Annotated in this window: 39 protein-coding genes and 1 pseudogene (2 of these 40 running past the window's edge); 25 read left to right on the top strand and 15 right to left on the bottom strand. The window is 71.7% G+C overall.

Going from position 1 to position 57,671, the window contains the following annotated elements; translation table 11 throughout:
* Positions 1–2,004, bottom strand: partial view of an intein-containing Rv2578c family radical SAM protein gene (locus ACFC1W_RS05220; RefSeq protein ID WP_375989451.1) — the 5' portion only. 126 nt of this gene lie to the left of the window's left edge; only the first 2,004 of its 2,130 coding nucleotides appear in the window; the start codon lies at positions 2,002–2,004; the stop codon falls past the left edge of the window.
* Between the two features lie 115 nt (positions 2,005–2,119).
* Between ACFC1W_RS05220 and ACFC1W_RS05215 the strand changes: the two genes are divergently transcribed.
* Together ACFC1W_RS05215 and ACFC1W_RS05210 are read left to right on the top strand one after the other, a co-directional pair.
* On the top strand, positions 2,120–3,430 hold the full coding sequence (locus tag ACFC1W_RS05215; RefSeq protein WP_375989448.1) for a M15 family metallopeptidase: 1,311 nt from the start codon (positions 2,120–2,122) through the stop codon (positions 3,428–3,430).
* 218 nt (positions 3,431–3,648) lie between these two features.
* Positions 3,649–4,812 (top strand): acyl-CoA dehydrogenase family protein, encoded by a 1,164-nt coding sequence (locus ACFC1W_RS05210; protein ID WP_191765180.1) that lies wholly within the window; start codon positions 3,649–3,651, stop codon positions 4,810–4,812.
* Positions 4,813–5,014: 202 nt separating this feature from the next.
* Here ACFC1W_RS05210 and ACFC1W_RS05205 read toward each other — a convergent pair whose 3' ends face one another.
* The 5 genes from ACFC1W_RS05205 to ACFC1W_RS05185 form a co-directional block, all read right to left on the bottom strand.
* Positions 5,015–5,863 (bottom strand): energy-coupling factor transporter transmembrane component T, encoded by an 849-nt coding sequence (locus ACFC1W_RS05205; protein WP_375989445.1) that lies wholly within the window; start codon positions 5,861–5,863, stop codon positions 5,015–5,017.
* Positions 5,860–7,785, bottom strand: a complete 1,926-nt coding sequence (locus tag ACFC1W_RS05200; RefSeq protein ID WP_375989442.1) for an ABC transporter ATP-binding protein — start codon at positions 7,783–7,785, stop codon at positions 5,860–5,862. The genes ACFC1W_RS05205 and ACFC1W_RS05200 overlap by 4 nt, the downstream gene beginning before the upstream one ends.
* Positions 7,786–7,856: 71 nt before the next feature.
* Positions 7,857–8,408 carry an ECF transporter S component gene (locus tag ACFC1W_RS05195; protein WP_375989439.1) on the bottom strand — a complete coding sequence of 184 codons (552 nt, stop codon included), beginning with the start codon at positions 8,406–8,408 and terminating at the stop codon, positions 7,857–7,859.
* Positions 8,409–8,450: 42 nt separating this feature from the next.
* Positions 8,451–9,455: a pirin family protein gene (locus ACFC1W_RS05190; protein WP_375989436.1), complete on the bottom strand. Its 1,005-nt coding sequence runs from the start codon at positions 9,453–9,455 to the stop codon at positions 8,451–8,453.
* 10 nt (positions 9,456–9,465) lie between these two features.
* Positions 9,466–9,786: a GNAT family N-acetyltransferase gene (locus tag ACFC1W_RS05185; RefSeq protein ID WP_375989433.1), complete on the bottom strand. Its 321-nt coding sequence runs from the start codon at positions 9,784–9,786 to the stop codon at positions 9,466–9,468.
* Between the two features lie 114 nt (positions 9,787–9,900).
* On the opposite strand from ACFC1W_RS05185, the gene ACFC1W_RS05180 reads away from it, so the two are divergent.
* Positions 9,901–12,471 carry a DEAD/DEAH box helicase gene (locus tag ACFC1W_RS05180; protein WP_375989430.1) on the top strand — a complete coding sequence of 857 codons (2,571 nt, stop codon included), beginning with the start codon at positions 9,901–9,903 and terminating at the stop codon, positions 12,469–12,471.
* Positions 12,472–13,123: 652 nt separating this feature from the next.
* Here ACFC1W_RS05180 and ACFC1W_RS05175 read toward each other — a convergent pair.
* Entirely contained in the window at positions 13,124–13,987 is an 864-nt protein-coding gene (locus tag ACFC1W_RS05175) for an SDR family oxidoreductase (protein ID WP_375989428.1), read from the bottom strand.
* Between the two features lie 222 nt (positions 13,988–14,209).
* Between ACFC1W_RS05175 and recQ the strand changes: the two genes are divergently transcribed.
* Entirely contained in the window at positions 14,210–16,201 is a 1,992-nt protein-coding gene (recQ, locus tag ACFC1W_RS05170) for a DNA helicase RecQ (protein WP_375989425.1), read from the top strand.
* A gap of 160 nt (positions 16,202–16,361) precedes the next feature.
* Entirely contained in the window at positions 16,362–18,032 is a 1,671-nt protein-coding gene (locus ACFC1W_RS05165; RefSeq protein WP_375989422.1) for a formate--tetrahydrofolate ligase, read from the top strand.
* 22 nt (positions 18,033–18,054) lie between these two features.
* Here the strand turns inward: ACFC1W_RS05165 and ACFC1W_RS05160 are convergent, their stop codons facing one another.
* From ACFC1W_RS05160 to ACFC1W_RS05150, 3 genes are all read right to left on the bottom strand, one after another.
* Entirely contained in the window at positions 18,055–18,534 is a 480-nt protein-coding gene (locus ACFC1W_RS05160; protein WP_375989419.1) for a GNAT family N-acetyltransferase, read from the bottom strand.
* Between the two features lie 44 nt (positions 18,535–18,578).
* On the bottom strand, positions 18,579–19,844 hold the full coding sequence (locus tag ACFC1W_RS05155) for a GNAT family N-acetyltransferase (RefSeq protein ID WP_375989416.1): 1,266 nt from the start codon (positions 19,842–19,844) through the stop codon (positions 18,579–18,581).
* An 88-nt stretch (positions 19,845–19,932) separates the two neighbouring features.
* Positions 19,933–20,409 carry a GNAT family N-acetyltransferase gene (locus ACFC1W_RS05150; RefSeq protein ID WP_375989413.1) on the bottom strand — a complete coding sequence of 159 codons (477 nt, stop codon included), beginning with the start codon at positions 20,407–20,409 and terminating at the stop codon, positions 19,933–19,935.
* Positions 20,410–20,669: 260 nt separating this feature from the next.
* On the opposite strand from ACFC1W_RS05150, the gene ACFC1W_RS05145 reads away from it, so the two are divergent.
* The 17 genes from ACFC1W_RS05145 (at position 20,670) to ACFC1W_RS05065 (ending at position 48,015) form a co-directional block, all read left to right on the top strand.
* On the top strand, positions 20,670–22,775 hold the full coding sequence (locus tag ACFC1W_RS05145) for an acyl-CoA dehydrogenase (RefSeq protein WP_375989410.1): 2,106 nt from the start codon (positions 20,670–20,672) through the stop codon (positions 22,773–22,775).
* 162 nt (positions 22,776–22,937) lie between these two features.
* Entirely contained in the window at positions 22,938–23,510 is a 573-nt protein-coding gene (locus ACFC1W_RS05140) for a DNA-3-methyladenine glycosylase I (RefSeq protein ID WP_375989407.1), read from the top strand.
* Positions 23,511–23,613: 103 nt separating this feature from the next.
* On the top strand, positions 23,614–23,907 hold the full coding sequence (locus ACFC1W_RS05135; RefSeq protein ID WP_375989405.1) for a hypothetical protein: 294 nt from the start codon (positions 23,614–23,616) through the stop codon (positions 23,905–23,907).
* On the top strand, positions 23,904–25,523 hold the full coding sequence (locus ACFC1W_RS05130) for a hypothetical protein (protein WP_375989403.1): 1,620 nt from the start codon (positions 23,904–23,906) through the stop codon (positions 25,521–25,523). Before ACFC1W_RS05135 ends, ACFC1W_RS05130 begins: the two co-directional genes overlap by 4 nt.
* 6 nt (positions 25,524–25,529) lie before the next feature.
* Positions 25,530–25,988 carry a hypothetical protein gene (locus ACFC1W_RS05125; RefSeq protein ID WP_375991418.1) on the top strand — a complete coding sequence of 153 codons (459 nt, stop codon included), beginning with the start codon at positions 25,530–25,532 and terminating at the stop codon, positions 25,986–25,988.
* A complete protein-coding gene (locus ACFC1W_RS05120) occupies positions 25,985–26,623 on the top strand; it encodes a hypothetical protein (protein WP_375989401.1) in 639 nt (212 codons plus the stop codon). The genes ACFC1W_RS05125 and ACFC1W_RS05120 overlap by 4 nt, the downstream gene beginning before the upstream one ends.
* 39 nt (positions 26,624–26,662) lie before the next feature.
* Complete coding sequence (locus tag ACFC1W_RS05115) at positions 26,663–28,903, top strand: LLM class flavin-dependent oxidoreductase (RefSeq protein ID WP_375989399.1); 2,241 nt, start codon at positions 26,663–26,665, stop codon at positions 28,901–28,903.
* A gap of 115 nt (positions 28,904–29,018) precedes the next feature.
* Positions 29,019–31,376, top strand: a complete 2,358-nt coding sequence (locus ACFC1W_RS05110) for an ATP-binding cassette domain-containing protein (protein WP_375989396.1) — start codon at positions 29,019–29,021, stop codon at positions 31,374–31,376.
* Between the two features lie 175 nt (positions 31,377–31,551).
* The gene (locus ACFC1W_RS05105) at positions 31,552–37,626 is read left to right on the top strand and encodes an Ig-like domain-containing protein (RefSeq protein ID WP_375989393.1); all 6,075 of its coding nucleotides are present in this window, start codon (positions 31,552–31,554) and stop codon (positions 37,624–37,626) included.
* 46 nt (positions 37,627–37,672) lie between these two features.
* Positions 37,673–38,644, top strand: a complete 972-nt coding sequence (locus ACFC1W_RS05100) for an AAA family ATPase (RefSeq protein ID WP_375989391.1) — start codon at positions 37,673–37,675, stop codon at positions 38,642–38,644.
* Positions 38,644–39,891, top strand: a complete 1,248-nt coding sequence (locus ACFC1W_RS05095; protein ID WP_375989389.1) for a DUF58 domain-containing protein — start codon at positions 38,644–38,646, stop codon at positions 39,889–39,891. The genes ACFC1W_RS05100 and ACFC1W_RS05095 overlap by 1 nt, the downstream gene beginning before the upstream one ends.
* Entirely contained in the window at positions 39,888–42,272 is a 2,385-nt protein-coding gene (locus tag ACFC1W_RS05090; protein WP_375989386.1) for a transglutaminaseTgpA domain-containing protein, read from the top strand. The genes ACFC1W_RS05095 and ACFC1W_RS05090 overlap by 4 nt, the downstream gene beginning before the upstream one ends.
* On the top strand, positions 42,269–43,435 hold the full coding sequence (locus tag ACFC1W_RS05085; RefSeq protein ID WP_375989384.1) for an RDD family protein: 1,167 nt from the start codon (positions 42,269–42,271) through the stop codon (positions 43,433–43,435). Before ACFC1W_RS05090 ends, ACFC1W_RS05085 begins: the two co-directional genes overlap by 4 nt.
* A complete protein-coding gene (locus ACFC1W_RS05080) occupies positions 43,432–44,268 on the top strand; it encodes a PP2C family protein-serine/threonine phosphatase (RefSeq protein WP_375989381.1) in 837 nt (278 codons plus the stop codon). Before ACFC1W_RS05085 ends, ACFC1W_RS05080 begins: the two co-directional genes overlap by 4 nt.
* Positions 44,268–45,584 carry an FHA domain-containing protein gene (locus tag ACFC1W_RS05075; RefSeq protein ID WP_375989379.1) on the top strand — a complete coding sequence of 439 codons (1,317 nt, stop codon included), beginning with the start codon at positions 44,268–44,270 and terminating at the stop codon, positions 45,582–45,584. Before ACFC1W_RS05080 ends, ACFC1W_RS05075 begins: the two co-directional genes overlap by 1 nt.
* Positions 45,581–47,293 carry a protein kinase gene (locus tag ACFC1W_RS05070; RefSeq protein ID WP_375989377.1) on the top strand — a complete coding sequence of 571 codons (1,713 nt, stop codon included), beginning with the start codon at positions 45,581–45,583 and terminating at the stop codon, positions 47,291–47,293. Before ACFC1W_RS05075 ends, ACFC1W_RS05070 begins: the two co-directional genes overlap by 4 nt.
* The gene (locus ACFC1W_RS05065; RefSeq protein WP_375989375.1) at positions 47,281–48,015 is read left to right on the top strand and encodes a hypothetical protein; all 735 of its coding nucleotides are present in this window, start codon (positions 47,281–47,283) and stop codon (positions 48,013–48,015) included. The genes ACFC1W_RS05070 and ACFC1W_RS05065 overlap by 13 nt, the downstream gene beginning before the upstream one ends.
* A gap of 11 nt (positions 48,016–48,026) precedes the next feature.
* On the opposite strand, the gene ACFC1W_RS05060 is transcribed toward ACFC1W_RS05065, so the two are convergent.
* The 3 genes from ACFC1W_RS05060 to ACFC1W_RS05050 all read right to left on the bottom strand — a co-directional run bounded on the left by ACFC1W_RS05060 (position 48,027) and on the right by ACFC1W_RS05050 (position 51,388).
* Positions 48,027–48,503 (bottom strand): recombinase family protein, encoded by a 477-nt coding sequence (locus tag ACFC1W_RS05060; protein ID WP_375991416.1) that lies wholly within the window; start codon positions 48,501–48,503, stop codon positions 48,027–48,029.
* Between the two features lie 85 nt (positions 48,504–48,588).
* Positions 48,589–50,370, bottom strand: a complete 1,782-nt coding sequence (locus ACFC1W_RS05055) for a cation:proton antiporter (protein WP_375989372.1) — start codon at positions 50,368–50,370, stop codon at positions 48,589–48,591.
* A gap of 4 nt (positions 50,371–50,374) precedes the next feature.
* Entirely contained in the window at positions 50,375–51,388 is a 1,014-nt protein-coding gene (locus ACFC1W_RS05050; protein ID WP_375989370.1) for a malate dehydrogenase, read from the bottom strand.
* Between the two features lie 65 nt (positions 51,389–51,453).
* Between ACFC1W_RS05050 and ACFC1W_RS05045 the strand changes: the two genes are divergently transcribed.
* From ACFC1W_RS05045 to ACFC1W_RS05035, 3 genes and pseudogenes are all read left to right on the top strand, one after another.
* A complete protein-coding gene (locus ACFC1W_RS05045; RefSeq protein WP_375989367.1) occupies positions 51,454–52,326 on the top strand; it encodes a neutral zinc metallopeptidase in 873 nt (290 codons plus the stop codon).
* Positions 52,323–53,288 (top strand): annotated as a pseudogene (gene pip, locus ACFC1W_RS05040) (prolyl aminopeptidase); the annotation flags it as partial. The gene ACFC1W_RS05045 and the pseudogene pip, both read left to right, overlap by 4 nt.
* Positions 53,289–53,678: 390 nt before the next feature.
* Positions 53,679–55,223, top strand: coding sequence for a DEAD/DEAH box helicase (locus ACFC1W_RS05035; RefSeq protein ID WP_375989365.1), 1,545 nt, complete (start codon positions 53,679–53,681; stop codon positions 55,221–55,223).
* Positions 55,224–55,779: 556 nt separating this feature from the next.
* On the opposite strand, the gene ACFC1W_RS05030 is transcribed toward ACFC1W_RS05035, so the two are convergent.
* Both ACFC1W_RS05030 and ACFC1W_RS05025 read right to left on the bottom strand, forming a co-directional pair.
* Positions 55,780–57,465, bottom strand: coding sequence for a GMC family oxidoreductase (locus tag ACFC1W_RS05030; protein WP_375989363.1), 1,686 nt, complete (start codon positions 57,463–57,465; stop codon positions 55,780–55,782).
* Positions 57,462–57,671: the final stretch of an aldehyde dehydrogenase family protein gene (locus tag ACFC1W_RS05025; protein ID WP_375989361.1), read on the bottom strand. Its footprint extends 1,587 nt past the window's final position; 210 of the gene's 1,797 nt are visible here — the last part of the coding sequence; the start codon falls outside the window, past its right edge; it ends in the stop codon at positions 57,462–57,464. Before ACFC1W_RS05025 ends, ACFC1W_RS05030 begins: the two co-directional genes overlap by 4 nt.

The following is a 57,671-nucleotide window of genomic DNA, read 5'->3' as shown; positions in this document are numbered from 1 at the left end:
GTCCTCGGCTCGGCCGTCGAGGCCGTGCACCCGCAGCAGGGGGCGCACGCGCTTCGCGAGCCAAGCGCGATACGCCTTCGGAGCGTTGGCGGACGCGCCGGGGTACAGCCCGAGATACGACGACACGAGTTCGGGATGCTGCTGCTCCAGCCACTGCATGAACCACTGCTTCGCGCCCGGCCTCAGGTGCAGCGCCCCGTAGACCACGCGGGTTGCGCCGGCCGCTTTGATGCGAGTGAGGGCGTCGTCGATCGCTGCGATCGAGTCGGTGAGATGGGGGATGATCGGCATGAGGAACACGGTCACGTGGAAGCCCGCCTCGGTCGCGGCGCGCACGGTCTCGAGCCGCGCGGCAGCGGTCGGCGTTCCGGGCTCGATGAGGTGCTGGAGGGCGTCGTCGAAGATCGCGATCGACATGGCGATCGATACCCGGACGGATGCCGCGGCCTCGCGCAGCAGCGGCAGGTCACGGCGCAGGAGCGTGCCCTTGGTGAGGATCGAGAACGGGGTTCCCGACTCGGTCAGCGCGCTCACGATGCCGGGCATCAGCTTGTAGCGGCCCTCGGCGCGCTGGTACGGGTCGGTGTTGGTGCCGAGCATGACCGGCTCGTGCGCCCAGGAGCCGCGGCGCAGTTCCTTCTCGAGCACCTCGGCGACGTTGATCTTGACGATGACCTGACTGTCGAAGTCGCGGCCTGCATCGAGCTCGAGGTACTCGTGTGTGCCGCGGGCGAAGCAGTTGTGGCTCACGACGCCGTTGGCGATGAAGTCCCCGGTCGACGTCGTGATGTCGACCATGTCGACGGTTTCGCCGAGGTCCTCGATCGACACGATCCGCAGTGGGGCATCCGACTTCACGGCAGCCCCGAGAAGTGCGAGCTTTCGCGTGATCGCCGGCTGGACGAGTTCGAAGAATCGTCGGCGCTCGGCGTGGCCGCCGCGGAGCCGCACGGACGTGACGCCGTTCGGTCGGATGGGCTCGATCGCGACGTCGAAGTCGTAGGCGACCAGCGCGTTGTGTATCGCCGCGATCATCTGAGGATCCTTGTTCGAGATGCGCAGAATCCCCTGGCTGCAACTCCCCTCCGCATCGAAGACGCCCGCCAGGAGGCCGCGGCGCCAGTCCGGCGACGGGTCTTGCGGCCACGACACCAGAGACGTGATGGCCTCATAGTCAGCGGCGCGCGACGTGAAGATCGCGTCCATCGCTCGACGGTTCGCGGTGGCTTCGGCGAAGACGCGAGTGTTCGTCGTCACTCCGCTCCTCGCGAGGTAGCGCCGCGATCGGTCCAGAGCCTCGGTGTCGGCGAGCGCCAATCGGAAGCGGTGGGCGATGTAGGTCCCACGGCCGTTGGTGCGCGGATACTCGCGCTTGAGCATCATGGCATCGCCGCGGATCATGCCCGTCAGATAGCCCGTGCGATACGCCGGGGACTCGGAGTGGTCGATGGCCGTCGGGCCCATGCCGAAACCCAGCAGCTTGTTGTTCGTCGTCAGGAACGGCCGCTGAGGCGAGCCGCTGGGCGCGGGCCGCACATACTTCCAGCCGCGCTCCGTCAGGAATCGGTGGTCAGCGCTCGCGATCAGCTCGGTGCCGTCCGCGAGCCGCACGCGGTGAGCGCGCTTCCGTGTAGACCACTTCGCAGAGACGGTCGCGGCGGTGTATCGCCGGTACGAGCCTTCTCGCTGGGTCCCGACGACCATGTCGCCGACCGCGAGGTCTCGCAGCGCTTTGCTTCGGCCGTCTGCCATAAGGATCATCGTCGACGGATCCAGGCAGTACACACAGGCATGACTGCATCCGCGATAGGGGTTCACGGTCCAGTCGAACGGCATCGCCGACGCGCCGGGAACGTGGTTGAGCGCGGTCTTGCAGAGGACCTCGTGGAACGTCACCCCGGCGAACTCGGGTGTGGTCACCGATTGGACGAGGCCGTTCAGGTGCTCGAGGCCGGGCAGGGCCGCGGCATCCGCCACTCCCAATTCCTGCCCCTGCCACCTCATCCATCAATGGGAACAGATGTTCGAGAGTATGTCAACAGCGCGCACCGCGCGATCGAACACCGCACAGCCGTGGTCGCGCCTCCCTGTGCCGGGCGCCGACTCGGGTGAGAATGGCATGGTGACGGCGCCCGGTTCGTCCGACTCCCCGGTTTCTCGTCGTGCCGCCAGAGAGCAGCGCGAAGAGGCTGCTCGGCGCGCCCGCAGGACGGCGCCCGAGGGACTCGGGGGATTCGTCCTTCCCGAAGACGAGGACGCGCCGCCCGTCGCGCGCGCGCCGGAAGCCAGTCCCTTCCTCCTGCCCGCCGAGGTCCGCGCGGCCGTCGCCCAGTACGGGTCGCCGGCCACACGCGCGACGTCGCGCTCGCGGGTCTCTGCCCAGCCGGGTGCGCTCCGGCGCAGTCGCCGGACCGAGCCGATGGTGCGCGAGAGCGCTCGACGAGCGGCGCGGGCCGAGCGACTGCTGACCGCCGACGGCGCCGAGGGTCCCCCGTCGCGGCATGTTCGTCCGCGGTTCGCGCGCGGCGGCGTCGCGCTGCTGATCGCGGTGGGCGGCGCCCTGCTTCTCGGGTCGACCGCAGCCGTGACGGCGCTCGTCTCGGGAGGCACGCCGGATGTCGCGGCCCAGGCGCAGCTGCTGTCCGACGCGCCACCGTCGGTCTCGGCCCTTCCGGTGCCGGTCGTGAAGCAGATGCAGGTCGCCGCGGACATCTGTGGCGTGCCCGAGGTCATGAGCGCCCTCGAGGCCCACGACGACGCCGGCGCGATCACGGCGGCGGGCGGTGCCGAGTCGTTCCGCTCCGCGGTCGCCGAGGGCCGGGCGAGGTGCGTCGACCTCGGAGATCCGACGCGCGTGTGGACCGTCGTCAACAAGGCGCGTCCCTACTCGCCCGTCGACTACCGCCCGACGGGACTCGTCATGCCCGACGGTGTGCGGAGCATCGAAGGCGGGGCACTCCGGTCGGACGCGGCATCCGCGCTCACTGCCATGGTCACCGCGGCGCGCGAAGCCGGCGTCGGCGAGATCGCGCTCGAGAGCGGCTTCCGCTCCTACTCGACGCAGCAGGGGAGCTACGGACGCCACGTCGATCAGCGGGGCCAGGACGGCGCCGATCTGGTGAGCGCGCGGCCGGGTCACAGCGAGCACCAGTCGGGCCTCGCCGGCGACGTCGTCGCCTGCGCGGGTGGCTGCGGCACGCTCGACGACCTGGCCGCGACGGCGCAAGGCGCGTGGATCGTCGAGCACGGGTGGGAGCACGGCTGGATCGTGCGGTACGTCGCGGGCGCGACCGGCGTCACCGGCTACTCGCCGGAGCCGTGGCACCTGCGGTACATCGGCCCCGAGCTCTCGCGGGCGTACCACGACGGTGGATGGACCTCGCTCGAAGAGTTCTTCGGGCTCGAGCCCGCCCCCGGCTACGTCGGCTGAGTCGCGTTCGACGCCGCTCGCGGGCACGGTGAAACGGCCGGTCCGGGCCGGTTTGAGGCATCCCACAAACAGCGGTACCCAGTTTCACGATCCTTAGGACGCGATCTCACAGACGCCCCGATCTCACCGCGCGTGGCCTTTATGATCGAGTCGAGCCACGGGTGAGCGGCACGACCGCGCGCCGACGACATGCTCGAAGACGAGAGGAAGGCGCACATATGGAGCGCAACATCTACGACGAGGACCACGACGCGTTCCGCGACGTCGTCAAGGAGTTCATCAAGCGCTACGCGTCCGACGAGAAGCGCAAGCAGTGGGATGCCGCGGGCGAGATCGACCGCGAGACCATGCTCGCCGCGGGCCAGTCCGGCATCATCGGGCTGTCGGTTCCGGAGGAGTTCGGCGGCGCGGGCATGCTGCAGGACTTCCGCTTCCGCTCGATCGTGCTCGAGGAGACGATCGGTGCGGGCCTCGGGTCGCTGGCCGGTGCGCTGGGCATCCAGGACGACCTCGCGATTCCCTACATCGTGCACATGGGCACCCAGGAGCAGAAGGAGAAGTGGCTCCCCGGCATGGCGACCGGCGAGATCCTCGGCGCCCTCGCGATGACCGAGCCGGGCGCGGGCAGCGACCTGCGCGGCATCAAGACCACCGCCAAGAAGGTCGACGGCGGCTACATCGTCAACGGTGCCAAGACGTTCATCTCGTCGGGCAAGACGGCCGACATCGTCGTGACGTTCGTCAAGACCGGCGAGGGCAACCGTCCCGACGCGTTCAGCCTCCTCATCCTCGAGGACGGCATGGAAGGCTTCGACCACAGCAAGAAGCTCGAGAAGATGGGCTTCCACGGCTGGGACACCGCCGAGCTCTCGTTCAGCGACGTGTTCGTGCCCGAAGCCAACCTCATCGGGGGCAAGGAAGGCCTCGGCTTCATCCAGCTCATGATGAATCTGCCCCTCGAGCGCCTGTCGATCGGTGTCGCGGCCGCTGCTGCCGGCGAGGCCGCCTTCAACTGGACGCGCGAGTATGTGCTCAGCCGCGAGGCCTTCGGCCAGCCGATCGCCGACTTCCAGAACACGCGCTTCAAGCTCGCCGACATGGCGACCACCGTCGATGTGATGTGGGCGTACAACGACCGCGCGATGATGCTCTACAAGGACCAGAAGCTCACGGCCGAGGAGGCCGCGAAGGTCAAGTTCTGGTCGACAGACCGCGAGTGGGAGCTGCTCGACATCGGCGTGCAGCTGCACGGAGGGTACGGCTACATCACCGAGTACCCGATCGCCCGTGCGTTCCTCGACGCCCGCGTGCACCGCATCTACGGCGGCACGAACGAGATCATGCGCGACCTCGTCAGCCGTCAGATCGTCGGCAAGCGCTGATCGCAGGCTGACGACGCGGTTCCGGATGCCGCGGCCCGGCCCCTCTCGAAGGGCTCGGGCCGCGGCATCCGTCGCCTGTGCCCTCTCACGTGGCTTCCCGGCCGGGTCGGGGCATCCGGATGCTCACCTGTCGCGAAGTGCCGCCCCGCTCGGCACTTCGTGACAGGTGAGCCGGGGAGGGATGGGATGCTGGGGCCCGGCGCTAGGCGAGGCCCCAGGGGAACAGGGCCCAGAACAGCCCGGCCGAGACCACCCAGAAGAGCACGACGAACACGGCGTCGCGGCTGCGGAACGGCACGAGGTGACGCTCGGTGCGGTCGGGGTGCGCGCCGAACGCGCGCGCGTCCATCGCCAGAGCGACCCGCTCGGCGTGCCGGATCGCACCGGCCATGAGCGGCACGATGTATCCGAACCACCGGGCGATGGCGGCGAACGGCCCGCGGCCGCCGTGGGCGCCGCGCACGCGGTGCGCCTGACGGATGACGTCGAGCTCGTGCCCGAACCGCGGCACGAACCGGAACGCCGCGAGGGCCGTGTAGCCGATGCGGTACGGCACGCGCAGCTGCTGCACCGCTGCCCGCACGAAGTCGGGACCGGTCGTCGACAGCCCGACGAGCAGGGTCAGCGCCACGATCGCCGCGATGCGCAGCCCGGTCGCGAGGCCGACTTCGAGCGCTCCGCCGTACAGGGTCCATGACCCGATCTGCCAGACGACGACCGACTGGTCGACCCTCGCGGCATCCGCCCACACCGAGAAGCCGAGGCCGACGACCGCCGCGGCCGCAGGCAGCGCCACGAGGATGGCCGCGAGGCGTCCGGTGAACGTCACGCCGATCAGCAGGATCGCGTAGCTGAGCGCGAGGAAGGCGAGCGGGGTCGCGGCATCCCGCACGAACACCAGCAGCACCATCGCGGGCAGCGGCGCGGCGATCTTCGCCAGCGGATTGAGGCCGTACAGGAACCGCACGGGCGAAGCGGTGGGGCGCTCGGCGTAGGGGTCGATGCCGCCGCGCAGCGTCTGGGCGGCCGAGAGCGGCTCGGTCGCGCTCATGCCGTGCCTCCCCTCGCTGCGGGAAGGTCGGCGAGACGGGCGATGCCGGTGAGTTCGGGATGCCGCTCCAGGCCGAGCAGTGCTCGCTGCAGCGGCGGCAGGCGAAGCCCCGCACCCTCGATCAGCTCGGCGTCGGCGAACACGTCGGCGGTGGGGCCTGCGGCGCGCACCCGTCCGTCGGCGAGGATCACCGTGCGGTGGGCGTACTCCGTCACGAGCTGCATGTCGTGGGTCACGACGACGATCGTCGTGCCGTCCTCGTTGAGCTCGCGGAGCAGAGTGAGCAGTTCGTCGGCGCGGGCGCGGTCCTGGCCGAACGTCGGTTCGTCGAGCACGAGGACGGGCGCGCCGGCGACGAGGGCCGTTCCCACCGAGAGACGCCGCTTCTGGCCGCCCGACAGCAGGAACGGGTGCGTGTCGGCCTTGTCGTCGAGTCCGAAGCGCACGAGCAGCTCCATCGTGCGGCGGCGGACGTCGTCGTCGGCGAGGTGCTGCCGGCGCAGGCCGTGCGCCACCTCGTCGAAGACGGTGTGCGCGATGAACTGGTGCTCGGGGTTCTGGAAGACGAAGCCGATGCGGGCGGACAGGGTGCGCGCGTCGACTCGGCCCACGTCGACAGCGCCGACGCGCACCGTCCCCTTCGGCGGCGGTACGACACCCGCGAGCGCCTGGATGAGGCTCGTCTTGCCGGCGCCGTTCGCCCCGACGATCGCGACGAACTCGCCCGCGGCGATGTCGAGGTCAATCCCATGCAGCGCCTCGGTGCGCCCGCGGCGGAGCGTGAGGCCGCGCACCGAGATGAGCGGGGTCGGGGCGGGGCGGTTCGGCGTCCCGTTCGCAGGAACGGTCGGCGGAGAGGGGGCGTTTCGGCCCGGTTCCGCCCTGTCGGCGGGATCGGTCCTGCGAACGGTACGCGCGGCGGGATCAGCGCCGGCGGCGGTGTCCGCGGCGGGATCGGCGGCGGCGGGGTCCAGGGCATCCGGGGGCGCGGGGGCCAGGGCATCCGGGGCCGCGGAGTCAGGTGCGTCGGCGGCGTCGAGGCCCGCCCGCAGTTCTTCGGGCGACAGCGGCAAGTGGTCGAGCGCGTACCCGGCCCGGCGCAGCCGCAGCGCGGCTATGGCCGACACGGGCAGCCACACGCCCATCGCGTGCAGCTCTTCGGCGCGCCCGCGCAGCACCTCGTCGACGCTGCCGTCCGCCGCGACGCGTCCGTCGTGATCGAGGACGACCACGCGGTCGACGAAGCCGACGGCGGCGTCGAGGTTGTGCTCCACCAGCAGGATCGCGCGGTCGCCGTCGGCGACGAGGTCGGCGAGGGCCGCGTAGACCTCCTCGATGCCCTGCGGGTCGAGGTTGGCGGTCGGCTCGTCGAGCACGAGCAGCGGCGAGCCCATCGCCAGCGCGCAGGCGATCGCCAGCCGCTGCCGACCCCCGCCCGAGAGCCGGTCGGGGTTGTCGCCGCGGCGCTCCCACAGCCCGACGCGGCGCAGCGCGGCCTCGGCCCGGGCGAGCACGTCGGCCACCGGCATCCGCAGATTCTCCGGGCCGAAGGCCACCTCGTCGAGGAGCGTGCCGGTCACGAGCTGCGCGTCGGGGTCCTGGAACACCATCGCGACGTGCCTGCTCAGCTCCGCGACGGGCGTCGTCGCGGTGTCGAGACCGGCGACCTCGATCGATCCGCCGAGGTCGGCAGGCACGGCGTGGGGGATCAGTCCGTTGAGCGCGAGCGTGAGTGTCGACTTGCCCGAACCGCTGGGGCCGAGCAGGAGCACGACCTCCCCGGCGGCGATGTCGAAGGTGACGGATGCCGGCACCGCCGCCTTCTCACCGTCATATGTCACGGCGAGATCGCGGATCCGCACGAGGGGGCCGCCGGAGCCCGCCGCGAGCGCGGCGGAAGGGTCGCGCTGTGGTGCGGTCACGGGGCTTCCTGGCGGAGTGGACTAAGTGTCTCCTAACTTAGTCGACCCTAACCCGAGCGCGTACCGATCGGTCAGCGCGTGCGGGGTCGCGCGACGCCCGCTCGGCGCAGCGCGCGCCCGACGCCCAGGCCGACGGCGGTCCAGGCGACGGGCCCGAGCACCGACAGTATGAGGTACAGGATCTGCGCCCACAGCGGCATCGCGCCGAGGTGGGCGGCGAAGAAGACAGCGAGCGCGACCACGACGCCGATCACCAGGGCTGAGACGAAGAAGCGCCACGGCGCCCACGAGCGATAGCGCACGAGAGCGGCGACGAGCTCTTGGATGCCGCCGAAGAGGATCGCGGTGCCGATGTACTGCCCCGCGTAGATCGGGGCGATCGCGATGCCGACGAGCGCCGCCACACCGTGCGTGATCAGCGCGACCCACGGCAGGCGCAGCGCCTCCTGGGCGATGATGCCGGGAAGGACGTGGACGCCGAGCACGAAGCCGTAGACGATCGGGAGGGCTGCCAGGACGGGGATGGTGATCCACCCGGCGATGCCGCCGAGGACGCCCGTCGCGACGCCGATGGCGGCGCAGGTGAGCAGAACGCTCGTCGAGAGTCGGGTGTCGGCGGCCACCAGCCCAGCGTACTGTCCGCCGGCCCGGCCTTCGTCCGGTGATCAGACCCGTCGGCGACGTCGGGTGAGCCGCACCGCGGGCAGCGGCGGGGCGGGGATGCGCTCGTCGCCGTGGTCCACGACGTGCCCGAAGCGCTCGCCGCCGGCTTCCCACGCCTCGCGGGCCTCGACGATCTCCTCGTGGGTGCGGCCGACGAAGTTCCACCACATGACGATGTCGTCTTCGAAGGGCTCGCCGCCGAGCAGGAACAGCGTCGCGCCGCCCACGCTCGACACATCGACGTGGTCGCGGCGGAGTCCGAGGTACAGCAGGTGCGCGTCGTCGAGGCCGATGTCTCCCTCCGTCTCGGTGTGCACGGCGAGGTCGCCGTCGATGCCGACGAGTGCATGCTCCCATTCCGGCTCGAGCGGCAGACGCAGGCGCGAGCCCGCCGGTACGCGCACCTCGGCTCCGACGATCGGGGAATAGGTGGTGGCGGGCGACGCGGTCCCGGCGAACTCGCCGAGCACGACGGCGGCTGCCCCGGCGGCGCCGGACTCGGCGGCGAGGACGACCTCGGGGAGGACGCTGTGCTGCTCGAACGCCGGTGCGCCGTGGCGGCGGGACTCGGGGAGCGCGACCCAGAGCTGCAAGGCATCCAGCGGGGCGGCATCCTCCCCGCGCGAATACTCGGAGTGCGCGATGCCTGCACCGCTCGTCATGAGATTGAGCGCGCCGCGGCGCACCATCACGTCGCTTCCGATCGAGTCGCGGTGGCGGACGTCGCCCTGGAACGGCCACGTGACCGTCTGCAGTCCGATGTGCGGGTGCGGCTCGACGCGCATGCGCGTCACCTGCGGGCCGAAGCGATCGAGGAAGCACCACGCTCCGACGAGGGGCAGGTCGCGCTGCGGCAGCGCACGTCGCACGGACATCGCCCGCACTCCGCCCAGCGGCACCTCGCGGGCCTCGAGCAGCAGGGCCCGTGGTCCGTCGTCGCCGGATGCCGATTCCTGCGCCTGGCCGACGGCAGTGGTCACCGCTTCGTCGGCGTCGAGCCTCGTCATGGCGTGCGGGTCATTCCGGGTGCGGCTGCGCGGGCCACTCGATCGTCAGGCCGGGGACGTCGTTCTCGTGCAGGTACTTCGCGACGACTGGGCAGTGGGGCACCACCGTCTCCCCGCGCGCAGCGGAATCCGTCATCGCCGCGGCGACGACCGCCTGTGCGAGCCCTCGACCGCGGAACGCGGGGTCGACCTCGGTGTGCGGGTAGAGATAGCGGCCCCGGCGGTCCACGCGGAACTGCGTGAATCCGGCGAGCACATCGCCGACGTGGACTTCGTAGCGGGAGTCCTCGTCGTTGCGGACAACGGTGATCTCGTCAGTGGAGGCGGGCATCGGCATCCTTTCGTCGTCTGTCTCAACGTAGGCGGGGGCACCGGTGTTCCGCCACCGTGAACAGAGCTCGGGGGCCTCGCGCCTCAGCCCGACGCGGCCTGGCAGACTCGGGGGATGCCCCTCTCGCTGCTCGACGCCGTGCCGCGCGGCGCAGACGACGACGCCGTCTATCTCGGGTTCGTCGAGTGGGCAGCCGACCGCGGTCTGACGCTGTACCCCGCCCAGGACGAGGCGGCGATCGAGATCGTCTCGGGATCGAACGTGATCCTGTCGACGCCGACCGGCACGGGCAAGTCGCTCGTCGCCGTCGCAGCGCACGCCGCTGCCCTCGCCCGCGGCGGGCGCACCTACTACACGGCGCCGATCAAGGCGCTCGTGAGCGAGAAGTTCTTCGCGCTCGTCGACATCTTCGGCGCGGCGAATGTGGGCATGGTGACGGGCGACTCGTCGGTGAACGCCGACGCCCCGATCATCTGCTGCACCGCTGAGATCCTGGCGAACCTCGCGCTGCGGCGCGGAGCGGACGCCGTCCCCACGCCCCCTCCAGGCGCCGCTGACGCGGCGGCTGGAGCCTCCGGGCGCGTGGGCCCAGTCGACCAGGTCGTGATGGACGAGTTCCACTACTACGGCGACCCCGACCGCGGGTGGGCATGGCAGGTGCCGCTCCTGCTTCTGCCGCGCGCACAGTTCGTGCTGATGTCGGCGACGCTGGGCGACGTGACCGCGATCGCCGACGACCTCTCGCGCCGGACCGGCCGCCCGACCGCGCGGATCACCGGCGTCGAGCGACCGGTGCCGCTGCACTTCTCGTATGCGCGCACGCCCGTGCACGAGACGGTCGAGGAGCTGCTGCAGACCGGGCAGGCGCCGGTGTACATCGTGCACTTCTCGCAGGCCGCGGCGATGGAGCGGGCGCAGGCGCTCTCGTCGATCCGCGTGGTGTCCCGCGAACAGCGGGACGAGATCGCCGAGGCGATCGGGGGCTTCCGCTTCACGACGGCGTTCGGCCGCACGCTGTCGCGCTACGTGCGCGCCGGCATCGGGGTGCACCACGCGGGGATGCTGCCGCGCTACCGGCGCCTGGTCGAGACGCTCGCACAGCGCGGCCTGCTCCGCGTGATCTGCGGCACCGACACCCTGGGCGTCGGCATCAACGTGCCGATCCGCACCGTGCTCGTGACGGCACTCGCCAAGTACGACGGACAGCGGATGCGGCAGCTCAGCGCCCGCGAGTTCCACCAGATCGCCGGCCGCGCCGGCCGTGCCGGATTCGACACCGCCGGGACCGTCGTCGTGATGGCGCCCGACCACGAGATCGAGAACGCGGCCGCCCTCGCCAAGGCCGGTGACGACCCGAAGAAGCTGCGGAAGGTCGTGCGGAAGAAGGCGCCCCAGGGCTTCGTCAACTGGAGCGAGGCGACGTTCGACCGGCTCGTCGAGGCCGAACCCGAACCGCTCGTGCCGCAGCTTCAGCTCACCGCCGCGATGCTCATCAACGTCATCGCGCGCGGTGGGAAGGTGTTCGAGAACGTCCGTTCGCTCGTGCGCGACAACCACGAGCCCCGCGCCCGCCAGTTCGAACTCGCCCGGCGCGCGATCGCCATCTTCCGCACGCTGCTCGCCGCCGACGTGGTCGAGATCCAGCCGGACGGCACGGTGCGCCTGACCGTCGACCTCCAGCCCAACTTCGCCTTGAACCAGCCGCTGTCCCCGTTCGCGCTCGCCGCGATCGGGTTGCTCGACCCCGAGGAGAAGCCGGGCGGCGCCGGTACCGGCCATTACGCGCTCGACGTGGTGAGCGTGATCGAGGCGACGCTCGACGACCCGCGTCCGGTGCTCTCGCAGCAGCAGTTCCTCGCGCGCGGCGAGGCCGTCGCGGCCATGAAGCGCGAGGGCATCGAGTACGACGAGCGCATGGAACTGCTCGAGGACGTCACCTATCCGAAACCCCTTGAGGAGCTGCTCGCCCAGTCGTACGAGGTCTTCGCCTCGAGCCAGCCCTGGGTGCGCGACTTCGAGCTCAGCCCGAAGTCGGTCGTGCGCGACATGTTCGAGCGCGCGCTGTCGTTCGCCGAGCTGATCAACCACTACCAGCTCGCCCGCAGCGAGGGCCTGGTGCTGCGCTACCTCAGCGATGCGTACCGCGCCATCCGTCAGACCGTGCCCGCCGAGGCGCAGACCGAGTCGCTCCACGACCTCGTCGCGTGGCTCGGCGAGCTCGTGCGCCAGGTCGACTCGAGCCTCGTCGACGAGTGGGAGGCCCTGGTCAACCCGCACGAGGACCCGACCACCCCGGTCGTGCCGCCCGCACCCCCGTCGGTGCTCACCAACCGGCGCGCGTTCCTGGTGCTCGTGCGCAACGAGCTCTTCCGCCGGGTGCAGCTTGCGGCCCTGCAGCGCGACGATGCGCTCGTCGAACTCGACCCGGACGTCGACTGGCCGGCCGCGCTCGATCGGTACTTCGACGAGCACGACGAGATCCTCACGGGCGGACCGGCCCGATCGCCGAGCCTCGTGACGATCGATGAGACGGATGCCGCGGCATCCGGTGTCTGGAGAATCGAGCAGACGATCGACGATCCCGAGGGCAACCACGACTGGCGCATCCGCGGGGTGGTCGACCTCGCGGCGTCCGAGGAGGAGGGTTCCGCCGTCGTGCGGATCACCGAGGTGCTGAGGCTGTAGCGACGCCTGCTGAGCGGCGGGGTGCGGGTTTCAGCCGCGCCGAACCCCTCTCCGGCCGGTGCCTCCGTGGCGCTTCGGCGGCGGTTGAGCGGCGGGGTGCCGGGTTCAGCCGCGCCGAACCGCTCTCCGGGCATTGCCTCCGCGGCACTTCGGCGGTTGGGGACCGGGGCATGGGTCTCAACCGCGCCGCCTTGCAGTGCGCGGGTGCGCGGAGGCGCAGCTCGGCGCGGTTGAAGTGGCGGGGTCGGGGCTGGGGCTCGGGGCTGGGGTCGGGGTCGGGGTCGGCATCCGTCCCCTGCGCCCTTGTCCAGAACAGGAGTTCTGGGCAACGCCGGGCGTTGGCGTGCCGCAACATCGGAGATCAGCGCCGACACGCCGGGGTGCGGCATCCCACCCCGGCGTGTCGGGCACGATCTCCGATGTTGCGACGGGAAGCGGGGGTCGAGGCGGTCGGGCTGGGGTCGGGGTCGGCATGTGAAGAGCGCTGGGCCGCGGCATCCGTCCCCTCCGTCTCTTGCCCGAAACAGGAGATCTGGCCGGCGCAGGACGTTTCTCGGCGGATCGTCCTGTATGCGCCAGATCCCCTGTTTCGGGCAACGGGCGGTCGGTCGTGCCGCTGAGGCGGCGGCGGGTCGCCGGGCGAGGCATCCGCTCAGCCGAGGGCGAAGCCGCCGTCGGAGCTCAGCACCTGGCCCACCACCCACTCGCCCTCCGGGGTCGAGAGCCACGCGATCAGGCGCGCGGGGTCATCCGGGGTGCCGACGCGTCCGAACGGGGTGGTGCGGATCCACTCCTGGATCTCCTCGAGCGGCCGGTCCGTCGTCTCGGGGTCGAGGTAGCCGGTGTTGACCGGGCCGGGATCGATCGTGTTGAGGATGATGCCGAGGTCGAGCAGCTCCGCGGCGACTGTCTTCGTGATGCCCGCGAGTGCGGCCTTGCTGGTCGCGTAGGCGACCTCGCCGCGCATCGGGCCGTGGATCTGGCCGGAGGTCATCCAGAAGACGCGTCCGACGGGCTCGGCGAAGGGCTCTTCGCGTCCGGGACGCTCGCCCGGTCGCGCCCCGGGGGCGTCCGGGCGGTGGAGTGCCGCGAACGCCTGCGTCAGCAGCAGCGACGAGCGCGCGTTGGCGGACCAGAACGCATCGAGTCGCTCGGCCGTCATGTCGAGGATCGAACCGTCGCCGCCGCTCTGCGCGTGGTTGCACACCAGGATGTCGAGCGCGCCGGCGAGCGCGTGCGCCTGCTCGATGAGGGCGGGGATCGCGTCGGCGTCGCGCAGATCGGCCTCCGCATCGCCGAACGAAGCGCCGGGGGTGAGCGCCGCGCGCAGCTCGGCGCGGACGGCGTCGAGGTCGTCGCCGCCCCACGGGAGGGCGGTGTCGTGCGGCCGGAAGTGATGGATGAAGACGTTCGCGCCGAGGCCGGCGAGCCGTGACGCGACGGCGAAGCCGATGCCGCGGCGGCGAGAGACGCCGGTGACGAGAGCGGTCTTGCCGCGGAGAGGGAGAGAGAACATGCGATGCCTTTCGGATGCCTCGACCCGCGCGTCCGGAAGGGCAGCGTGCGATCGAGCCGGCGCGATGGCGCCGGGGTGACGGGAGCGGAGGCGGGTCAACGGCATTGCATAGGGCCGAGGATATCGGGTGCCGGCTCCTCCCCGGTCAGCGGGGCTCCGGGCTCTCCCCAGCTGGCGAGAGCCCGGGCCGGGGCGTCGGCGCCCGCGGCTACCCTGGATCCGATGAGCATTCCGCAGGGCGACCCGTACGCCGACCTCGTGTGGGACCCCGACGAGCTCGCACCCCCGCCCGAGTTCGACGAGCCCCCTTACGTCGAGCCGTCGCGCGGCTACGCCTCCGCGGCGCCGACGGCAGCCGGGCCGGCGCCCGAGCCCGCGTTCGCCGCCGCCCCCCGCCGCGACTTCGTCGGCTCCGACCCGCGCGCCGTGCTGCACGAGGTCTACGGGTACGACGCCTTCCGCGGCGAGCAGGGCGCGATCGTCGAGCACGTCATCTCCGGCGGCGACGCGGTCGTGCTCATGCCCACCGGCGGCGGCAAGAGCGTCTGCTATCAGGTGCCCGCCCTCGTGCGCCCGGGCACCGGGCTCGTCGTGAGCCCGCTCATCGCCCTCATGCACGACCAGGTCGACGCCCTCGTCGCGAACGGCGTGCGTGCCGCCTACCTCAACTCGACGCAGTCGCCGCCCGAGCGCGCGGCGGTCGAGCAGGCGTATCTCGCCGGCGACCTCGACCTGCTCTACGTCGCTCCCGAGCGGCTCAACACCGAAGCGACCCTGCGCTTCCTCGCGCGTGGTCGGCTCAGTGTCATCGCGATCGACGAAGCGCACTGCGTCTCGCAGTGGGGCCACGACTTCCGGCCCGACTACCTCGCACTGGGCGACCTCGCCGAGCGGTTCCCCGGCGTTCCCCGCCTCGCGCTCACCGCCACCGCCACGCCTGCGACGCACCGCGAGCTCACCGAGCGGCTGCGGCTGCCGTCGGCGCGGCACTTCGTCGCCAGCTTCGACCGCCCGAACATCCAGTACCGCATCGAGGCCAAGACCGATCCGCGCCGACAGCTCGCCGCGTTCATCCGGGCTCAGCCCGAAGGGTCGGCGGGAATCGTCTACGCGCTCAGCCGCAAGTCGGTTGAGCAGACGGCGGAGTTCCTGCGCACGCAGGGCGTCGACGCCCTGCCGTATCACGCGGGGCTCGACGCATCCGTCCGCGCCGCCAATCAGTCCCGCTTCCTGCGCGATGACGGCGTCGTCATGGTGGCGACGATCGCCTTCGGCATGGGCATCGACAAGCCCGACGTGCGGTTCGTCGCGCATATCGACCTGCCGAAGTCCGTCGAGGGCTACTACCAGGAGACCGGCCGCGCCGGCCGCGACGGCGACCCGTCCGTGGTGTGGATGGCGTACGGCCTCGGCGACGTCGTGCAGCAGCGCCGCATGATCGATCAGAGCCCCGGCGATCGCGCGTACAAGACCCGCCTGGGTCAGCATCTCGACGCGATGCTGGGGTTGTGCGAGACGATCGGATGCCGCCGCCAGAACCTCCTCGCCTACTTCGGGCAGGACTCTCAGCCGTGCGGCAACTGCGACACCTGTATCGAGGCGCCCGAGACGTGGGACGGCCTCGTGCCCGCCCAGAAGCTTCTGTCGACGATCGTCCGCCTGCAGCGGGAACGTGGGCAGGCCTTCGGCGCAGGGCACCTCATCGACATCCTGCGCGGATCTTCGACCGAGCGCATCCGGCAGCAGGGCCACGACGCCCTGTCGACGTACGGCCTCGGCGCCGACCTCAGCGAGCAGGACTGGCGCAGCGTGATCCGGCAGCTGCTGGCCCGCGGCATCCTCGTATCCCGCGGCGAGTACGGCACGCTGGCGCTCGGCGAACCTGCCGCCGGGGTGCTGCGCGGTGAGACGCCGGTGCCGCTCCGTCGTGACGTGCTCGGTCGCTCGACGACTCCGCGGGTGCGCAAGGTCGCGGCATCCGACACCCTCGCCGACGGCGACCGCGCGCTCTTCGAGGCCCTGCGCGAATGGCGAGCCGGCGTCGCGAAAGAACTGGGCGTGCCGGCGTACATCGTGTTCGGCGACGCGACCCTGCGTGCCCTTGCGGAGGTGCGCCCCGCGAGCCTCGCCGACCTCGACGGTGTCACCGGCATCGGCGCCAAGAAGCGCGAGGCGTACGGCGAGGCGGTGCTCGGCGTCATCGCGGCGGCCTGATCCCGGCTCAGGACGCCGGGTCTCGTGCCGGCGGAAGCGGGCCCCCACCCTCGGCTCCGCCGCTCGGTCACGGCCGTGAAACGGACTCGGGCTCCGCGTCGTGGTGCGGTCCCCCGCATAGGCTGACCTCGCGGACGACGGAGTCCGTCGAAGGGGCAGCATGAACCCGAGCAACATCGATATCGCCCAGGCCGCAGAGATGCTGCCGATCGATCAGATCGCAGCGGGGCTGGGCATTCCGGAGGACAGTCTCGAGCAGTACGGGCGCTACAAGGCGAAGGTCGCCCTGCCCTGGCTCGCGGGCCTGGCGGACCGCCCCGACGGCAAGCTCATCCTGATGACCGCGATGTCCCCCACCCCGGCGGGGGAGGGCAAGACCACGACCACCGTCGGCCTCGGCGATGCGCTCCACCGGATCGGCCGACGCGCGATGATCTGCCTGCGCGAGCCTGCGCTCGGGCCGGTCTTCGGCATGAAGGGCGGCGCCGCGGGCGGCGGCCATGCGCAGGTCGTGCCGATGGAAGACATCAACCTCCACTTCACCGGCGACTTCGCCGCGATCGCCTTCGCCACCAACCTGCTCGCCGCGCTCATCGACAACCACGTTCATCGGGGCAACGCGCTGGGAATCGACGTGCGGAGGATCAGCTGGCGCCGGGTCCTCGACGTCAACGACCGCGCTCTGCGGGACATCGTCGTCGGTCTCGGTCCCGACAACGGCTACCCGCGGGAGTCGGGCTTCGACATCGTCGTGGCGAGCGAGGTGATGGCGATCTTCTGCCTGGCGCACGACCTCACGGATCTGCGCGAGCGTCTCGGTGACATCGTCGTCGCCTACACGCGCGATCACCGTCCGGTGCGCGCCCGCGATCTCGAGGCCCACGGCGCGATGACGGCGATCCTCCGCGACGCCTTCGCGCCGAACCTGGTGCAGACGCTCGAGCACACCCCGGCGTTCGTTCACGGCGGGCCGTTCGCGAACATCGCGCACGGCTGCAACTCGCTCGTTGCGACGCGCGCCGCGCTGAAGCTGGCCGACTACGTCGTCACCGAAGCGGGCTTCGGCTCCGACCTCGGGGCCGAGAAGTTCGTCGACATCCTCTGCCGCTCCTCCGGCCTGCGACCCTCCGCGGCCGTGATCGTCGCGACGGTGCGCGCGGCGAAGTACCACGGGGGCGTGGATGTCGCCGATCTGCCCGCCGAGAACATCGCCGCGATCGAGAAGGGCTCGGCGAACCTGATCCGGCACCTCGGCATCGTGCGCGACATCCTCGGGCTGCCCGCCGTCGTCGCGATCAACCATCGCGCGGAAGACACCGACGCCGAGATCGCGGCGCTCGTCGGCATCGTGGAGCGGGAGGGGGCACGCGCCGTCGTCGCACGCCACTTCGCCGAGGGCAGCGCGGGCGCGGAGGAGCTCGCGCACGAGGTCGTGCGGTTGTGCGACGAGCCGTCGGAACTGCAGTTCGTCTACCCGGACGACGCGTCCCTCTGGACGAAGATGAAGACGATCGCCACCCGCGTGTACGGGGCGTCGGACATCACCGCCACCACCGCCGTCCGCGCGCAGATTCGGCGCCTGCAGGAGGAGGGGTACGGCGAGTACCCGATCTGCGTCGCGAAGACCCAGTACTCCTCGTCGACCGACGCCAAGCTGCGTGGCGCCCCGACCGGCCACGTCGTCGAGATCCGCGAGGTGCGGCTGGCCGCCGGTGCCCGGTTCGTCGTGATGGTCTGCGGCGCCGTCATGACCATGCCGGGGCTCCCGGTCGTCCCGGCCGCCGCGTCGATCGACGTCGATGAGAACGGCAGGATCGTCGGCCTGTTCTGACAGCGACGCCGGGTCGACGCGGCTACCGGCCCCCGGCCGGCCGCGGGAGCAGCATCCGCGACAGATAGAAGGCGCGCTCCTCCGTCTCGGGCTGGATCAGCTCGAAGTCGTGCCGGCCGTAGAAGCGCAGGGCATCGACGTCGCCCTCGTCGACGTTCACCTCGAGCAGCTCGACGCCGCGTGTGGCGCACTCGTCCACCACGACGGCGATCATCTCGCCGCCGATCCCCCGCCCTCGCCGCACGGGCGACACGTAGAGCTCGTCCAACAGCGCAACCGGTCCGTCGAACCAGACGTTCGTGCGCAGTGTGACCAGCGCGACTCCGTCGGGGCCCTCGCCGCCGAGAACGGCGAAGGTCGTCGTGCCCGCGAGCAGCGTGCGCAGTCGCCGAGCGAGAGTCGTCGGGCCCGGACTCTCGGTGTCGAACTCGGTGTTGAAGTCGTGCAGCAGCCGGGCGACGGACTCCGCGTCGTCGGCGGCCGCGAGGCGCGTACGGGTCATGTCGCCACGGTACGGCGAGTGGACCGATCCTGCCATGGTGCGCGTCACCCCTGAGCGAACGACCGCACCCGCTCGACCCGCAGCACATGCGGCAGCGCAGCGGTGTCGCGCGTGCCGTCGGCGCGCGGGAACTCGTAGACGTCGAGCATGAACTGCACCGGGTAGTCGATCGACTGCACGACGGTCTTCACCCAGGCGCCATCGATGAAGAACCGCATGCGCTCCGGCGTCCATTCGACGGCGTAATCGTGCATCGCCGTGAGGTCGCCGTGGACGCGCATCTTTTCGAAGTCCTCGTGCAGACGAGGGTCGTTCTGCGGCTTCACGCCGACGCCCACCCAGCCGCCGTCATCGTCGAGCTCGGCGCCGAAGATCTCGGCGATGCAGAGCTCGCCGCAATCCTCGGGCCGTTCCTCGAACCCGATCGGCCAGAACGCCACCATCACGTCGGGGTGGCGGATCGCCGCGAGACGCACCTCGATCACCCCGTGTCGCACGAGCCAGCCCCGGTGCTCGGGCTGCTCCTCCGTCACGCTGAGGCCCGTCCGGAACCGGTGCTGCCCGATGCCGCTGCCCGCCGGCCCTGAGAACTGGCCGGTCTGCACGTGCGACACCCGCAGGTCGCCGTCGAGTGCGGGCGCCCACGGGGCGGTGTCGTCGTCGATCCTCAGCTCGAGGCCACCCCGGCCGATCGACCAGCGCGCGGCCGAGGCATCCCGAGACGACCACTGCGGCGTGTAGAAGGGCCACCAGCGCCCGGTGTCGAGAGCGGGCGCGTCGAACCGCTCGTCGACGTCGGGCGCACGTCCGGTGAGATCGAGCGGGGACACGTCGAGCACCCACGTGTTGTACGTCAGCTCGCCGCCGCGCCACGGGATCGTGCCCGATCCGCGAGGCTCGAAGCCGGCACTGCGGCACAGCGCGTTCGACGCGGGGTTGTCGATGCCCGGGTAGGCGACGAGCAGCGAGCGCCCGCCGTCGGCGGCGACCAGGCGGGTCATCTGCCGCAGCGCCTCGCGCGCCACGCCGCGACCCTGCCACCCAGGCTCGACCGACCAGCCCGTCTCGAATGCGGGCAGCCCTTCGTAATCGGTCTGCCAATACCCGATGGCGCCCGCCGGGATGCCGTCGACGTCGATCCGCATCATGCGGGCCTCGCCGGCCGCGTTGAGGCGCAGGTAGCGGGCGTGTCGCTCGCGCACCTGCTCGTCGGTCTCGGGCCCGCCGAGGTGCGCGGTCATCTCGGGCGTGTTCGCCCTCTCGAGCACGGCGAGGTCGCCCTCGCGCCACGGGCGCAGTTCGATCGTCATCGCGCCTATTCTGCGCGCCCCTTCCGACGTCCACCCCGGGGCGAATCTCCGACGCCCGCCCCGCCGAATCCCAGCGCCGCGCCAGGGACTACGGGCGGATGACCCAGACCGCGACCTCGACCGCAGCACCGCCGTCCTCGCCGGGGAACACCCCCGTGCCCTCGAGCTCGAATCCGACCCGGCGGCAGAGGGCGTGGGATGCCTTGTTCCCGACGTGCGCGTAGCCGACGATCGGACGTCCGTCCCCGGATTCGACGGCGCGGCGCACCACCTCCGTGAGCACGGCGGATGCGACGCCCCGCCCCTGCCACGCGGGCTCGATCACGCAGCCCACCTCGTACGCCGGCGCGCCCTCGTGCTCCTGCTCCCACCATCCCGCGTAGCCGAGGGTGACGCCGTCGCCCTCGACGCGGAACATCGACTCCCCGTCGAGGTACTCCGCGTGCCGCTGGGCAAGCGCCTCCTCGGGCTCGGGCCCGCCGAGGAAGCGCGTGAGCTCGGCGGTGTTCGCCCGGCGCAGCACCTCGAGGTCGTCGGCGCGCCAGGGCGCGAGCGTGATCTGCATGTCCGCCTCCCTCCCGCCGCGCCGCGTCCGCGCCAAGTCTGCGCCGCGTCCGCGCTGAGTCCGCGCTGAGTCCACGCGAGTCCGCCCGGAGTCCTCGCGAGCCTGCGCCCATCCTGCCGCGCTGTGGGCTGGGCACAACGGGACCGCGCTTCGCCCCGCGCCCCCATTGTGGAACTTATCCAAGCCGTTTGGGTACGCGTTGTGGGAGTCCTACCGTCGATGGTGACTTCCCCGTCCTCCGACACCGAGAGGTGACGCATATGGCCGACGCCGCCGTCCGCTCCCGCAAGCCCGCCACCAACAAGCGCACGCCCGCCGGAGGTGCCCCGACCGCACCGCACAGCGCGGCCGAGGCATCCGATCCCCGCATCGACATCGCCGCGGTCACCGATCTGCTCCTCGGCACGTGGGCCGAGACGCGTCGTGAAGCGCGCGAGATGATCAAGGACTCCGCCTTCTGGAAGATCGAAGGCCAGCCGATGGCTGAGCACCGCGAGCGCACCCTGACGCAGCTGCACCTGCTGGTCGAGCACGGCGGATCCCGCCGCGCCTTCCCGGCGGAGTTCGGAGGGATGGGCGACAACGGGGCCAACATCGCCGGGTTCATGGAGCTCGTCCTCGCCGACCCCAGCCTTCAGATCAAGTCGGGCGTGCAGTGGGGCCTTTTCGGCTCGGCCGTGTACCAGCTCGGCACCCAGAAGCACCACGACAAGTGGCTGCGCGACATCATCGATCTGTCGCTTCCGGGCGCCTTCGCGATGACCGAGACAGGACACGGATCGGATGTCGCCGCCATCGGCACCACGGCGACGTACGACCCCGAGACCGAGGAGTTCGTGATCCACACGCCGTTCCGCGGTGCGTGGAAGGACTACCTCGGCAACGCCGCGCTGCACGGCAAGGCCGCCACGGTCTTCGCCCAGCTCATCACGGGCGGCGTGAACTACGGCGTGCACTGCTTCTTCGTGCCGCTGCGCGACGACGCGGGCGACTTCCTGCCGGGCATCGGCGGTGAGGACGACGGCGTCAAGGGCGGCCTCAACGGCATCGACAACGGCCGCCTCCACTTCGACCACGTGCGCGTCCCGCGCGAGAACCTGCTGAACCGGTACGGCGACGTCGCGGCCGACGGCACCTACAGCTCCGACATCCCCTCGCCCGGCCGCCGGTTCTTCACGATGCTCGGCGCCCTTGTGCAGGGTCGCGTGTCGCTGGACGGCGCGGCGACGACCGGCGCCGCGCTGGCGCTGCACATCGCGCTCACGTACGCGAACCAGCGTCGCCAGTTCGACTCGGGCGCCGGCAGCAGCGAGGTCGTGCTGCTCGACTACGGCAAGCACCAGCGGCGCCTCCTGCCGCTGCTCGCCCAGAACTACGCGCAGTTCTTCGCCAACGACGAGCTGCTGCGCAAGTTCGACGCGGTCTTCAGCGGACGCGAGGACACCCCCGACAACCGCGAGGACCTCGAGACCCTCGCCGCCGCGCTCAAGCCCCTCTCGACCTGGAACGCGCTCAGCACGATCCAGGAGGCGCGAGAGGCATGTGGCGGGGCGGGCTTCCTCGCCGAGAACCGCATGGTCGGGCTGCACCAGGACCTTGACGTGTACGTCACGTTCGAGGGCGACAACAACGTGCTGCTCCAGCTCGTCGGCAAACGTCTCCTCTCCGACTACGCGAAGCAGTTCAAGGGAGCGGATGCCGCGACCCTCGCGCGCTTCGCAGTCGGCCAGACCGCCGGCCGGGTGTTCCACGGCGCCGGTCTGCGCCAGCTCGGGCAGTCGGTCGCCGACCTCGGCTCGACGGCGCGCTCGGTGGAGTTCGGACTGCGCGAGGACCAGCAGCATGACCTGCTCGCCGGCCGTGTGCAGCAGATGGTGGCCGACATCGCCGGTGCGCTGCGCCCGGCGACGAAGCTCTCGGCGGCTGAGGCGGCGGCGATCTTCAACCGTCACCAGGCGGAGCTGATCGAGGCCGCGCGCGCCCACGGCGAGCTGCTGCAGTGGGAGGCCTTCACCGACGGGGTGAACAAGGTCGAGGACGCCGGCACCCGCCAGGTGCTCACGTGGCTGCGCGACCTTTTCGCGCTGCACCTGATCGAGAAGCACCTGGCGTGGTACCTGATCAACGGACGCCTGTCGGCCCAGCGGGCGGCCTCGGTGTCGCGGTACATCGACCGGCTCGCCGCGCGCCTGCGCCCGCACGCTCAGGACCTGGTCGACGCCTACGGCTTCGCGCCGGAGCACGTGCGCGCTCCGATCGCGTCGGGTGCGGAGCTCGAGCGGCAGACCGAGGCGCGTGAGTACTACGCCGCGCTCGCCGCGTCGGGCGAGGCGCCCGTGTCGGAGAAGTCGCTGAAGACGAAGTGACGGGATGCCGGCGCGGGGCGACCTGCGCCGGGCCCGCCCGCCTCGGTGGCGGTGCCGGGCCCACCCGCCTCGGTGGCTGCGCCCGGGTCCGCCTGCGCCGGTCGCGGCGCCGGGGCGACGTCGGCGGGAGGCGACGTCGGCGAGCCCATCTAGGCTGAGCGCGTGAGCACCGACACCCGCACCGGTCCCGACGGCATCGACCGCTGCGGGTGGGTGGGCGACGATCCCGAGTACCGCCGCTATCACGACGAGGAGTGGGGCATCCCGCTGCACGGCGACCGTGCGCTCTTCGAGAAGATGAGCCTCGAGGGCTTCCAGGCCGGGCTGTCGTGGATCACGATCCTCCGCAAGCGTCCTCGGTTCCGCGAGGTGTTCGCCGGGTTCGACCCTGCCGCGGTGGCCCGGTTCGACGACGAGGACGTCGAGCGGCTGATGGCCGACGCCGGCATCATCCGCAACCGGGCGAAGATCCTCGCGACGATCTCGAACGCCCGCCTCGTCGCCGAGCTCGACGATGGCGAGCTCGACGCCTTCATGTGGTCGTTCGCGCCGCCGGCGCGCCCCCGGCCCGCGAGCTTCGCCGAGGTGCCCGCCACGACGTCCGCCTCCGACGCCCTCAGCAAGGCGCTGCGCACGCGCGGCTTCCGCTTCGTCGGCTCGACGACGATGTACGCGCTCATGCAGTCGGCCGGCATGGTCGACGATCACGTCGTCGGGTGCTGGCGCGCCGCGTGACGCGCGCGGCCCCGCCCGCCGCCCGCGGTGGGGGATTGTCCCCATCGTCGCCGCCTCCGCGGAATCGTAGGCTCGACTCGGTCGCACCGAGACGGGGGAGCCGATGACAGACGTCGATCTGGATCTGACGGCGCTGCGCCTCGCGCGCGGCCGCGTCGCCGCCGCGCTCGAGACGTTCCGCAGCGCCGACCGCGTGGGCGACGACCTGGCCGAGCTGACCGGCGAGCACCGTCTGGCCGGCAAGGTCCGCGACTTCGCGGGCAACTGGGACTACAACCGCGGAAAGCTCGAGGAGCAGCTGATGACGCTGCGCGACTGGCTCGAGGCCATCGACGACACGATGACCGAGCTCGACCAGTCGATGGGCGATTCCGTGGACCAGGGGACGACGCCGTGACCTCGGGGCTGGAATGGGAGTTCGAGGACGTCTTCGCCGGACGCCCGACCGAGCTCGAGAGTCGGGCGCGCCGCCTGCAGACCACCGCCGAGGCCATCTCGCGCGCGGCCGATGCGTTGCGCGACCTCGTCGACGACCAGCGCAGCCTCGCGACCGAGGCCCTCGAGGCGTCAGCGGAAGAAGCATCCGCCGGTCTTCGTCGCGCCCGGCGCCGCTACGGCGGCACGGCGACGGCGCTGACGACATACGCCGTCGAGCTCGCACCGATCCAGGCGAGCGCGCGCGCGGCCATCGCCGACGCCGACTTCCACCAGGCGCGCAGCCACCGTCTGCAGGGCAACGTCGACGACCTGCGCAACGACATCGTCCGTGCCGAGGCGGAGGGCTCGTCCACCGACGCCCTCTACGAGCAGCTCTGGTCCACGAGCGACGGAGCGGCCTACTCCGCCCAGCAGGTCGACGCCGCGCGGCGCACGCTCAACCGGGCGCGGCAGGACATCTGGGATGCCGCGGACCGCGCGATCGACGCGATCGAGACGGCCATCGAGCACGGCGCCGACTCGTTCGGCGACAATTGGAATCAGTTCTGGAGCGGTGTCGGCGACTTCTTCGAGATGGTGGGCGAGTGGGCATCGCAGGTGCTCTCGGCGGTGGTCGATGCGCTCATGGAGGTGCTCAGCGCCCTCGTCTCCGCGCTGGTGGTCGCCCTGCTGCTGGTGGTCGGTCTGCTCCTCGTCGGGCTGGTGTTCGTGGCCTTCGGCCTCGTCGGCCTGATCCTGCTCGGTGTCGTGCTGGCCGCCGCGCTGCTGACCCTCGCCATCGCCGAGATGCTGGGCAAGCCGCAACAGGTCTCCGGTACGCATCGCAGCACCGCGGCCACGGGGGACGCGGAGGCGGATGCCGCGGCCGACGCCCTGGAGGCGCGCGACTATCAGGGGCTCATGGCAGACCTCGCCGAGCAGGACTCGCAGGGCGGCGAAGACCTGACGCAGATCCGCGTCGTCGCCATCCGCGATGCCGAGGGCAACGTCATCTCGTGGCGCGTGCAGCTGCCGAGCACCCAGAATTGGGACCCGCTCAACACCGGGGGCGCCCTCAACGACGCCCGCACCGACGCGATGCTGTCGATGTTCCCGGGTGTGCCGACGCAGTACGAGCAGGCGGTGTGGGACGCGATGACCGAGGCCGGGGTCTTCGAGAGCGAGGCGCCGATCATGTTCACCGGCTGGTCGCTCGGCGGCATGATGGCGGGCGAGCTCGCCACCAGCCCGCGCGTCGCCGACCGCGTCGAGTCGGTGTTCACCGCCGGCTCCGCCATCGACAAGCACTACAGCGACATGCCGCCCGACGTGCGGGTCACTCAGATCAACAACGGCATCGATCCCGTGCACACGCTCGAGTTCCTGGGACTCGATCCCATCGACTACGTGCGGTTCGACAACGACTGGCAGACCTACCGCCCGCTCGCATGGCCGATGCATGACTCCGGAATGTATGGTGCTGAGGCGGAGCGGTACCTGCCCGAACCGCGTCCGGGTGACGAGATCTTCTTCGCCGGTGAGGGCGCAGGCAGCTACGAAGACGTGTACGTCGCCGAATACACGAGAGGGTCCTGAGTGCCGATGAAGCGATTCCGCGCCGTACTCGCCATCGTCGTCGCGATCGGCGCCCTGGCGCTCGCGGGCTGTGCGTCCGACCCCGACGTGGGCGGGCTCGAGTCCGGTCTCTCCGAGGTCGACGGCGTCAACGGCGCCCTGGCGTACACGACCCACTCGGGCGGACCGTGGAGCACCCAGGTCGTGGTGCTGCTGTTCGTCGACGACCCCTCCGATGAGGCGGTCGTCGCAACGGCGAAGGCTGCGGCGCCCGTGCTGGCCGGAGACCCCGCCTCGTCGGGCCGCGAGGTGTCGGTCTACTTCATCGACGGCGACCGCGCGGACTACGAAGGACGCTCCGCCGCCTTCGCTGACGCCGTCCCGGTGACGCCCGCGCTCGCCGAGGCGCTCGGCGTCTCGCAGCCCGGCAGTGAAGCGCTCCGCCTCTCGCCCGACGACGTCCGCCGGCTCGCCGACGGGTCGTGACCGCGACCGACGAGTCGACGCGCATCGCGCCGCGGCTCACGTTCCAGCTGCCCGGGCGCTGGCTCGCCGTCGACCCGCGCGATCGGGTCGCGGCATCCCTCCGCATCGACGAGGTCGTGCGCGAAGTGGTCGGAACGGCCGACGACGCCGCGATCGCACGGCGACGGCTGCGCGACCAGCTGCGCACCGTCGTCGAGAGAGCAGCGGATGCCTCGGCCCACGCCCTCTTCCTGTGCATAGAGATCGTGCCCGACCTGGCCACACCCGCATCGCTCACGGTGCACGCGCCGGTGGGGATGCGCATGACCCCGGCCGTGGGCACATCGGCCGACGCCGTGCTCGCGGTGCTGCAGGAGAGCTTCCGCGTGCTGGGGGTCGACGGCGCCGACACTGGCCGGCGGCTCGACGGACCGCGCGCGAGCATGCTGCGGATCGACCGCGTCCACGAGGAGCGCGTCGAGGAGGACGGCGTCGAGGCGGTGTCGACGCGACTCGAAGCCGAGTACTGGTTCGCCGTGCCCGGGTCCAAACAGGTCGTGCTCGCGAGCTTCGCCACCCCGCTCGGCGAGATCCGCTCCGCCATGCTCAACCTGTTCGACTCGATCGCGCTCGCCGCGTCGTTCGGCACGGAATGATCCCGGCCGCCGAGGCGTTCGCAGACTCGGAGGACCCACATGGATTACGGACACGCACTCGAGTTCGGCGCATTCATCACACCCGCCGCGGCGAACCCCGAGATCCCCGTTCTGCTCTCACAGGCGGCTGAGGCCTCGGGCCTCGACCTCGTCACCTTCCAGGACCACCCCTACCAGCCCGCGTTCCTCGACACGTGGACGCTCATGTCGTTCGTGGCGGCGCGCACCGACCGCATCCGCATCGCTCCCAACGTGCTCAACGTGCCGCTGCGCCCGCCCGCCGTCGTGGCGCGGTCGGCGGCGAGCCTCGACCTGCTGTCGGGCGGCCGGTTCGACCTGGCGCTCGGCGCCGGCGGCTTCTGGGATGCGATCGAGGCGATGGGTGGCGGACGACTCACGCCCGGCCAGGCGGTGACCGCGCTGGAGGAGGCGATCGACGTCATCCGCGCGCTGTGGGACACCAGCGAGCGGCGCGGCGCGTTCACCGACGGGGAGTTCCACCGCGTCCAAGGAGCGAAGCGCGGGCCGAGTCCCGCCCACCGCATCCCGATCTGGATCGGGGCGTACAAGCCGCGCATGCTCGCCCTCACCGGGCGCAAGGGCGACGGCTGGCTCCCGTCGCTCGGCTACATGAAGCCCGGTGACCTCGCGCGCGGGAATGCCGCGATCGACGCGGCGGCCGAGTCGGCGGACCGCGACCCCCGCGAGGTCCGCCGCCTGCTCAACGTCGGGCAGCTCGCCGCCGATCCCGCCGAGTTCGCCGAGCGGCTCGCGCAGCTCGCCCTCGAGGACGGCATCGGCACGTTCATCCTCGCGGGCGACGACCCGCGCCTGCTGCAGACCTTCGGCCAGGAGGTCGCGCCCGCTGTCCGTGAACTGGTCGCCGGCGAGCGGACCGCCCGCGGCACGGCGCAGGGGGAGGTGCGTTCGGCCGCCGCGCTCGCCGCGCGCCGCGAGGGCATCGCCTACGACGACGTGCCCGAGGGGCTGACCGCGATCGAACCCGGTGACTTCGGCTACGGCGACGTACGGTCCACGTACATGCGCGGCGGGTCGCCGGGCATCGTGCTGCAGCCCGACTCGCCCGCCCAGGTCGCCGAGGCGATCGCCTTCGCCCGCCGTCACCCGGGGCTTCCGCTCGCGGTGCGCAGCGGCGGCCACGGGATCAGCGGGCGCAGCACCAACGACGGCGGCCTCGTCATCGACCTGCGCCGGCTCGACGCCATCGAGGTCCTCGACGAGGAGCGCCGTCTCGTGCGCATCGGGCCGGGTGCGCGCTGGATGCAGGTCGCCGCAGCCCTCGGCGAGCACGGCTGGGCGCTCACTTCGGGCGACTACGGCGGGGTCGGCGTCGGCGGCCTCGCGACCGCGGGCGGCATCGGCTTCCTCGCGCGCGAGCACGGCCTGACCATCGATCACCTGCGTGCGGTGGAGGTGGTGCTGGCCGACGGCTCGATCGTGCGCGCCGACGCCGACACGCACCCCGATCTCTTCTGGGCGGTGCGGGGCGCGGGCGGAAACGTCGGCATCGTCACAGCCTTCGAGTTCGAAGTCGACGAGGTCGGCGACATCGGGTGGGCGCAGCTGGCGTTCCAGGTCGACGATCTGGCGGAGTTCCTGGAGGGGTACGGGCGCATCGTCGAGAGCTCGCCGCGGGACCTCACCGCGTTCCTCCTCGCAGGAGGCCCGCGACCCGGCCAGCCCCAGGAGGTCCGGCTGTACGGCGTGGTCGACTCCGACGATCCCGACACGATCATCGCGCGGCTGCAGCCGTTCGCCGAGCTGGCGCCACTCGTGCAGCAGTCCGTGCAGGTCGCGTCGTACCCCCAGGTCATGGCCAACGCGGATCTCGGCCCCCAGCACGGCGTGGGCGAGCCCCATTCCCGCTCGGGACTGATCGAGCACATCACGCCCGAGTTCGCACAGACGGCGGCACGGATGCTGGCCTCCGGCGCAGTGCCGTTCTTCCAGCTCCGCGCGGTCGGCGGCGCGGTGGCCGACGTGGCCGAGCACGCCACCGCGTACGCCCACCGCTCGGCGAACTTCTCCGTCGTGGCGCTCGGCTCCGACGCCCAGCGACTCGACGTGCAGTGGCGGGCGCTCGCCGCGCACACCGCGGGCATGTACCTGAGCTTCGACTCGTCGGAGCGTCCCGAGCGCATCGCCGAGGCCTTCCCGCCGGCGACGCTCGACCGGCTGCGCGCCGTGAAGGCCGCGTACGACCCGACGTGCGTGTTCCGCGACAACTTCGCGATCGAGCCGGCGGCCGACGCGGCCTGAGGCTGCTCGAGCCGCGACGCGCAGCCCGCGGAACCACGGATCGAGCAGGATCGAGGAAGCAGGGTGTCCGCGATCCTGGCCACAATGTAGGGTCGCCATCGATCGGAAGGACCCCATGGCCGAGGCATCCGTCCCCCACATCGCCGACTCGCACGAGGTCATCCGCGTCATCGGAGCTCGTGAGAACAACCTCAAGAACGTCGACGTCGAGATCCCGAAGCGCCGTCTGACGGTCTTCACCGGGGTCAGCGGCTCGGGCAAGTCGTCGCTGGTGTTCGGCACGATCGCCAACGAGTCGCAGCGCCTCATCAACGAGACCTACCCGACCTTCGTGCAGCAGTTCATGGCGCAGCTCAGCCGCCCCGAGGTCGACGGGCTCGAGAACGTGAGTCCGGCGATCATCGTCGACCAGGAGCGCATGGGCGCGAACGCGCGGTCCACCGTCGGCACCGCGACCGACGCCCACGCGATGCTGCGCCTGCTGTTCAGCCGCATCGGCCGGCCGCACGTCGGTTCACCGCAGGCGTTCTCGTTCAACGTGCCCTCGGTGTCGGGGGCCGGCGCGGTCACGATCGCGGTCGGCAAGGACAAGGGCAAGAAGGAGCGCCGGTCGTTCGAGATCACGGGGGGCATGTGCCCGCGCTGCGAGGGACTGGGCGAGGTGAGCGACGTCGACCTCGACGAGCTCTACGACAAGACCAAGTCGCTCGCCGACGGCGCGATCACCATCCCCGGGTACAGCCCCGACGGCTGGATGGTGAAGGGGTTCACCGAATCGGGCCTCGTCGATCCGAACAAGCCGATCCAGGACTACACCGAGCAGGAGCGCGCCGACTTCCTCTACAAGGAGCCGACGAAGATCAAGATCCAGGGCATCAACATGACCTACGAGGGTCTGGTGCCGAAGATCACGAAGTCGATGCTCCAGAAGGACCGCGACTCGCTGCAGCCGCACATCCGCGCGTTCGTCGACCGCGCCGTGAAGTTCCTGCCGTGCCCCGAGTGCGGGGGCACGCGTCTCAACGAGGGGGCGCGCTCGTCGAAGATCAACGGGATCAGCATCGCGGATGCCGCGGCCATGCAGATCACCGATCTCGCGGCGTGGCTCGAGACCGTCGACACCCCGGATGTGGCGCCGCTGATGGTCAGCCTGCGCCAGCTCATCGGGTCGTTCATCGACATCGGGCTGGGCTACCTGTCGCTCGACCGCGCATCCGGCACCCTGTCGGGGGGCGAGGCGCAGCGCACCAAGATGATCCGCCACCTCGGCTCGGCGCTCACCGACATCTCCTACGTGTTCGACGAGCCCACGGCGGGACTGCATCCGCACGACATCCAGCGCATGAACGCGCTGCTGCTCCTGCTGCGCGACAAGGGCAACACCGTGCTCGTCGTCGAGCACAAGCCCGAGGTGATCGAGATCGCCGACCACGTCGTCGACCTCGGGCCCGGCGCGGGGAAGGCGGGCGGCGAGATCCAGTACGAGGGCGACGTCCTGGGGCTGCGCGCCTCGGGGACGATCACCGGCCGGCACCTCGACGACCGCGCGCGGCTGAAGGAGTCGACGCGGACGCCGAAGGGGGCGCTCGAGATCCGCGCCGCCACGCAGCACAACCTCAAGAGCGTCGACGTCGACATCCCGCTCGGCATCCTGACGGTCGTGACCGGTGTCGCCGGTTCGGGCAAGTCGTCGCTCATCCACGGCAACGTGCCCGCGTTCGACGACGTCGTGGTCGTCGACCAATCGCCGATCAAGGGCAACCGGCGCTCCAGCCCCGCGACCTACACCGGCATCCTCGACACGGTGCGCAGCGCGTTCGCGAAGGCGAACGGCGTCAAGCCGGCTCTCTTCAGTGCCAACTCCGAAGGCGCGTGCCCGGCCTGCCGCGGGCTCGGCGTGATCATCACGAACCTCGGGTTCACGCAGACGGTCGAGACGCTGTGCGAGCTGTGCGAGGGCACCGGCTTCAGCGACGTCGTGCTGGAGTACACGCTCGACGGAAGGAACATCGCCGAAGTCCTGGCGATGTCGGCGTCCGAGGCCGCCGAGTTCCTCGGCAAGGGGCCGGCGCACACCATCCTCGTCCGCATGATCGACGTCGGCCTCGGCTACCTCACGCTCGGCCAGGCGCTCAACACCCTGTCCGGCGGCGAGCGGCAGCGACTCAAGCTCGCGATCTCGATGGCCAAGAAGGGCGCGATCTACGTGCTGGACGAGCCGACGACCGGCCTGCACCTCGCCGACGTCGACAACATGCTCGGGATGCTCGACCGCCTGGTCGACGCCGGCAACAGCGTCATCGTGATCGAGCATCACCAGGCTGTCATGGCGCACGCCGACTGGATCATCGACCTGGGCCCGGGCGCCGGGCACGACGGCGGAGAGATCGTCTTCCAGGGCACGCCCGCCGATCTCGTGGCCTCGGGCACGGGCCTCACGGCGAAGCATCTCCGCGAGTACATCGCGCGCTGACCGCCCGGGGCGCCGTGGGTGATTGTCCCCATGGGCGCCGGCGGCGCTCTGGGAATACGATCTCCCAGGCGAGCAGCCTCCCTCGGGGGTGTCCGGATTCCCGGGTTAGGCTGGTGCTTTCCGCCACTGCGCTCGCCCCGCATGCACCGACCGCCCGGAGGAGGCCGAGGGTCTGATGAAGTCGTTCGCGTGGCTCCGATCACGCCCACGCGCCGTCGCCTCGGCGAGCATCATCACGGCGGCAGCCGTCGCCATCACGACGATGGCGTTCGTCTACGAGGGCAATCCCACGACCGAGGTCGACCTCCACGACGGCGGCGTCTGGGTGACCAAGCAGTCCTCGCTCCTCGTCGGCCACTTCAACCACGAGTCGCAGGTGCTCGACGGCGGGCTCCGCACGGTCGGCACCGAGTACGACATCCTCCAGTCCGGCACCAACGTGCTCGTCGTCGACGAGACCGAATCCAGCATCACGTCGGTCGACCCGGCGATGGTCGCGCTCAACGAGTCCGCCGACGTCCCCGGCGCCGCGAAGGTCGTGCTCGGCGGCACGGCCGTCGGCATCCTCGATCCGACGTCGGGCGACTTGTGGGTCGTGCCGTCCGCGTCGGTCGGCTCGTTCGAGGTGCAGGCGGCCGAGCCCATCGCCAACGTCGGCAAGGGAGCGGATGTCGCAGCCGGCGTCGACGGCACCGTCTACGCCGTGTCGGCCGAGGACGCCGAGATCGTGACCGTCCGCACCGACGCCGAGGGAGCGCCCGCCGGCGATCCGTCCCGCGCGGGCGTCGAGGGTCTCGAGCCCGGTGCCGCCGTGTCGATCTCCGTCGTGGGCGACGTGCCGGCGGTGCTGGATGCCGAGAGCGGCACGCTCTTCGCGGCCGGCCGGACCACCGAGGTCGAAGGCGGCCGTTCGGCAGTGCTTCAGCAGGCGTCCGAGCCGAGTGACTCCGTCGTGCTCGCGACTGCGGGTGCCCTGGTGCGGGTGCCGCTGGACGGCTCCGAGCCCGTCGCGCAGCCCGCCGGCGCCGAGGGCGGGGCTGCCGCCCCGGTCTTCCTCGAGGGCTGCGCGTACGCCGCCTGGAACGGATCCGGCAAGTTCATCCGCGACTGCGTGGGCGACGGCGACGACCTCGCCACCGACATCGAGGGCGTGAAGGCGTCGTCGGTGCTGCAGTTCCGCGTGAACCGCGACGTCGTCGTGCTCAACGACATCATCGGCGGAGCAGCCTGGATGGCCAGCGACAGCATGCAGCGGGTCGACAACTGGAACGAGATCACGCCGCCCGAGGGCGAGGCCGAAGAGGACGAGCAGACCACCGAGGAGACGGTCGAGACGACTCTCCCCGAGCGCTCCGAGGTCAACACCCCGCCGGTCGCGACCGACGACTCCTTCGGCGTGCGTCCGGGCCGCACGACCCTGCTCCCGGTGCTCGACAACGACAGCGACCCGGACGGCGACGTGCTGATCGCGGCGGTCGCCGACGACGGCCCCGCCTTCGGTGAGGTCACCACCGTCAATGACGGAGCGGCACTGCAGATCGCCGTGCCCGAGGACGCGTCGGGCAGCACGTCGTTCGTCTACGAGATCGACGACGGTCGCGGCGGAACCGACACGGCACGCGTCTCGCTCAGCGTCCACGACTGGAGCGTGAACTCGCCTCCGGTGCAGAAGCGCGTCACCAGCGTCGTGGTCGAGGCAGGAGGCGTCGTCTCGTACAACGTGCTCCCCGACTGGATCGACCCCGACGGCGACGACGTCTTCCTGCTCGGCGTGGCCCCCGCCGAGGGCGATGAGGCGGACTTCACCGCCGACGGACGGATCACGTACCGCGCGGTGGGCGGCACGCAGGGCCGCAAGGACGTCGCCATCACGGTCTCGGACGGCACGGAGGAGGCTGCCGGCATCGTGCGCTTCGACGTGCGCCCGGTCGGGTCGACCGACCCCGTGACGAATGCCGACCGCGTCGTCGTGCAGGCCGGGCAGGTGGCGACGATCGCCCCTCTCGCCAACGACACGAGCTCGGGCCGCGAGCCGCTGCGACTGGTGCGCGTCGACGAGGTCGTCGGCGCGCGCATCGTCCCCGACTTCGCGAACAAGACCTTCACGTTCGTGTCGGACGTGCCCGGCGACTACTACGTCCAGTACCTCGTCGCTGCGGGCTCGAAGAACGCCGAGGGACTCGTCCGCGTCCAGGTGCTCGCCGACACCGACACGACGTCACCGCCGGTCGCCGTGCGCGACGTCGCCCTGCTGCCGAGCGGTGGCGAGGTGCTCGTGAACGCGCTCGCCAACGACACCGACCCGGGAGGCGGCATCCTCGTCGTCCAGTCGGTGACCGTCGAGCCCAACTCCGGCATCTCCGTCGCAGTGATCAATCACGAGACGATCCGGATCTCCGACCAGGCCGCCCTCGGATCGCAGGTGCGCATCACGTACCGCGTCTCGAACGGCGCGAAGTCCGCCGAGGGCGAGGTCATCGTCATCCCGATTCCCGCGCCGTCCAAGCTGCAGCCGCCCGTCGCCAACGACGACCAGATCGTGGTGCGCGCGGGAGACGTCGTCAACATCCCGGTGCTCGACAACGACTATCACCCGAACGGCGACGCCATCCACGTCGCCCCCGACCTCGTGCCGCCCCTCGTCGAACCCGAGGACGGCGAGATGTTCGTGTCGCAGGACCTCCTCCGCTTCCGGGCGTCCGACGAGCCGGGCACGGTCTACGCGACGTACGAGGTGATCGACAGCACCGGCCAGAAGGACGCCGGCTACGTCACGATCCAGGTCCTGCCGGTGAACGATGAGACGAACGCCGCTCCGCGCGCGCGCGACATCGTCGCGCGCGCCCTCGAGGGCAGCCAGGTGCGCATCGCGATCCCGCTCGACGGCATCGACGCCGACGGCGACTCGGTGCGGCTCGAAGGCATCGCCTCGCCGCCGTCGAAGGGACGCGTCGTCGAGATGGGCGCCGATCACCTCGTGTACGAGGCGTTCGACGATGCCGGCGGCGTGGATGCGTTCACGTACCGCGTGCGCGACCGGATCGGCGCCGAGGCGACGGGCTCGATCCGCGTCGGCATCGCTCCTGCCGAGACGTCGAACCAGGCGCCGTTCGCCGCGAAGGACGCCGTCGTCATGCGACCCGGCCGGATCGTCGCCGTGCCCGTCACGGCCAACGACTCCGACCCGGACGGTGACGCGTTCGCGCTGGTGCGCGACGGTCTCATCCTCCCGGACGTCGAGGGCCTGGAGGCGAAGGTGACCGGTGACCGCGTCATCGTCACCGCGCCGGACGAGGAGCTCGAGACCTCGCTGCAGTACACGATCCGCGATGAGCGCGGGGCGACGTCGAAGGCGGTTCTGCAGATCACCGTCGACGAGGATGTGCCGCTCCTGCGGCCCATCGCGCGGGACGACTACGTTCAGGCCGCCGACGTAGACGGCGAGACGGTCGACCTCGAAGTCCTCGCGAACGACGAAGACCCCGACGGCACGGTCGACGAGCTCACGGTGACGGTGGGTGACGCGGGTGCCCGCGTGCTGGGCAACGGACGGGTGCGCGTCACCGTCGACGACAACGACCGGCTCGTGAAGTACACCATCACCGACCGCGACGGGTTCGAGGCATCCGCCTTCATCCATGTCCCGTCGATGAACTCGCTGCCGCCCACGCTCATCTCGACCGAAGCGGTCGAGGTCGACAGCGGCGAGACCATCGAGCTTCCGCTGAGCGAGTATGTGGAGGTCGCGGGCGGCGGATCCGTCGTCATCACCGAGGCTGCCAAGGTCAGTGCGGTCAACGCGAACGGCGCGAACCTCGTGAAGGACCAGCGCACTCTCGTGTACACCTCGAAGGACGGGTACTTCGGGCAGGACGCGCTGACGTTCGAGGTGACGACCGGGAGCGGCCCGGACGACCCGAAGGGCCGCAAGGCGACGCTGACGCTGCCGATCACGGTGCTCCCGCCCGACAACCAGCAGCCGGAGTTCGTCAACGGCTCGGTGGATGTGGCCCCAGGAGAGGAACCCAAGAGCCTCGACCTGCGCGCCCTCACCACCGATCCCGATGTCGACGACCTCGACGGCATGCGGTACGAGATCGTGGGCGGCGCCCCCGCCGGCATCACGGCGTCGGTGGCCGGTCAGGAGCTGCGCGTCAGCGCCGGTGCCGACACTCCGAAGGGCACGCTGGAGCGACTGACCATCCGCGTGAACGACGGCGAGACCGAGCCGATCGAGGGCACGGTCACGGTGCGCGTCACCGCTTCGACCCGCGAACTCGCGACCGCCAATGACGACATCGTCGACGAGGCGCACCAGGGCGACACGGTGACCGTCAACGTGCTCCGCAACGACGTCAACCCGTTCCGCGAGGGCCCGCTGACGGTCGTCGACGTGATCACCGAGACCGGCCGCGGCACTGCCGTCATCGATGGCGACGCGGTGCGCGTCACGCCGGACGAGACGTTCTTCGGCACGATGGTGGTCCGCTATCGCGTGGCGGACGTCACGAACGACCCCGACCGCGAGGTCGAGGCGCGTATCCGCCTGACCGTCCAGGGCAAGCCGGACGCGCCGGGGACCCCGGTGGTCTCGAGCGTGCAGGATCGCACGGTGGTGCTGTCGTGGACGCCGCCGGCCAACAACGGCGCCGAGATCACCTCGTACGAGGTCTCGTCGACCGCCGGCAACTACACGAAGGTGTGCGCGTCGACCACGTGCACCCTCGACGGGCTGACGAACAACGTCGAATACAACTTCACCGTCATCGCGATCAACCGCGTCGGACCATCGGACCCGTCGGCGCCGTCCGAGACCGCGCGTCCGGACGCCCGGCCCGACACGCCGCAGCCGCCGACCCTCGCCTTCGGCGACCAGAGCCTCCAGGTCGCGTGGGTCACGCCGACGACGCCGGGTTCGCCGGTGGAGTCGTTCACCCTCGAGATCTCGCCCGCGCCGCCTTCGGGCGTGGTGCAGAAGACGGGCGTCACCGGCAACTCGCTCGTGTGGGAGGGGCTCGAGAACGGCGTGAACTACCAGGTGCGCGTGCGCGCCCACAACAGGGCGCCTGAGCCGTCGAGCTGGAGCGCGTGGTCGGCGTCCGAGATCCCGGCGCGCGCGCCGGACGCGGCCGGCGCCCCGTCGGTCGAGCGTCTCGACCCGGTGGGCACGCAGGCGCAGATGCGCGTCTCGTGGGGCGCCCCCGCCAACAACGGCGACGCGATCGCCGAGTACCGGCTCAACGTGCTGCGCGGCGGAGCGGTCGTGAACACGATCACCGGCATCCCGGGCGGCCAGACGTCGCAGGCGCTCGCCATCGACGCGTCGACCTCGGACTACACGTTCACCGTCGCCGCGCGAAACAAGGCGGGCTGGGGTGCCGACAGCGCGCCGTCGGCGCCGCGCCGCGCCTTCACCCCGCCGGGAGCGCCGACGAACGTCCAGGCGTCGACGCCGAGCGGCAACAGCGCGGTCGTCGTGACGTACAACCCGGCCCCGGGCAACGGCGCGAACGCCAGCGAGATGCGCTACGAGTACTCGCTCAACGGCGGCGGCTGGCAGGCGAACTGGGACGGGCGCACGATCGGCGGGCTCAGCAATGGCCAGCAGTACACCGTGCGCGTGCGGGCGTACACCGCGCTCGACGGCGTGCGCTACGACGGCGCCGAGTCGGCGCCGTCCAACCAGGTGATCCCGTACGGCCCGGTGCGCAACCCGAGCGTCGACGCCTCCCGGAACGGCCGCGACATCACCTTCAGCTGGAACGCCCCGGCGCCGAACGGTCGCAACATCACCCAGATGCAGATCCGCATCGATGGTGGCAACTGGCAGAACGTCGCCAACAACGGCTCGCGCACGAACACGTACGCCTACAGCACCCGTCACACGATCGAGGCACGGGCTCAGGATGCCGCCGGCCAGTGGTCCGCCGTCGTCTCGGCTGCGGCGACCACGGTGGATCCGCCCGAGCCGCGCGCCTGGGTCACGAAGGGCGCCTCGGCGCAGGGCCAGCCGGGCTGCAGCAGCTCGCAGTGCGCCTACTTCGTCGTCAACACGCAGGACTTCCCCGCCGGCAACTACTCGGTGGGATGCAACGCGACCGGCCCGTACGGCGGCACGCCTTTCGTGCAGGGTGCCAGCCGCAACATCGGGGCGAACGACCGGGTCCAGCTCGGCTGCTACTTCGGCGACGACGGCGCGGAGGTCTGGGTCACCATCGCCGGCAAGGCCTACGAACGCCGCACGTGGTAGCCGGCCCGCTCCCCACGACGAGAACGACAACGGACAGGACATCACCATGACCATGACTCCCGAACAGGCCGCCTGGTTCCAGGGAACCTTCGCGCGGCTCGTCGACAACGTCGACCGAGCGCTGCTCGGCAAGCGCGAGGTCGTCGGGCTCGTGCTGTCGGCGATGCTCGCCGAGGGTCACGTCCTGCTCGAGGACGCGCCGGGCACCGGCAAGACGAGCCTGGCCAAGGCGCTCGCCGCCACCGTGCAGGGCACGAGCAGCCGCATCCAGTTCACCCCCGACCTGCTGCCCTCCGACGTGACGGGCGTCACGATCTACGACCAGACGTCGCACCGCTTCGAGTTCCACAAGGGACCGGTGTTCGCGTCGATCGTGCTCGCCGATGAGATCAACCGCGCCTCGCCGAAGACGCAGTCGGCCCTCCTCGAAGTCATGGAGGAGTCGCGCGTCACGGTCGACGGCGTCACGCACGAGGCGGGTCGCCCGTTCCTTGTGATCGCCACGCAGAACCCGATCGAGCAGGCGGGCACCTACAAGCTTCCCGAGGCGCAGCTCGACCGGTTCCTCATCCGCACCTCGATCGGCTACCCCGACCTCGCGGCAGCCGAGCGCATCCTCGCCGGCGCGGCCGACCGCAATCCGTCGGCGCACCTGCCCGCGATCATCACCACGGGTGCGGTGGCCGACATGGCCGACCTCGCCGCCACGGTGCACGTCGAGGGCGCCGTGCTGCGATACGCCGCGCAGCTGTCGGAGGCGACCCGGACGGATGCCGCGACCCGGCTGGGCGTGTCGGTGCGCGGTTCGCTCTCGATGATCCGCATCGCGAAGGTGTGGGCCGCCTCGCAGGGCCGTCACTTCGTCACGCCGGACGACATCAAGGCCCTCGCGGGCCCGGTGTGGACGCACCGTCTCGTGCTCGACCCCGAGGCCGAGTTCGCCGGCACGACGGCCGAGACCGTGATCTCGCGCGTGCTCGAGGACGTCGCCGCACCGCAGGCGAGGTCCGCGGCCTGATGACGACGGAGGCACTCGGGTCGGCCGCTCCGGTGACGGAGCGCCGCGAATGGTGGGAGACGACCGCCGAACACGCTGTGCGCTGGCTGCGCGGCGCGATCGCCGTCGTCCGCCCTGCCGCCTGGGTGCTGATCGTCGTCGCCGTCGTGCTCTGGATCGCCGGGTCGACGCTCGGCTGGTGGGAGCTCACCGTGGCAGCCACCGTGCTGACCGTGCTTCTCGCGCTGTGCGCGCTCTTCCTCATCGGACGCACGGCCTACGACGTGACCCTCGACCTCACGCGCACCCGGGTGGTCGTCGGCGAGCGGGCGGTCGGCGCACTCACGCTCTCGAACTCGGGCACCCGCGCCATCCTGCCGTCGCGCGTGGTGCTGCCGGTCGGCGCCGGCCGCGGTGAGTTCGAGGTGCATCGACTGGCGCCGGGTGCCTCCGCCGAGGAACTGTTCGCGATCCCGACGACCAAGCGCGCGGTGGTGGAGGTCGGCCCGGTCAGCGTCGTGCGCGGCGATCCGCTGGGGCTCTTCGAGCGCGTGCATCGCAAGGACGAACCGGTCGACCTCTACGTGCACCCGCGCACCGTGCTGTTCGAGGGCCAGTCGCTCGGCTTCCTGCGCGACCTCGAGGGTCTGCCCGCGACCGATCTCTCGCGCGACGACGTGTCGTTCCACGCGCTGCGCGAGTACCAGCCGGGCGACGACCTGCGTCACGTCCACTGGAAGTCGACGGCACGCACCGGCACCGTCATGGTGCGCCAGTACGAGGAGACCCGGCGTTCGCACTTCGTGATCGGGCTCTCGACGCACCCGGGCGACTACCGCGATGACGACGAGTTCGAGCTCGCCGTCTCGGCCGCCGGCTCGCTGGGGCTGCGCGCGCTGCGCGACTCGCAGCGCGTCGAGGTTCGCGTGCAGGAGCGCGCGCTCCCCTCGGCGACGGGCAAGCAGTTCCTCGACTCACTGTCGGGCGTGGTGCATTCGCGTCCGCGCGCCGGGAGCGTCGTCGACCTCGCCGGTGTCGTCGCGGCGACCCTCCCGCTGGCGAGCGTCGTGGTGCTGGTATGCGGCAGCGGGGTCAGCGCCAACACGCTGCGCGCGGCCTGCGCACGTCTGCCGTTCGGCGCCCGCACGCTCGCGGTGGTCGCCGAGACGGGCGCCGCCCCCGCGCTCCGCCGCATCGGCGACGCCGACGTCGTGACGGTCGGCTCGCTCGAGCAGCTGCCCGCCGCGCTGCGGAAGGTGCTCTCGTGAGCGGCCGGGCCGGAGTGAGCGTGCGTCGCTGGGTGCTCGACCTGAGCGCGGTCACCGCCCTCCTCGCCGTGCCCATCGCGGGCTTCTGGCCGACGTTCGGCGGGCCGACCTACCTCCCTGCGGCGATCGGCGGCGCCCTGCTCGGCGTGGGTCTCGCCGCACTCTGCGCCTGGCTGCGGTGGGGCGTCCTCCCGCTCGCCGGACTCACCGTCGTCGCGTACTTCCTCTTCGGCGGCGCCCTCGCCCTCCCGCACACCGCGGTGCTGGGCGTGATCCCGACGATCGACACGCTGGGCCGGCTCGCCCTCGGGGTCGTCACGTCGTGGAAGCAGCTGCTGACCACCGTGGCGCCGGTCGCGGCATCCGATGGTCATCTCATCGTTCCCTTCCTTCTCTCACTCGTCGCCGCGGTGCTCACGGCCTCGCTGGCACTGCGCCTGCGCACCCCGGCCTGGGCGCTGATCCCCGCCGCGGCGTTCCTGGTGGCGCAGATCGCGCTCGGCACGTCGCAGCCCGCGGTCCCCGTCGTTCAGGGCGTCGTCTTCGCGCTGGTCGCGGCGATCTGGCTCGCGCTGCGGCAGAGCTGGGAGCACGGCACGGGCGCAGTGCCCCTCGGCGACGGGGCGGCCCCCGTGCGCGGGGTGGCCGCTCGACGGCTCATCCTCGGCGGTGCCGTGGTCGCGATCGCCGCGCTTGTGGGCGTCGCCACCAGCGCGTTCGCCGCGCCGCAGAGCCCGCGCTACGTGCTCCGCGACGTCGTGATCCCGCCGTTCGACGTGCACGCCTACCCGAGCCCGCTGCAGTCTTTCCGCGCCTACGTGCGCGACTTCCCCGACGAGCCGCTCTTCTCGGTGACCGGCATGCCCGAAGAGGCGCGTGTGCGCCTGGCGACGGTCGATGCCTACGACGGCACCGTCTACAACGTGTCGGACGACGGCGCCGGCACGTCGAGCGCGTTCAGCCCGGTGCGGGGCAACATGTCGGCGCAGGCCGAGGGCACGCCCGCGACCGTGCGCGTCGAGATCGGCGCGCTGGAGGGGGTGTGGATGCCGGAGGTCGGCGCCGTCCGCAGCATCGCCTTCGACGGCGACCGCGCGGAGGACCTGCGTCGCACGGCGTACTACAACGAGGGGACGTCGACCGCGGTCGTCACGCGCGAGCTCAGCGAGGGCGACGCCTACACGCTGGAGAGCGTCGTGCCGTCGACGCCGAGCGACAACGCGCTCGAGGGCGACGACTTCGCACCCGTCGCGCTGCCGGATCAGGAGGGCGTGCCGCAGGCGTTCGTCGAGATCGCGTCCGAGGCCGTGGCCGAGGCCACCACGCCCATCGAGCAGGTGCGCGCACTGCAGACGATGCTGTCCGAAGGCGGATTCTTCAGTCACGGACTCGAGGGCGAGGTGCTCTCGCGGGCCGGTCACGGTGCGGAGCGCATCTCGACGCTGCTCGGCTCCGACCAGATGGTCGGCGACGACGAGCAGTACGCGACCGCGATGGCCCTGCTCGCGCGCGAGATCGGCATCCCGGCGCGTGTCGTGATGGGCTTCTATCCCGAAGAGGATACCGCCGGCGAGCCGGTCTTCACCGCGACGGGCGACACCCTCCATGCGTGGGTCGAGGTGGCGTTCGAAGAGCACGGGTGGGTCACGTTCGACCCGACGCCGGCCGAGGACCAGGTACCCAACGACCAGACCACCAAGCCCCGCGCCGACCCCAAGCCGCAGGTGCTGCAGCCCCCGCCCCCGCCGCAGGAGCCCGTCGACCTTCCCCCGACCGTGCCCGACGACCGCGAGTCCGAGGATGAGAGCACCTTCGACGCCGCCCTGCTCGCTCTCATCGTGGTGATCGGCATCGGAGTGCTCAGCGTGCTGGCGCTGCTCGCTGCGCCGTTCATCGTCATCGGCGCGCTCAAGGCCGCGCGTCGCCGCCGCCGCCGCGAGGCCGAGCGCGCCGCCGACCGCATCAGCGGCGGTTGGGACGAGCTCGTCGACCGCGCGAAGGACTACGGCACCCCCGTCACGCCCGGTGCCACCCGCACGGAGGACGCCGGGGTCGTCGAGGCCGCGTTCACCGAGCCGCGCGTCACCACCCTCGCCCGTCGCGCCGATCTCGAGGTCTTCGGCCCGTCCGAGCCGACACCCGACGATGTCGCGGAGTTCTGGCGCCAGGTCGACGAGATCGTCGGCGGCATGGGGGCCGGCCGGTCTGTCTGGAACCGCCTCGGTGCGCGCCTGAGCCTGCGTTCGCTGCTCGCGGGCACCCGCTTCGCGCTGCCCGACCGCCGGCCGCACGCGCCCCGACGGCCGCGTGCGCGCGCCGAAGGCCATGAGACGCCGTCCGATCGGGCACCCGAGCCCGACGCCCCCCAGGAGAACGCATGACCGCCCGTCCGCCCCTCGCCCTCGTCGCCGCGCCGCCCGGCAGGCGAGTCGGCGCCTACGTGATCGACGCCCTCGTCGCCACGGCGATCGGCACCGCGGCCGCCGCTGTCGCCTTCGCCGTGGCCCTGGGCCTCGGCGCCGTCGACGATGCCCGCACTCTAGTCCTCGCACTCGGTGTCGCGACCGTCGCGGCATGGATGTCGCTGCTCGCGTGGTCGCTCGTCTACACGGCGATGCAGGGCGCGCAGGGCTCGGTCGGCCAGCGCGCCCTCGGCCTGCGGCTGCTCGACGCCGGCGCCCCCGTCGCCATCGGCTTCTGGCGCGCACTGTGGCGCAACGTGGTGTGGTCGGCGTCCTGCGCCATCGTGGTCGGCTGGTTCACGCCGCTGTTCGACGCGAGTCACCGTCGTCAGGGCTGGCACGATCGGGCCGCCGGCGCGCTCGTCATCGACGTGCGGGGAGCGGATGCCGCGCCCGCGACCGCAACGGTCGCTGCAGTGCCGACAGTCCCGGCTGTGTCCGCCGCGCAGCCGTGGTTCCTCGACGACATCGTCATCCCGCCCAAGCCGGCTCCGCCGGCCGCGCCCGCCCCCGTCGCGGCGGCCCTTGCGCCGGTCGCACCGGCGCCTGTCGCGGCACCCACACCGGCCGCGGCACCCGCGCCGGCGATGACGCTCACGGCCGTTCCCGGCACCGTGGCGGTGGCCGAGGCATCCGCTCCTCCCCCCGCGGTGATCCCGCAGGCGCCCGCCACCCGCCCGGTGACGCTGCCCTCCGCCGACCAGGCACGCAACCTGACCGTCCCGCCGCCGGCTCAGCCCGCGCCGATGTTCGACGATCCGGTGCTCGCGGTGCTCACGTGGGACGACGGCGTCCGCATGGCGGTCTACGGCCGCACCCGGTACGGTCGCAACCCCGCCGTCGAGCCCGGGATCGTGAGCGTCCCGGTGCGCGACGAGACGCTGTCGCTGTCGAAGACGCACTTCGAGATCGGCGGCGTCGCGTCGGGCCCGTGGGTCGCCGACCATCACTCGACGAACGGCACCGTCCTGGTGCGCGACGGGGAGCGGCAGCCGCTCGTCCCGGGCCTGCGCATCGGACTGCGCGACGGAGACCGCCTCGAGCTCGGGGACCGCATCGCCTCGGTGGGAGTGCCGCGATGAGCTCGCCGGTGACCGTGGCCTTCGGATCGGCGACCGATCCGGGACTGCGCCGCGCGATCAACGAGGACTCCTACCTCGCCGTCGCGCCGCTGTTCCTCGTCGCCGACGGGATGGGCGGGCACCACGCGGGCGAGATCGCCAGCGCCACGGTGATCGACGAGTTCTCCGGGTTCGCCGGACGTGACAGCCTCGAGATCGACGAGGTGCGCGCGGCGCTGGCCCAGGCCCGGCGCCGCGTCGAGGCGCTGCCCGCCGGCGAGGGTGCCGGCGCCGGCACGACGCTCACCGGGGTCGTGATCGCCGACGTCGACGGCGAGGGGTACTGGCTCGCGATCAACCTCGGCGACTCGCGCACCTACCGGCTCAGCGAGGGCGTCTTCGAGCAGGTGAGCGTCGATCACTCGGTCGTGCAGGAGCTCATCGACGCCGGCCAGCTCGCTCCCGAGGCGGCCTCGAGCGACACGCGCCGCAACGTGATCACGCGGGCGATCGGCGCGGGGAGCGACGGCGACGCCGACTACTGGCTGATCCCCGCCGAGCCCGGCGACCGCATCCTGGTGTGCTCGGACGGACTGTCCAGCGAGCTCGACAGCGCCGCCATCCATGCCGTCCTGGTGGCCGAGACGCAGCCCCAGCGCGCCGCCACCCGCCTGGTGCACGAGGCCATGCTCCACGGTGGACGCGATAACATCACGGCGCTGGTGGTGGACGCGACGGCCGTCCGCACCCGGGCGAACCGCCCCGGCGATCACACATCTCCGTCGGCCGCCGCCGCCGCGGAGGAGGTCGACGGAGACACGCTGCCCCGCGTCGTCGCCACGGGAGGATTCTGATGTCGGTCCACTACTCGCCGGGAACGCACCCGGTCGCGGTCACCCCGCAGGGGTTCGCCGCACTCGCCGACGACACCTCGCCCGCTCTCGCCGCACGCATCCACGCGCTCGTGGCCGACGGTCGCGGGCTCGGCGGCGTGCTCGAGGCACTGACGGGTGCGTACGGCACCTCGCTGTCGGCCGTGCCTCCGTTCGCGGTCGCGCTCGCCGAAGGGGGGTCCGTCCGACTCGCCGTGCGCGGCTCGTTCGCGCTCGACGTCGACGGACGCGCCCCCGAGCGCGTGTCGGGCGAGGGTGTCACGACCTGGACGGAGCGCGTCATCGCCGAGGCATCCCGGGTCTCACTGGACGGGGGAGCGGATGCTGCGCCCCCCGAGCTGCCCGTCGCCGACGGCGTCGTGCTCGCCGGCGCCCTCGTGTGGGTGCCGTCCGGCGCGGGGGAGGCTGGTGTGGTGAAGGCGGAAGCCGTGCCCGCTGCGGAGTCGCCGGAGCCCGCACTCGACCCGGCAGCCGGGCCGGAGCCCACGCCGGCGCCCGAGGCCGATCCGTACCCGGAGCCCGAACCCGAGTTCGCGTCGACGCCGTCCGTGCAGTCCGAGCGTGAGCCCGGCCCGCGCGGACGCTCGGCGCACGTTCCGGGTGCGCAGGGCGCTGCATCCGTCGCCCCTCCCACGCCCGCGGCGCCTCTCACGACCACGTCGGCCGGGCTGATCGACTCGGCCGCGGTGCTGTCGCTCGCCGACGCCGACACGCTCCTGCCCGCCGAATCGACGCTGATCCCGCGCGACGACGAGGCCGAGCACGTGCCCGGCGGGATCGCCGACGACCCCGCCCTCGAGGCGACCGTCGTGCGCCCCGCCGAGACGCCCGTCGTGCTGGGCGATCACGACGGCGAGACCATCTCGCTCGCCGAGGCGAGAGCGCTGCGGGGCGGCGCCGACCCGGTCCCGCCGCTCGCGCCGCCGCGGCCGCCGGCGCCCGGGCGCATCCGCGTGTCCTCGGGACAGGTCGTGACGCTCGACCGCACCGTGGTCATCGGCCGGCGTCCGCGATCGACGCGGGTGTCGGGCACCGATCTGCCGCACCTCGTCGCGGTCGACAGTCCACAGCAGGACATCTCGCGCAGCCACGTCGAACTGCGCGTCGAGGGCGACAGCATCGTGGCCACCGACCTCAACACCACGAACGGCACGACCCTGCTGCGCGCGGGCGTCGACCCGATGCGCCTGCACCCCGGTGAGGCGACGGTCGTCGTCCCGGGTGACGTGATCGACCTGGGCGACGGCATCACGGTGGCGATCGAGGACATCGCGTGAGTTCCAGACGCGCGCCGATGGCGCCCCCCGACCTGCCGGGCTTCACGTACGTCGACCTGCTCGGTTCGGGCGGGTTCGCCGACGTGTACCTGTACGAGCAGGCCCTTCCCAAGCGCCGCGTCGCCGTGAAGGTGCTGCTCACCGAGCGGATGTCGAGCGGCTCGGTCTCGGAGTTCACGGCCGAGGCGAACGTCATGGCGATGCTCTCGACGCACCCCGCCATCGTGACGATCTATCAGGCCGGCGTCGCGCGCGACGGGCGCCCGTACCTGGTGATGGAGTACTGCCCGAAGCCCAACCTGCAGGTGCGGTACCGCCGGGAGCCGTTCTCGATCGCCGAGTCGCTGCGGGTCGGCGTGCAGGTGGCGGCGGCCGTCGAGACGGCTCACCGCGCCGGTGTGCTGCACCGCGACATCAAGCCGGCGAACATCCTCGTCACCGAGTACAACCGGCCGGCGCTCACCGACTTCGGCATCGCGTCGACCACGAGTGCCGCTGCCGAGTCCGCCGGGCTGTCGATCCCGTGGTCGCCGCCCGAGTCGTTCGCCGACGAGCCGCGCAGCGACCCCCGGTCCGACGTGTACGCCCTCGGCGCCACGGTGTACACGCTCCTGGCCGGTCGGTCGCCGTTCGAGCTGCCCGGCCAGCGCAACACGGCCGCCGAGCTCATCCAGCGGATCGAGACCGCGCCGCTGCCCGCGCTCGGCCGCGCCGATGTGCCGCCATCGCTCGAACGCGCCCTCGAGCGTGCGATGTCGAAGTCGTCGGCCGACCGCTACGAGTCCGCGATCGCCTTCGCCCGTGCGCTGCAGAAGGTGCAGATCGAGCTCTCGCACTCGGTCACGCCGGTCGACATCCTCGACGACGGCATCACCGACGACATCGTCGACGACGAGGACGAGGGCCTCACGCGGGTGCGGGGCGTCGTCAGCATCTCGCCGCAGACGACGCCCGCCGCGGGCCGCACCCGCCCGTCGGCGGAGACGAGCCCCACGGCCGCCTCGCCCGCCGTCCCGCCGGTCTACGAGCCGGCCGACGCGCAGACCGTCATCCGGTCAACCGCCCCGCCGGCCGCGGCCGGCGAAACGCGCCGACGCTCGCCCGCCGAGATCGCGCCGGCGCTCGACCACACGGTCGTGCGCGCTCCGTCCGCAGCGCCTCGGGCGTCCGGGCCCGCCGTGTCCGGCCCCGCGGTATCCGGCCCCGCCGGGCCGGCCGTCGCGGCGGCCACCGGGGCGCCCGCCTATGAGCCCGTCGCCGACCCCGCAGCCGCAGGCGACAGCGCCTCGCCGCCGCGGTCGCGCCTCGGGCTGTGGATCGGGCTCGGCGCTGCGGCGGTCGTCATCGTCGCGATCGTCGTCGGCGTCTCGCTCCCGGGCATCCTCGCCGGATCCGATCCGGTGCCGACGCCGGTGACCTCGTCCGATCCGCAGGATCCGGTGTCGGCGGTGGTGCCGCAGCCCGAGGACCTGTCGGGCGTCGCGACGTCCGACGGGGTCGCGTTCTCGTGGACCAATCCCGATCCCCGCGACGGCGACCGCTACCTCTTCGGCGTGGTGACCCGCCCCGATGAGGAGCCGGTGTTCGAGCCGGTCACCGACACCGAGGTGACCGTGCCCGCCGACCCCTCGGGGACGACCTGCGTGGAGGTGCTGCTCGTGCGAGAGAACGGCCAGTCGTCGGATGCCGTCCGGGGGTGTGCTCCGTGACCGCGCGCGCCGACGAGCTGACGGTCGAGTTCGCGGGCGAGGCCTTCACGGTCGGCCCCGACGCGGTCTTCACCGTGGGTCGCGAGGGCGACCTGGCGATCGACGACAACCTCTTCCTGCACCGGCACTTCCTGACGATCGAGAACGTCCAGGGGCTCTGGCTGCTCTCGAACGTCGGCAGCCGGCTCGCGGCGACCGTCACCGACTCCGGCGGCCGCGTGCAGGCGTGGCTCGCGCCGGGCGCACGGCTGCCGCTCGTGTTCGCCGCCACCGCGGTGATCTTCAGTGCCGGACCGACGACCTACGAGCTCACGATCAGCGTGGCCGAGCCCGCGTTCCGCGAGACGCAGCAGCTCGAGCACGACGACGGGCTGAGCACCATCGGCGACGTGCCGCTCACGCACAGCCAGCGCATGATGATCCTCGCGCTCGCCGAGCCCGTCCTGCGGCGCGAGGGCACCGGCATGAGCGAGCTGCCCACTTCCGCGCAGGCGGCCGAGCGTCTCGGCTGGACGCTGACCCGCTTCAACCGCAAGCTCGACAACGTCTGCGACAAGCTGGACCGCATCGGCGTGCCGGGGCTGCGCGGCGGTGTGCGCTCGTACGCCACCAACCGGCGCGTGAGGCTCGTCGAGCACGCGATCGCCGCCCGTCTGGTGACGCGCAGCGACTTGCCGCTGCTCGACGTGGAGCGCGAGTCCGCCGCCGCCGACGACGACTGAGCACGCAGCGGTCAGCGACCGGTGTCGTACAGGTGCCGGCCGCCGTGGCTGATGACCTTCACGACGACGCCGCGCCGGTGCAGCTCCGCGACGGTGCGCGTCTCCTCGTCGATGTCGCGCCCGAGTGCGTGGACGTTGCTCACCACGAGCACATCGCCGCGCGTGAGCGTGCCGAAGAGTCGCACGAGGCGCTCCTCCCACGACTCCATCGTTTCGGGCGCAGGGTGCCGGAAGCCCTCGATCGGCACGCCGAACCGTGTGAGATCGTTGCGCTGCTCGACCACCGACGGCATGTCGTCGCGGGCGATGACGAGACCGACCAGGCGTGAGCCGGCGGGGCGCGCCTGCCACCAGTCGCGGTCGCGCTGCAGCTCGGTGAAGCACTTCGGGCAGTCCGCCGCGGCGTGGGGCAGGTGCAGAGGAGAAGTCTGAGCGGATGCTTCGCCCTCGGGCGTCCCGGATCGCAGGGTCGTGGCATCCGTCGCCATCGCGTCTGCCGTGGGGCCCGCACCGTTCATCGCCATCGCTCCTTCGCCGGAACCCATTCTCTCCCGAATCCGTCGTCGGCGTGACTCAGTCCTGATCGCCGAGCCGCAGTTCGAGGCTCAGCTGGTCGGCGTCGAGCTCGGCGAGTGCGTGCCGCAGTGCGGGTGTGCTGAACTCCCCGCCCGAGGAGAGCTCGTTCAGCCGCCGCCGCATGGCCTCGATGAGCACGAGCCGCAGCTCGAGGGCGTCGCGGGCGGCGGTGCTCGCGTCGTCGTCGGGTGGGTCGGCCAGGCGCGATCCGACCCGCTCGATGAGCTCGTCGGGGAACGGGTTCCCGTCACGGCGCCGGAGCTTCGGATCGGTCATCGCGGTGACGGCGGCGGTGCGCAGCTCGTCGTCGAGCTCGGACTGCTCGGCCCGTTCGAGCAGCGTGTCGGCGGGTGACGTGAGGTGCAGCACCCGCACCAGCCACGGCAGGGTGAATCCCTGCAGCATGAGACTTCCGACGGCCACGGCGAACGCGATGAAGACGAGCAGCTCGCGTTCCAGGGTGTCGCGGGGGAGCGTCTGCGCCGCCGCGAGCGTCACGACACCGCGCATCCCGGCCCACACGATGACCACGCCGTGCTTCCAGCCGAGCGGCGACGCCTGGTAGTAGTTGAGGTCCCGCATCGCCCGGGCGACCCGTGCCCGCATCGACGCGATGCGGCGCTGCGTGCGCGGGTGGTCGGGAGACAGCGGGTCACGGCGCAAGGCGCGGCGCCCGCCGGACATCTGCGGGTCGGCTCCTGCGCCGCTCGCGAGCTCGTCGATGCGCTCGCCGATCTGCTCCAGCCGCGCCCGCTGCTTCCCGCGGGCGCGCCGGCTCTGCAGCCAGACCATGACGGAGACGTACGCGGCGCGCACGGCGAGGATGATCGCCAGCGCCCCGAGTGCGATGCCGATGCCCGTGCCGAGGCCGTCGTGATTCTCGACGTTCCCCTCCACGATCTGCTTGAGCTCGAGGCCCATCAGCAGGAACACCGCGCCTTCGAGCATCAGCTCGATCGTGCGCCAGTTGTGCTCGTCGGACATGCGCTGCTCGGGTGTGAACCAGCGCGCCGAGCCCTGACCGGTCACGATGCCGGCGACGACCGCGGCGACGAGGCCCGAACCGCCGAGCTCCTCGGTCGGAAGGTACGCCGCGAAGGGGATCACGAAGCCGATCGCGGTGTTCGCGGCGGAGTGTCCGATGAGCGAGCGGAGCCGCAGGTTGAGGTAGCCGACGATCGCCCCGATGACCACGGCGACGAGCACGCCCCAGGCGAAGGCGGGAATGAACCCGACGCCCACGCCGTCCTCGGCCGCAGCGCCGGCGGTCGCGGCCGCCGCGGCGGCAACCATCGTGCGCAGCAGCACGAGGGCGGTCGCGTCGTTGAGCAGACTCTCGCCCTCGAGCATGGTCACCACGCGCCCGGAGACGCCCAGGCGTTTCACGATCGAGGTGGCGACGGCGTCGGTCGGGCTGAGGATCGCGCCGAGCGCGACCGCCAGTGCGAGGTTGAGCCCCGGGATCACGAGCACGAAGAAGAACCCGAGCACGATCGAGCTCACGAGAACGAGCAGGAACGACAGCCCGGCGATCGGACCGAAGTCGCGGCGGAACTCGATGGCCGGGAGGGCGACCGCCGCGGAGTACAGCAGCGGCGGCAGCACCCCGACGAGGATCCACTCCGGATCGATCTCGGGCACGTTCACGAAGGGGAGCAGACCCACCCCGACGCCGATGAGCACCAGCACGAGCGGACCCGCGATGTTGAGCTTCGGCGCGATCGCGGTGGCGAGCGCGATCACGACGACCGCGAGGATGGCGAGGACGAGGGCTTCCATGCGGCTACAGCGCTCCGAGCGCCTCGACCGCGTCGCGCTCCGCCACCAGCTCTTCCACCGACGCGTCGAACCGCGCGCGCGACCGGGCGTCGAGCGCGAGCCCTTCGACGACGCGGTAGCCGTCTCCGTCGGAGGTGACGGGGAACGAGCACACGATCCCCGCGGGCACGCCGTACTCGCCGCGTGAGAGGACCGCCGCCGAGGTCGTGCCGCCGGCCGTGCCGAGCTGCTCGTCGCGCACGTGCTCGATGGCAGCGTGGGCGGCGGAGGCCACGGACGACGAGCCGCGCACCTCGATGATCTCCGCCCCGCGTCGTGCGACGCGCGGGATGAAGACGTCGTCGAGCCAGGCCTCGGCGGCCGCCCGCCCGCCCAGCCGCAGCGCGAGGGCGTCGATGACCGGCACGCCGTCGACCGTGGCGTGCGTGACGTCCGGGTACTGCGTCGCCGAGTGGTTCCCCCAGATCGCGACACCCCGCACAGCGTCGGGACGGGCATCCAGCGCTTCAGCCAGCTGGCCCACCGCGCGGTTGTGGTCGAGGCGCGTGAGGGCGGTGAAGCGGTCGGCGGGCACACCGGGCGTCGCCGCCGACGCGGCGATGAGCGCATTCGTGTTCGCCGGGTTGCCCACGACGACGGCGCGCACGTCGTCCGCTGCGACCTCGCCGATCGCGGCGCCCTGCGGTCCGAAGATGCCGGCGTTGGCCGCGAGCAGGTCGGCGCGCTCCATGCCCGGACCGCGCGGGCGGGCGCCGACGAGCAGGGCGATGCTGCAGCCGTCGAAGGCGATCCGGGGGTCGTCGCTCAGCTCGACGCCGTGCAGCAGCGGGAACGCTCCGTCCTGGAGTTCGAGCGCCGCGCCCTCGGCGGCGCGCATCCCCTGCGGGATCTCGAGCAGCTGCAGCCGAACCGGACGATCCGCGCCGAGCATGTCGCCTGCGGCGATGCGGAACAGCAGGGCGTAGCCGATCTGCCCGCCGGCCCCGGTGATGGTCACGGTCGTGAATGCGCTGGCCATGCCCAGAGCCTATTGCCGTGTCAAGTCTCCTCGCCGGGGACCCATGCCCGGGGTACCGTGAGCGCATGACGTTCAACGACAACGCCAACGTCGGGGGGAGCACCGCGCGGCGTCGTGGCGGTGGAGCGGCGATCGCCGGCGGCGGTATCGCCGGCATCGGGGCGATCGCGGTGCTGCTGTTCCAGCTCTTCACCGGACAGGACATCTCGGGACTCGTCGGCGGCGGTGGTGGCGCGGTCGACAGTGGCGAGGCGACCCGCATCGAGCAGTGCCAGTCCGGCGCCGATGCCAACGCGCGCGACGACTGCCGCCTGGCGGCCGGGCAGGTCGTGCTCGACGAATTCTGGGAGGGTGAGGTGCAGGGTTACACACCGCCGCAGCTCTTCGTCGTCGATGGGGCCACCAACACCCAGTGCGGCACAGCGTCGAACCAGACCGGACCGTTCTACTGCCCGCCCGAGCAGGCCGTCTACGTCGACCCGACCTTCTTCGGACTGCTGCGTCAGCAGTTCGATGCGACCGCGGGGCCGCTCGCGCAGCTGTACGTGCTCGCCCACGAGTACGGCCATCACGTGCAGAACATCGCAGGCATCATGCAGGAGCACTCCGATCGCGGCACCGGCCCCGACAGCGACGGCGTGCGCCTCGAGCTGCAGGCCGACTGCTTCGCCGGCGCGTTCATCGGCGACATGACAGAGCAGGTGGACGAGGACGGCGTCGCGTACCTCAAGGAGCCCACCCAGCAGCAGATCGCCGACGCGATCAACGCGGCGCAGACGGTGGGCGACGACCACATCCAGCAGCAGTCCGGCGGCGGCGTCAACCCCGAGACCTGGACCCACGGTTCGAGCGAGCAGCGTCAGCGCTGGTTCGAGACGGGCTACCGCAACGGCGTCGCATCCTGCGAGACTTTCGGCATCCCGGGGGGAAGCCTATGAACGAACACCTCGACGACGTCCTCTACCCGCCCATCGAGCCCTACGACACCGGCGAGCTGATCGTGGGCGACGGCAACCGGGTCTACTGGGAGCAGAGCGGAAATCCCGAGGGCAAGCCGGTCGTGTTCCTGCACGGCGGTCCCGGTGCCGGCACGTCGCCGTGGCATCGCCGGTTCTTCGACCCCGCGCGCTACCGGATCGTGCTCTTCGACCAGCGCGGCTGCGGGCGCTCCACCCCCCACGCGAGCGCCCCCACGGCCGACCTGCGCCACAACACGACATGGCACCTCGTGGCCGACATCGAATTGCTCCGACGCAACCTCGGCGTCGCGAAGTGGCAGGTGTTCGGCGGCTCGTGGGGCAGCGCGCTCGCGCTCGCGTACGCCCAGGCTCACCCCGAGTCGGTATCCGAGCTCGTGCTCCGCGGCATCTTCACGCTGCGCCGCCATGAGCTGGAGTGGTTCTACGAGGGCGGTGCGTCGGCGCTCTTCCCCGACCTGTGGGAGGACTTCATCGCCCCCATCCCGGTGCTCGAGCGCTCGCGCATGATCGAGGCGTACCATCGCCGGCTGTTCGACCCCGACCCCGCGGTGCACACGCCGGCGGGGGTCGCGTGGTCGCGGTGGGAGGCCTCCACCCTCACGCTGCTGCCCGACGAGTCGCTGGTCGACGACATGACCGAGGCTGCCGCCGCGACGGCGTTCGCCCGCATCGAGAATCACTACTTCATGCACGGCGGCTGGTTCGAGGAGGGGCAGCTCATCGCGGGGGTCGACGCCATCCGCGACATCCCGGCCGTCATCGTGCAGGGTCGCTACGACGTGTGCACCCCGCCCATGACCGCGTGGGATCTGCACCGCGCGTGGCCCGAGGCCGAATTCGTGATGGTTCCGGATGCTTCGCACTCGGCATCCGAGCCGGGCATCGCCGCCGCGCTCCGCGCCGCCACCGACCGGTTCGCCGGGATCGAGGACGGGGATGCCTCCGCTGCCTGGCGCGACGCGGCTGAGGGTGACGGCGCTGCCGCGGGTGAGGACGTGGCTGAGGGTGACGGCGCTGCCGCGGGTGAGGACGTGGCCGATGGCGGTGACCCGTCCGCGGTCGAGGCGCCCTCGCACGAGGACCCGGGTGAGGCGGTCGCTCAGGAACCCCACCCGCATCCCTGGTAGGCTCGAACTCACTTGCAGCGCACTTCTGCGCTTCTTGCGTCGTAGAACGCTTCCCTCGCCGCCGTCTCCGGGCCCGCCCGCACAGACGCCGTCGGCTGAAAACTTTCGTACGGCGACACGTGGGCGAGATACGCCACCGGCCACCGACCAGGGTGCGTATGCGCGCCCGGAGAATGATCCCCGATGACTGACGTCACCTTCGGCACGCTCGGCGTGCCCCAGCCCCTCGTCGCCGCGCTCGCGGCAGAGGGCAAGACCACCGCGTTCCCGATCCAGGTCGACACGCTCCCCGACACCCTCGCCGGCCGCGACGTGCTCGGCCGCGGCAAGACCGGCTCGGGCAAGACCCTCGCCTTCTCGATCCCGATGGTCGCCCGTCTCGGCGGCGCGCTCGCCGGCGGCTCGCGCCGGAAGGGCCGCCCGCTCGGCCTCGTGCTGGCGCCCACGCGGGAGCTCGCGACTCAGATCGACGCCGTGCTCGCCCCGCTCGCCAAGGCATACGGCCTGACCACGACGACGATCTTCGGCGGCGTGAACCAGAACCGCCAGGTGCAGGCGCTCAACGCCGGCGTCGACATCATCGTCGCGTGCCCGGGCCGCCTCGAAGACCTCATGAAGCAGGGCTACGCCCACCTCGACGCGATCGAGATCACCGTCATCGACGAGGCCGACCACATGGCCGACCTCGGGTTCCTGCCGGTCGTGACGCGCATCCTGAACGCGACGCCGTCCAGCGGTCAGCGCCTCCTCTTCAGCGCCACGCTCGACAACGGCGTGGACAAGCTCGTCAACCGCTTCCTCCAGAACGAGGTGCTGCACTCGGTCGACGAGGCGCACTCGCCGGTCGCCGCGATGACCCACCATGTCTTCACGATGACCGATGCCGACGCCAAGAAGGACGTCGTCAAGACGCTCGCCTCGGGCACAGGCCGCCGCATCCTGTTCATGCGCACCAAGCACCACGCGAAGAAGCTCGCCAAGCAGCTGACCGCGCAGGGCATCCCCGCCGTCGACCTGCACGGCAACCTCTCGCAGCCGCAGCGCGACCGCAACCTCGCGGCGTTCTCGGCCGGCACCGCCAAGGTGCTCGTCGCCACCGACGTCGCCGCCCGCGGCGTGCACGTCGACGACGTCGAGCTGGTCATCCACGTCGATCCGCCGATGGAGCACAAGGCGTACCTGCACCGCTCGGGCCGCACGGCCCGCGCGGGGGCGGAGGGTGCCGTGGTCACGCTCGTGCTGCCCGGCCAGGAGAAGGACGTCGCGCAGCTTCTGCGCAAGGCCGCGATCTCGGTCGCTCCGGTGAAGGTCACGGCCGACTCGGCCGCGGTCGCCGAGCTGGTCGGCGAGGTCGCCCCGTACGTCAAGCCCGAGCCGGTGCAGCAGCCGGTCCGCGGCGGCGGCGGCAAGAGCCAGGGCGCCAACGCCCAGCGCAAGCGCGCCGCGCGCGAGCAGGGCGCCGGCGGCGGACAGCGCTCGGGCCGCGGCCAGGGTGGCCAGGGTGGCCAGGGCGGTCGCAGCCAGGGCGGTCGCGCCCAGGGCACCGACCGCGTGCAGACCGGCCACCAGCGCTCCGACCAGAGCGCCGGGCACACCCGCTCGGCCCAGCCGCAGGGCAACCCGCGCACCACGGGGCGCCGCGCCTCGAGTGCGGGCAACGGCGGCGGAAAGCTCATGGTCGGCTCGGTCGTCCGCCAGAACGGCGGCAACCGCCGCGGCGGTCGCTGACCCCAGGATCCACGAAGGGGAGGCCTGGTCATCGCGACCGGTGCCTCCCCTTCGCCGTCCCCGCCGCGGCATCCATCCCCCTTCCTCCCCTTCGCCGTCCCCGCCCGCGGGGCCCCGCCGGGCCGCGTCATCCGTCCTGTTCCTTGTCTGAAATCAGGTGATCTGGCGGCATCAGGACGGTTCGGCGGAAATCATCCTGTTTACGCCAGATCCCCTGATTTCGGTGCGCGCGAGGGCGCCGGGGCGAGGTGAGGGCGGGTGCGGAGGCGGCCGTGGGGGCTATGGCGCGGGTTGAGTGTGGGTTGGGGTCGGCGACAGGGCGGCCGGAGCAGCTGGGCGCCGTTGCACCCGGGCCGCCGGGCCGCGGCATCCGTCCTGTTCCTTGTCTGAAATCAGGTGATCTGGCGGCATCAGGACGATCCGGCGAAAATCATCCTGTTTTCGCCAGATCACCTGCTCCCGGCGAGAGCGAGGGTGGCAGGCGCCCGCCCGCGCAGGTCGAGCGCGCGAGCGACCGTGCCGAGGTGCAGGCGCCCGCGCCGGGGGCACGGTCCCGTCAGCGGCACCGGAGGAGGTCGGCGGCGACCTCGCCGATCACGATCGCGGGGGCGTTCGTATGGCCGCGGATGACGGTGGGCATGACGGATGCGTCGGCCACGCGCAGTCCCTCGACTCCGCGGACCCGCAGCTCCGGGTCGACGACGGAGGCGGCATCCGTCCCCATCCGCGCCGTCCCGACGGGGTGGTACAGCGTGTGGGAGTAGCGGCGCAGCGACAGCTCGGCCCGCTCGGCCGACGTCATGGACTCGCCACCCGCGGGCTGGATCCAGCCGCCGGTGGTCACCGCGCGCAGCGCGTCGGTGCCGATGAGTCGCTCACACTCCGCGAGGCCGGCGAGCATCGTCGCCTCGTCGATGCCGTCGGGGTCGGTGAGGTACCCCGGATCGATGAGCGGCTTGGCCGTCGGATCTGCCGACGCGAGGCGGATCGTGCCGCGGCTGCGCGGCCGCAGCAGGATCGCGCCCACCGTGAGCCCCTCGCCGGGCGTGGGCACGAGGCCCTCGCCGACGTACGGCACCGGGGCGAAGATGATCTCGATGTCGGGGAGCGCGTCCGGCACGCCGGCGCGGTCGGCGACCTCCGTCCGCACGAAGCCGCACGCCTCCGCGACGTTGGAGGTGAGCATCCCGCGCCGCGACGAGAGGTAGCGCCCGAGCTCGGCGACGCGCTCGGCGCCGAAAAGGGTGCCGCCGCGCGCCTCGGGCGCGAGCCCGGCGACGAGGTGATCCTGCAGGTTCGAGCCCACCCCCGGTGCATCGACGAGCACCGGGATGCCGTGCTCGGCGAGATGCTCGGCGGGGCCGATGCCGCTCAGCATCAGCAACTGCGGGGTGTTGATCGCGCCCCCGGCCAGGACGACCTCGCGCCGGGCTCGCACGTGGCGCGTGATGCCGTCGATGTCGACGTAGACGCCGGTCGCGACGAGCGCTCCCGTGGGGGCCGGCGTCTCGACCCCGGCGTCGCCGACGTGCGAGTGGTCGGCCTCGTTCCGTCGTGCGAAGGTGACGCGGCGCACCAAGGCGTTCGTCACCACCCGCAGGTTGCGCCGCCGCCGGGCGGGCCGCAGGTAGGCGTCGGCGGTCGACGCCCGGCTGCCGCGGCGCTGCGACACCATCGTCTGGCTGAAACCCTGCCCCTCCGGGAGATTCGCGGGGGTGACGGGATGCCCCGCCTCGCGCACCGCGTCGAGGAACGCCGCCGTGTGGGGGCGCGGATCACGCTGGTGCTCGATCGACTGCGCCCCCGTGCTCCCCTGGGTCTCATCGACCGGGTCCTGCGTGCGCTCGACGCGGCGGAAGTAGGGGACGAGCGACTTCCACGACCAGGCGGGACCAGCCTCCTCGGCCCATTCGTCGTAGTCGGCCGCGAAGCCACGCACCCACATCATCGCGTTGAGCGACGACGATCCGCCCAGCGTCTTGCCGCGCGGCCAGTACACCGTGCGCCCTTCGAGCCGCTCCTGCGGGACGGTGTCGTAGTTCCAGTCGTACGGACCGCGGAAGAGCTTCGAGAACGCCGCGGGGACGTGGAGTTCGAGCGCCTTGTCGGGTCCGCCCGCTTCGAGCAGCAGCACCGAGACCGACGGGTCTTCGCTCAGCCGTGCAGCCAGCGCGGCGCCCGCCGAGCCGGCGCCCACGACGATGTAGTCGGCGGTCAGGCTGTGCCGGTCTCGCCTCGTCACGCCCGGAAGGCCTTGACGAGGGTGGCCGAGAGCTTCGCGTAGTCGCCGTCCATCCGGAACCGGGTGAACCCCTCGCTCACGGCGGCGCCGGTGCGCGACGTCACGAACCACGGCGGTTTCGGCAGCACCGAGAAGGCGCGGCCGCGCGAGCGGCGCAGGGCCTTCGGCTGGAGGGACCGCGGGAACGGCCGGAACGGCCCGCGGGT

Origin of the sequence: Microbacterium sp. NPDC056003 (assembly GCF_042274785.1) — a bacterium.
Classification (GTDB): Bacteria; Actinomycetota; Actinomycetes; order Actinomycetales; family Microbacteriaceae; genus Microbacterium.
The sequence above is the reverse complement of the archived record's forward strand: the minus strand, read 5'-3'. Positions and strand labels throughout refer to the sequence as shown.

Bases quoted from the DNA above. Each gene is read 5' to 3' on its own strand.
- ACFC1W_RS05175 (WP_375989428.1), bottom strand. From the start codon at position 13,987: ATGTTCTCTCTCCCTCTCCGCGGCAAGACCGCTCTCGTCACCGGCGTC.
- ACFC1W_RS05125 (WP_375991418.1), top strand. From the start codon at position 25,530: ATGAAGCGATTCCGCGCCGTACTCGCCATCGTCGTCGCGATCGGCGCC.
- ACFC1W_RS05210 (WP_191765180.1), top strand. From the start codon at position 3,649: ATGGAGCGCAACATCTACGACGAGGACCACGACGCGTTCCGCGACGTC.
- ACFC1W_RS05215 (WP_375989448.1), top strand. From the start codon at position 2,120: ATGGTGACGGCGCCCGGTTCGTCCGACTCCCCGGTTTCTCGTCGTGCC.
- ACFC1W_RS05100 (WP_375989391.1), top strand. From the start codon at position 37,673: ATGACCATGACTCCCGAACAGGCCGCCTGGTTCCAGGGAACCTTCGCG.
- ACFC1W_RS05075 (WP_375989379.1), top strand. From the start codon at position 44,268: ATGTCGGTCCACTACTCGCCGGGAACGCACCCGGTCGCGGTCACCCCG.
- ACFC1W_RS05165 (WP_375989422.1), top strand. From the start codon at position 16,362: ATGAACCCGAGCAACATCGATATCGCCCAGGCCGCAGAGATGCTGCCG.
- recQ (WP_375989425.1), top strand. From the start codon at position 14,210: ATGAGCATTCCGCAGGGCGACCCGTACGCCGACCTCGTGTGGGACCCC.
- ACFC1W_RS05180 (WP_375989430.1), top strand. From the start codon at position 9,901: ATGCCCCTCTCGCTGCTCGACGCCGTGCCGCGCGGCGCAGACGACGAC.
- ACFC1W_RS05045 (WP_375989367.1), top strand. From the start codon at position 51,454: ATGACGTTCAACGACAACGCCAACGTCGGGGGGAGCACCGCGCGGCGT.
- ACFC1W_RS05115 (WP_375989399.1), top strand. From the start codon at position 26,663: ATGGATTACGGACACGCACTCGAGTTCGGCGCATTCATCACACCCGCC.
- ACFC1W_RS05160 (WP_375989419.1), bottom strand. From the start codon at position 18,534: ATGACCCGTACGCGCCTCGCGGCCGCCGACGACGCGGAGTCCGTCGCC.
- ACFC1W_RS05205 (WP_375989445.1), bottom strand. From the start codon at position 5,863: ATGAGCGCGACCGAGCCGCTCTCGGCCGCCCAGACGCTGCGCGGCGGC.
- ACFC1W_RS05095 (WP_375989389.1), top strand. From the start codon at position 38,644: ATGACGACGGAGGCACTCGGGTCGGCCGCTCCGGTGACGGAGCGCCGC.
- ACFC1W_RS05060 (WP_375991416.1), bottom strand. From the start codon at position 48,503: ATGGCGACGGATGCCACGACCCTGCGATCCGGGACGCCCGAGGGCGAA.
- ACFC1W_RS05110 (WP_375989396.1), top strand. From the start codon at position 29,019: ATGGCCGAGGCATCCGTCCCCCACATCGCCGACTCGCACGAGGTCATC.
- ACFC1W_RS05085 (WP_375989384.1), top strand. From the start codon at position 42,269: ATGACCGCCCGTCCGCCCCTCGCCCTCGTCGCCGCGCCGCCCGGCAGG.
- ACFC1W_RS05035 (WP_375989365.1), top strand. From the start codon at position 53,679: ATGACTGACGTCACCTTCGGCACGCTCGGCGTGCCCCAGCCCCTCGTC.
- ACFC1W_RS05150 (WP_375989413.1), bottom strand. From the start codon at position 20,409: ATGCAGATCACGCTCGCGCCCTGGCGCGCCGACGACCTCGAGGTGCTG.
- ACFC1W_RS05135 (WP_375989405.1), top strand. From the start codon at position 23,614: ATGACAGACGTCGATCTGGATCTGACGGCGCTGCGCCTCGCGCGCGGC.
- ACFC1W_RS05185 (WP_375989433.1), bottom strand. From the start codon at position 9,786: ATGCCCGCCTCCACTGACGAGATCACCGTTGTCCGCAACGACGAGGAC.
- ACFC1W_RS05055 (WP_375989372.1), bottom strand. From the start codon at position 50,370: ATGGAAGCCCTCGTCCTCGCCATCCTCGCGGTCGTCGTGATCGCGCTC.
- ACFC1W_RS05105 (WP_375989393.1), top strand. From the start codon at position 31,552: ATGAAGTCGTTCGCGTGGCTCCGATCACGCCCACGCGCCGTCGCCTCG.
- ACFC1W_RS05050 (WP_375989370.1), bottom strand. From the start codon at position 51,388: ATGGCCAGCGCATTCACGACCGTGACCATCACCGGGGCCGGCGGGCAG.
- ACFC1W_RS05080 (WP_375989381.1), top strand. From the start codon at position 43,432: ATGAGCTCGCCGGTGACCGTGGCCTTCGGATCGGCGACCGATCCGGGA.
- ACFC1W_RS05145 (WP_375989410.1), top strand. From the start codon at position 20,670: ATGGCCGACGCCGCCGTCCGCTCCCGCAAGCCCGCCACCAACAAGCGC.
- ACFC1W_RS05190 (WP_375989436.1), bottom strand. From the start codon at position 9,455: ATGACGAGGCTCGACGCCGACGAAGCGGTGACCACTGCCGTCGGCCAG.
- ACFC1W_RS05155 (WP_375989416.1), bottom strand. From the start codon at position 19,844: ATGACGATCGAACTGCGCCCGTGGCGCGAGGGCGACCTCGCCGTGCTC.